The organism is Methanobacterium congolense, from assembly GCF_900095295.1.
GTDB lineage: Archaea > Methanobacteriota > Methanobacteria > Methanobacteriales > Methanobacteriaceae > Methanobacterium_C > Methanobacterium_C congolense.
The window spans coordinates 1,702,230-1,759,900 of sequence record NZ_LT607756.1 but is presented as its reverse complement, the minus strand read 5'-3'; the positions used below and the strand labels follow the sequence as shown (position 1 = coordinate 1,759,900).

The window sequence follows — 57,671 nt, the reverse complement described above, 5'->3', positions numbered from 1 at the left end:
GGAAGGTCAGAAACAATTTTAACAGTAGAAGGACTTGCAACTGGACCAATTTCTATTTTAACATGATCCTTCAGGATATGCTGGAAGTTTTCCAGGTTTGTACTGGTTTCTTTAAGCACCACAAAGGCACATATCTCTTCACCCTTCACGGAACTTGGTTTTCCAACAACAGCAGCCTCTGCAACTGCATGGTGGCTCACAATTGATGATTCCACTTCGGCTGTGCTTATCCTGTGCCCTGCAACGTTCAGTACGTCATCCTCACGTCCCTGTATCCAGAAGTAACCATCCTCATCAAGGCGTGCAACATCCCCGCTGAGGTAAACTCCTGGAAATTTACTCCAATAAGCTTCAACGTACCTTTCAGGATCCCTGTAGAGGGTTCTAAACATGGAAGGCCATGGAGATCTTATAACAAGGTGTCCCCCACCACTCTTGAGTGACACTCCGTTGTCGTCAACCACATCTGCCTCGATGGTTGGAAATGGTTTAACTGCAGAGCCAGGTTTGAGTGTGGATATGGGTAATGGCGTTATGAGGTGCATTCCTGTCTCAGTCTGCCACCATGTATCCATTACTGGACATCTGTCTCCACCTATGTGTTTATGGTACCATATCCATGCTTCAGGGTTTATTGGTTCCCCAACACTTCCAAGAAGTCTCAGGGAACTTAGATCGTATTGGGCCGGCCATTTTTCACCGTACTTCATGAACATCCTCACCGTTGTGGGGGCCGTGTAAAGAACAGTCACGCCGTGGTCCTGCACCATCCTCCAGAACCTTCCAGGATCCGGATAATCAGGTGTTCCCTCGTAGAGCAGGGAAGTAACGCCCATGATGAGTGGTGCATAGACTATGTAACTGTGGCCTGTGATCCAGCCGATATCAGCGGCACACCACCAAATATCATTATCCTTCAGGTCAAAAACAAACTTCAAGGTTGCGTAGATTCCAACGGAATACCCTCCATGAACGTGAAGAACTCCCTTGGGCTTTCCAGTGGTTCCAGAGGTGTAAAGGATGAAGAGGGGATCTTCAGAGTCCATGACCTCTGTTTCACATTCATAATCCATTCCTTGGACTACTTCGTGCCACCATATGTCTCTTCCTTCTTCCATGGACACTTCAAGGCCTTCGTGTTCCACAACAACCACCCTCTCTATGGTGGGCGTCTGGGAGAGTATGGTGTCAACTGCTTCCTTCAATTCTATAAGTTTTCCCCTTCTTTTAAAACCATCTGCAGTGATTGCTACATTGGATCCTGCATCGTTTATTCTATCTCTGAATGCCTTTGCCCAGAACCCTGAGAAAACAACAGAGTGGGCAGCCCCGATCTTGGCACATGCAAGCATGGCTATGGGAAGTTCGGGTATCATGGGAAGGTAAATACTCACAACATCCCCTTTTTCGACTCCTAACCTTTTCAGGCCATTTGCAAAGGTGTTAACTTTCTTGTAAAGCTCCAGGTAGGTTAAGGTGCGAACCTCACCAGATTCCCCCTCCCAGATGTAGGCAGTTTTATCCTTATTTGGACCTTTAGCATGTCTGTCAAGGGCGTTGTGCACCACGTTGAACTTACCCTCTAAGAACCATTCTGCATGTGGAGGATCCCACTTAAGAACATCACTGTAGGGTGAGAACCACTCAAGTTCCCCTGCAAGTTCATCCCAGAACCATTCCGGAGATCTGGCTGCAGCTTCGATCAGTTCGCTGTAACTGGATAAACCATGGTTTTCCATCCATTTTTGGATGTTGCTTCCATCTGAAATATCTTTTGAAGGTTTGAATATCCTTTTTTCATCTAAAAGAGCATCCACTTTTCCTGGCATTTTAAACACCGCCCATTTCAGACCAGAAAATTTTTCAATTCCTACTATTACTATCTATTTTTAAACATAATAATTTAATCCACACATTCTCCATATTTAAATGGGTGGATTTAATAAAACGAACTTACAATATAAAGGATCGATGAAAAATAATGAGATGAGATGTGCAGACGCCCTTGTGGTGTTACTCGAAAAAAATGGGGTTAAACATGTTTTTGGACACCCTGGAGAACAGATACTTCCATTCTATGATGCTTTGCGCACATCCAAAGTGCAACACGTGTTAATGCGCCACGAACAGGGTGCAGCACATGCAGCAGATGGATACGCAAGATCCTCTGGAAGTATGGGGGTGTGTCTTGCAACTGCAGGCCCTGGGGCATTAAATCTTACAATGGGTGTTGCAACAGCTTACAAAGATTCTGTGCCCCTGCTGGTTATAACCGGTGATGTTCCACGAAAACTCAGGGGTAAAAACGTTTTTCAGGATATAAACACCTGTAAAGTGCTTGAACCCATAACCCTTCAAACCTTCGATGCAAAAAATCCTGAAGAAGCCATAAATGGGCTTAAAATTGCATTCAAAATATTTGAGAATGGTTTAACAGGACCCATCCATCTGAACCTGCCTAAAGATGTTCTTGAAGAACCAGTTGACCTAACATCCATTGAGGAAGATTTGAAAGAAGATGTCATGGAAAATTTCAATGTAATGTTTCCAGATGAAAAAGCAGTGTCTGCATGTGTGGCAGATGCATTTGAATTACTTGAATCTTCCAAAAGACCGCTCATACTTGCAGGTGCTGGTGTTATATGGGCAGGTGCAGTCTCAAGCCTTAGAAATTTTGCAGAGAAACACGGTATTCCTGTGGCAACAACCTACCCTGCACGCGGAGTTATGCCTGAGGATCATCCACTGTGCCTGGGAATGATGGGTACACGTGGAACCGAAGCATCCAACTTCGCAGGAAAAAACTGCGACACCCTACTAGCTTTAGGATGCAGACTATCAGAACGCACACTTCATGGAATAGGAAAAGGAAAGGTTATTCATGTTAATACAGATGATAGCGTGCTGAAGGGTGATCTGAATATCCATGGAAATGTTTCAGAATTTTTAGAGGCATCCTCTACCTTAAAAATTCATGATACTGATGAATGGATTTCAAGGATACTTGAACATCCAAAGGATTACCCCGTTCAAACGGATCAAAATGATGTTCCATTGAAGCCTCAAAGGGCTGTTAAAGAGATCATGGATGCATCATATGATTTAAATGCATCTGGAAATTTAATCATGGTCAACGACGCAGGAACCCACACAACATGGGTAACCCTTCTTAAAAAGGTCAAAGAACCTGGAACACTCCTATTTTCAGGAGGTTTCGGACCAATGGGTTATGGAGTTCCAGCAGCAGTTGGTGCAGCATTTGCAAATCCACATAAAACTGTGGTCGTGGTTGTGGGGGATGGAGGATTCCAGATGACTCTTCAGGAACTTGCAACCATCTCCCAGCACAATTTAAAGGTAGTGATATGTATAATAAACAACAGTTCACTTGGAATAATAAAACAGTGGCAGAAACTCCACTACGAAGGACTTTACGAGGTTGAACTTGAAAATCCAGACTTCTTAGAGATTGCAAAGGCCTACAGAATAGATTCCGAACGTGTGGATTCTCCAGGAGAGGTGTTCAAAGCAGTTAAAAGAGGTTTTAAGGAAATGCCCCACCTTATCGAAGTGATCGTTGATGCTGAAGAGGGAATACCACTTCCAGAGGTGATAAAATGAAGGTACTCCTTGTAAATCCTCCCTACAACTCTTCAAAGTACAGATTCATAGGACTTGTGGCCCCACCACTGGGCATAGCTTACATAGCAGCAGTACTTGAGAAAAACGGTTTTGATGTATCCATAATAGATGCTCCTGCACTTGAGATGGATCATGAAACCCTTAAAAATGAGATTTCAAAACATGCTCCGGATATAGTGGCCATAACCTCTGTAACACCAACCATATCCAGTGCACTTAAGGTTGCTAAAATTTCAAAGGAGGTATGCCCAGATGCAGTTGTTGTAATGGGAGGTTACCACCCAACCTTCACCTACAGTCATCTTTTGAAATTCGACTGTGTTGACGTGGTTGTGAGGGGTGAAGGTGAATACACAATGCTTGAACTGGTTGAGGCAATTGAAGCTGGACGTGACCTCAAGGAAGTCAGGGGAATAGCCTGTGAAAACTTCACATCACCACCAAGGGACATAATTGAGGATCTGGACACCATACCATTCCCTGCAAGACACCTCCTACCAATGGACCACTACAAGGTCCTAAACATGAAATTACCCATAGGAACACTCATATCGGGTAGGGGATGTCCATACACATGTTCATTCTGTGCATCATCAGCAATGCATGGCCACAAACTTCGCATGCGCTCATCAGATAACGTTCTGGATGAAATGGAACACCTTGTGAACGATCATTCAGCGGAAATGCTGGCCTTCATGGACGACACCTTCACCATCAGCAAGAAGAGAGTTCATGAGATATGCGACGGAAAGATTGAAAGGGGCCTGGACAATTACTGGGGAGCCACGGCACGTGTTGATAATATAAACGAGGAAATGCTCCTTAAGATGAAGAAGGCAGGTTGCATAACTCTGTTTTTAGGTGTTGAATCTGGGGATCAGCAGTCCCTTGACCAGATGAACAAAAAAACAACCGTTGAAAAGATAAAAAGGGCATTTGAACTCACAAGAAAACATGACATCAGAACGATAGCCTCTGTGGCCCTTGGAATGCCTGGAGATACACGTAAAAGCATTGAACAAACCATAAAATTTGTCAGGAACCTTAACCCCTCCTATGCAATTTTTTCACTTGCAACACCATATCCCGGTACAGATTTCTACATGAAGGTGGCTGGACGCGACCTCATTAAGACAGATGACTGGTCCAAGTACAACCTCCTGAGCCCTGTCCTTGAAACGGTTGATTGCTCAAGGGAAGAGCTTAAAAAACTCCAAAAAAAGGCATTCAGACAGTTCTACCTCAGACCCCGGTACATAGTTCAGCAGACGCTCATGGATGGGCCAATACTTCTTAAAACCATTCCTGCGATATTGAAGAGTGTTAGGATGTAATCTTACGTGGAGTATTGGATTTAAAAGTGTTATTAAATAGTAATATTGAATAAAAAACAATATTAAACGGTAATATTAAATAAACAATAAAATTAAATATTTTTATTTTTTTAAACCATTTTTTCATTCTTTTAATCTTATTGTCCTAATTACTACTTTAAAAAGAACTTCAATAAATAATTTTAAGATTCTAATTTTAAAAGTAGTAATTTAAATGGTTTCAATCATGTAAATCATAAAAAATAAAAAAGAAATTAGGGTTTAAAATGATTCACAGCCCAGATAGGTATCTGCAACTGCTGCTACTCCTTCCCCTAATGTAATGTCGAATCCAAGTTCTTTTAAGGTCATTTCAAGGGCAGACATGGTTGTTAATATTTCCCTGTGGGTTATGTTACCCATGTGACCGATTCTGAAGACGTTGCCTTTGAGGTGGTCCTGACCGCCTGCAAGTTCTATGTGGTACTTGTTACGCATTGTGCCCCTCATGTCCTTGTCTGTAACGCCTTCAGGCATTTTTATGGCTGTAACTGTGTTGGATGCTGCAGATTCCTCTGCAAAGAGTTCCAGTCCAAGGGCCTTTACACCAGCTCTTGTAGCTTTTGCAGCCATTTTGTGTCTTATAACTCTCTGCTCAAGACCTTCTTCCATTATGATATTTAAAGCTTCACGCATAGCATACATCAATGATACTGATGGTGTGTAAGGTGTTTCTGGAGGTACTTTGTCCCCGCTTTTCTTGTACTTCTTCATGTTGAGGTAGTAGGTGCTTGTCTCTGTTTTATCAACCACATTCCATGCGTCATCGCTGAGGGTGATTGCTGCCATTCCCGGTGGGGCTGCAAGACATTTCTGGGAGCCTGTAACACAAATATCAATACCATAACCATCTACAAATACATCGTCCCCTCCAAGGGATGAAACAGTGTCAACAACGTACAGAGCATCGTAATCTTTAACTACCTTACCAACTTCAGCTATTGGGTTTGCAACACCAGTTGAAGTTTCATTGTGAACAATTGTCACGGCTTTAATGTCTTCATCCTCTTCAAGGATGTATTTAACATCTTCAGGGTTTACAGCATGTCCCCATTCAACGCTAAGCTCAGTAGGACTTCCTCCATGGGCTTCGGTTATCTGCATGAACCTTTCTCCGAACTTTCCACCCACTATGTTCAGGACTTTGTCCCCTTTTTCAACTATATTTCCAACTGCTGCCTCCATTGCGGCTGTGCCAGAACCTGTTATCAAATAAGAATCATTTTCAGTCTGGAAAACCTCTGACATCATCTCGTTGGTATCCTTCAAGATTTCGCCGAACAGAGCGCTCCTATGGTTCACTATGTTCTCTGACATGGCTTTCAAGACTCTCGGGGCTACTCTGGTAGGTCCCGGTATCATCAGCAACGTCTCATACATCTAAAAAACCTCCACTTATAAGAACTTTATTTATATTTGTTTTAACAATTTGTATTGTATGAATCTTGATATATGGTTTCAATGGTATAAATGTATATTGGAGGCATTCGGTTTCGACAGGGACATGGATGAAAGATCCGCAGAAACCCTCAACAAAATCCTGGATGAAGGAACCTGCCTCAAACCCCATGAAATTCCAGTAAAAAAGAAGGTAATCATCTTTGGAGCAGGCCCATCCCTCAAGGGGAACATAAGGGAGCTTAAAAAATATGATCTATCAGATTTCACATTGATAGCTGCAGACGGTGCAACAACAGCCCTAAGAGAGGAAGGTATAATTCCAGATGTGATAGTAACGGATCTGGACGGTAGAATTGATGACATACTCCATGCAAACAGTGAAGGATCCGTGCTGCTGGTCCATGCCCATGGAAACAACCTTGAAAACATAGAAAAGTACGTTCCAGTTCTTAAGAATGTTCTTGGAACTACTCAGAGTGTTCCACTGGAGCATGTTCATAACTTCGGCGGATTCACAGATGGGGACCGCTGTCTGTTCTTTGCAGTTGAAAGAGGTGCAGAATTCATTGTACTTGCAGGTATGGACTTTGGAAAAGTCGTGACCAGGTACTCAAGGCCTGAAATAGGATCCGATGAGGGTGCAGCCGATGAGATTAAAGAACTGAAACTGAAGTATGCAAAGGAACTCGTTGAATGGGCTGCAGAGAATGAGGACATTGAAATAGTGACGATTTCTGGTGGGGAAGAGGTTAAAGGTGTTTTGAAGGTGGATTTTAAGGATATCAACTGATTTTTTTATTTTTTTCTGTAATTTTTATAAATAGTTCTATCCTCTTTTAGTATTCTTATTTTTATTAAATATTTCATATAATAAACGTGAAAATCTTTTGCAACATTTTTTTATCAGAAATTAAAACCACAATTTTTATTATTGAAGCCACAAGATAGGATACCATGGGTATACAAGACATCCTTCTTTATGATGAGACAATATTCAGGAATATAGATGCTTTTAATCCAGATTACGTTCCTGAAAATTATATTCACAGAGAATCCCAAATGGAAGCACTGGCAATATGTTTAAGACCTGCACTCAGAGGTGGAAGACCTGTAAATACAGTTGTTCTGGGTTCTCCTGCAACAGGCAAGACAACGGCCATAAACAAAATATTTGAGATGGTTGGGGAAACCTCAGATAGGGTCGTTTGTGTCTACGTTAACTGCCAGCTTCATACAACGCGTTTCAACATATTTTCCCAGATATACAACGAACTATTCGGGCACATGCCCCCTGAAACAGGTGTTCCATTCTCCAGGATATACGGAAAGATAATGAAGTACCTTCGGGATGAAGACAAAGCCATGGTTGTTGCGTTGGACGATGTGAATTACCTCTTCCACAGTAAGAATGCAAATAAAATCTTTTATGATATACTGAGGGCTCATGAAGAATTTAAGGGTGTCAGGACAGGTATATTTGCAATTCTTTCGGATATAGAATTTCGTTACATGCTGGATAAGAACGTTAACTCTGTTTTCATACCTCAGGAAGTTATTTTCGATCCCTACTCACCCAGTGAGATGCGTGACATCCTCACAGATAGAATAAAGGCAGGTTTCTATCCTGATGTGATATCCGATGAAATACTTGACATGATAGTGGATCAGGCATCATCTGCAGGTGATCTGAGGATTGGAATCGATCTTTTAAGGGTCAGTGGAAACTTTGCAGAGGCAGATGCGTCAAAAACCATAGAAGAAAAGCATGTGCTTGAAGCAATGAAAAGTACAGGATCTGTGAGTCTTAAAAGTACACTGAAAACACTGTCAGATCAGGAAAAAATGCTTCTGAAGGTTATAGCTGAGTCTGAAGAGGAGGATCTGGTTGCAGGTGACATCTACAATTCATTCAAGATACGAACCTCAACGAGTTACGCTTCCTTTGACCGTACCCTTAACAAACTCGAATTTTTAAGGTTAATAGATACTAAATTCACTGGTAAGGGTGTTAAAGGTAACTCTCGTATGGTGATCCTGAGATTTAACCCTAAAGAGATAGTTAAATGTTTAAAAAATGTTGGGACATGATCTAGACGCCTATGGGCATGTTTGAGTTGGGGTATGCAGCCACACAGAGTATACTTGCTATTAAAACAAGCATAACAAGGCATATGAACAGGCATGACCTTAAATCAAGGTAGTTCAACCCGTATTCAAGGGCATAGGATCTTTTTTTCAGGCTTGGTGTGTTATGTTTTGTGTAAATTTTCTGCATTTTTTGGTTCCTCCATTACCGATAATGATACTCGTCTTGGAACTTACTTAAAGGAAGAGATGGAGAGCGTTTGATAAGTAATCAAATCCCTGAAAAGGTTTTTTCACAGGATCCATAGAGTACTGCAAAAAATTTATATCCCAACGAAAAAATATTAATTTATAGCTTATTAATCGATACAAATCCCTATTTGAATTAAAATCAGCATAAAAAAGATTATGAGAATTTTTCATCTACTTTTAAAAGATTTAAGAGGCTAAAATGTGGAAATTGAAGATAAGGATAGACCCAACCTGCATGGATCAAGGAAATTTGAATTTTTTGATGTGACTGCAGACGTTGGTTACAGGGCATATGGAAAAACCCTTAACGAAGCATTTGAAAATGCTGCACTTGCAATGTTTGAGGTTATGACAGACACCACCCATGTGAAGCCCGAGGTTATGAAAAAAATCACCTTAGAATCAGAAGATGAAGAAGCATTGCTTTATGACTGGCTTTCAGAGCTTCTTTTCCTGCACGATTCAGAGTACCTGGTCTTCTCTAAATTCAGGGTTGAGATCAGTGATAAACTCGAAGACGGTGAGAAAGTTTTCATTCTGGAGGCTGCAGCAGAGGGCCAGGAGTTTGACCCCCATATCCATGAGAGAAGGGATGAAGTAAAGGCAGCAACATACCATATGATGGAGATACAAAAGAAAAATGGATATACTCTACAGGTCATACTAGATATATAATGAAGAGTTTCCATAGATTCATGTTACATATCTGAAGCTCATTGAATTCACAAACATTCAATTTATAAAAAAAAATTTGTTTAATAGATAAATATCTACAATGGCTTAATTAGATTTATTCAAATTTATTATTTCTTTAAAAGAAGAACTTACTAAGAATCTACTATTTTGGAGCGTTATATCATGGTCGAAGACGAAAATTTAACTAAAGTAAGAGATTGTGTATGGGAAATTTCAACTGACTACAAAAAGGGTATGAGAGTTCCAGGAAGGGTTTACCTGGATGATGAGGCAATAAAAACAGTTGAAAAGGGAGCACTTGATCAGGTGGCCAACGTTGCATGTCTGCCAGGTATCCAGAAATTTTCAATAGGCTTGCCTGACATACACTTCGGCTATGGATTCAGTATAGGTGGAGTTGGAGCTTTCAGTGCAAGAACAGGAGTCATAAGTCCTGGAGGAGTGGGTTTCGACATAAACTGTGGTGTGAGACTTGTGAGAACCAACCTCACCGAAGACGATGTCAAACCCCATATGAAGGAACTTGTAGACACACTCTTCAGAAACGTACCCTCAGGAGTTGGAAGCAAGGGTAAAATAAGGCTTAAAGAGGGAGAAATCAATGAAGTTCTTGATCACGGTGCAAGCTGGGCTGTTGAAAATGGTTACGGCTGGGATTCCGACTTGGAATACCTTGAAGAGAATGGAAGAATGGAAGAAGCAGATTCCACAAAAGTCAGTGACAAGGCCAAGAAAAGGGGAGTACCTCAGCTTGGATCCCTTGGATCAGGAAACCACTTCCTGGAAGTACAGAAAATGGATGAGATCTTCGATGAAAAAGCTGCAAAAACCTTTGGCATAGAGGAAGGTCAAATAACTATCATGATACATTCAGGTTCCAGGGGATGCGGTCACCAGATATGTTCAGATTACCTCAGAACCATGGACAAGGCCTACAAGAAGTACAAGATAGACCTGCCAGACAGACAGCTTGCATGTGCACCTGTGGATTCAGAGGAAGCACAGGATTACTTCAAGGCAATGGCAGCTGCAGCCAACTACGCCTGGACCAACAGGCAGATGATAGTTCACTGGGTAAGGGAATCCTTTGAACAGGTCTTCAAACAGGATGCAGAGGACATGAACATGGGAATAGTCTATGATGTTGCCCACAACATAGCCAAGAAGGAAACACATAAAATAAAGGGCTACGACACTGAACTTTACGTCCACAGGAAGGGAGCAACACGTGCATTCGGTCCTGGAAGAGAAGAAATCCCTTCTAAGTACAGAGGTGTTGGACAGCCGGTACTTCTACCTGGAACCATGGGAACATCATCCTACATACTCCACGGTACAGAAACCGCAATGGAAGAAACCTTCGGATCCACTGCACACGGTGCAGGACGTTTAATGAGCCGTGCAGGGGCAAAAAGAGAATTCAGGGGAGAAGAAGTTAAAAAAGTCCTTGCAGCCAAGGGAATAATTATAAAAGCTAATTCAATGCCTGTTGTAGCTGAAGAAGCCCCTGGAGCCTACAAGGATGTTGATCAGGTTGTTCAGATCGCCCATAAATCCGGAATATCCAGTTTAGTAGGTAAGATGGTGCCCCTTGGAGTTGCAAAGGGATAACTGGATGATCACAATAAAAAAATAAAGTAACTATTACTTTAACTATTCCTTTTTTAGAAACTAACATTGTAATAACTTAGAATTTAAAATAAATAGAAACTTTTCAGACTCTTCAAAATTTAATCAAGGTGCACAGATGATAGGAATAATAGGCGGTACAGGAATATACGAGATCGTTGAAATGGGTGAAGAAGTTGAAAACAAGGTCCTTCAAACACCCTACGGTGAATCACCTGAGATCTCCCTCTTCAAACTACATGGAAAAACAATTGCGTTCATGCCAAGACATGCAAAGGGCCATGCAAACCCACCACACATGATAAATTATCGGGCAAACATATATGCACTCAAGAAGATTGGGGTGGACAGTATAATAGCCACGAATGCAGTTGGGTCACTTGATCTATCCATAGGACCTGGAGATTTTGTTGTACCTGATGATTTCATGGACTTCACACGTGCAAGGAATGGAACCTTCTACGACTCAAGAACTGTACACGTGGATGTAACAGAACCGTACTGCCCCAATTTAAGACAGGCCCTGATCTCAGCAGGAAATGTTGTGGACGGAGGAGTTTACGTCTGCACTGAAGGCCCTAGATTTGAAACCCCTGCAGAGGTTAGGATGTTCCAGAAACTTGGAGGCACAGTTGTGGGAATGACAGGACTGCCTGAAGCTGTACTGGCCCGTGAACTTGAGATGTGCTACGCATCCATATGCACAGTATCCAACTATGCTGCATCAATATCACCGGGAAAACTCACCATAGATGAGGTTTTCCAGATAGTTGAGGATAAAAGGAAGGAACTAACAGCAACCATAGCAGATGCACTGGCCAAAGTACCATCCAAGAGGGATTGTGTATGCACAGAAGCATTGAACGGTGCTGAAATAGGAAATGGTGGAGATTCAGAGGATCTTTAAGTTTTTAGGGGTGCATGATTAAAATTCAGCCCCTCTGAGAAATTACTTCCAAACTTTTTTTCACACATTGATTTAAAAATTTAACAATAGTTACTTATTGAACAAATGAAAAAATAAATAACGTATAAGAATCTACATAACATACTTCAATTCACACTAACTTTTCAAAGATTGATTTACACTGATTAAACTGTCTGATTAAGCAGTGATAAAATTTTAAGGCGATTATCATGTTAAATGATCTGCAAAAAGAAATCATAAAACTCAAAGAAGAGAAAAATGCCACAATACTGGCTCATAATTATCAAACAGGCGATATACAGGAGATAGCTGATTTTATAGGTGATTCTCTCGAGTTATGTATAAAAGCCTCTGAAATAACAGATTCCCCTCTTGTTGTATTCTGTGGGGTTGACTTCATGGCTGAAACAGCTGCAATACTCAACCCAGATAAGAAAATACTCATTCCTGATAAAAACTCAGAGTGTCCAATGGCAAACATGCTCCCTGTGGAAGAGCTCAGGAAAGCCAAGAAGAGATACCCTGATGCAGCAGTTGTGCTCTACGTTAACACCCTTGCAGAGGCAAAAGCTGAAGCGGACATACTTTGCACATCAGCAAATGCTGTTAAAGTTGTTGAAAGTCTTGATGAAGATCTCATACTCTTCGGACCTGATATGAACCTTGCATGGCACGTACAACAGCAGGTGGACAAGGAAATAATTCCTGTACCTGAAAACGGGCACTGCTACGTTCACAGGATGTTCAACCTCCACGATATGCACGCTTTAAGGGAGAAGTATCCTGATGCAGATATAATGATCCATCCAGAGAGCGACCCTGAGGTTCAGGAATTTGCAGACTACGTTCTAAGTACCGGTGGTATGATGAGGCACGTTGCAGAATCCCCAAAACAGACCTTCATAGTTGGAACTGAGTACGACCTCGTAACCAGACTTAGAGGGGAACATCCGGATAAAACCTTCATCCCAGCATTGGATGATGCAATATGTGAAAACATGAAACTCCACACCCTTGAAAAGGTTAAAAATTCCCTTCTGAATGAGGAGTTTGTTGTCACAGTTCCTGAAGAAACAGCCAAAGAGGCAAGAAAAGCCATCCAGAGAATGCTTGATGTTTCATAGACTCTATGTTTAATAAGGAGAACCAAACTTCATATTTAATAATAGAATCAAGGATAAAATCAAGTAACTACAAAACTACTGGTGATGAATCTTGCGAATGGATCGTCTTGGACTTGCAGGGATTGTACTAATAATTCTGGGAGTTGTGCTCCTTAAAACTGGTTTTATGGACAACGTAGTGGCCACGCTACTCTGGCCCATACTTGAAGGCTCCTCTGAAGGTAAGGCTGTGATACTTCTGGTTATGATGGGAAGCCTTCTGGTTCTAAGTTCCTTCATAACTTCAAGTTCCAGACTGAACCCCAAGATCTTCCCGGGTAGCTGGTTCGACGGACGCAGGTACCTTTTAATCTCCATTGTAACTATGTTCGTTACCTGTGTGGTTGGTCTCATCACTGAAGTGTGGATAAGGCTTAAATTCAATGTTTCATTGTTCACAGTGTTCACTGCAGTGAATCCAACCCCGAGCACAACGAGCATAATGCACACACATGTCTTCAAATCAGTGATTGGGTACATGGTGAGTTTGATGGGTGAAACTGCACCCCACCACATAAACACAGGCCTTGCAATCCTTCAGTACGCTTCACCATTCGCTTTCCTTGCATTGATATCACTGCCCCTTGCATACATTGCAGGACTGCTAGCAATGACCGGCATGAGAGATTCATACAAGGTTATAAGTGCATTTGGGCTCACAGTAGCCATAATAGGTATGATGGATGGAGGAATGTTCTCACAACCCTTCCTCATAGGTTTGGGCATACTACTCTTCATGTACTTTGCAGAGAACAGGTTCTCCCCAAGGTTACTGGTGAAACCGGGCCTTATTATATTGATGATAATTCTTGCAGGCTTTGCAATTGAACTTGGAGGCACCAACACGGACCACTACACACTCACGGTCATAAACCAGCATGAACCAGTTAACATGACATCCTACAACGTTACGGCTGTCCAGCACACTGATGATAAAACCATTTACACCCTGAAAACATCTGAAGGGGATAAAGCAATTATTAAAAAGGTTTTCGTTGATTTCCAGGGTAAAGCAGATGCTTCCTTCATGACATGGAACTTCTACTCCTACGTGTAGGAAACTCTGTTTTCTAACATAATCTATTGAGAATTTCCAGCTTCAAACAACTCATTTTAAATTTAATTTCACTGCAGGATCAACTTCATTTATAAATCTTCAAGCACAAGTTATATTCAGGAAACTCAAATCTTTTTTCAATTCAGAAATTTTTCAATTCAGAAAGAATCAAAATCATTTAAGTGAGAACATGAAGCTCAGTATTATCATTCCAACCTACAACGAGGAAGAGTACCTTCCAAAACTGTTGGAAAGCATTAAGAATCAGAACTTTAAGGATGAATACGAAGTCATAGTGGCAGATGCAGGCTCCAAGGATAGAACAAGGGAAATTGCAGAATCCTACAATTGTAAGGTGGTTGAAGGAGGATTACCTGCTCTTGGAAGAAACCGGGGTGCTGAAGCCTCCTCTGGAGATTACCTTCTATTTTTAGACTCTGATGTGATACTCACTGAGGGTTACCTGGAATCTGCACTGGAAGAATTCACCCAAAAGGATCTGGGCATTGCAATCACCCAGATGATACCCTTAAGTGACAGTAAAATTGATAAGATATCTCATGACTTTGCCAACTTCTTCATGAGAAGTGTTGAATCCATAAAACCCCATGGAGCTGGATGTTACGGAATTTTAACAAGAAGAGACCTTCACGATGCAGTTGATGGTTTTGACGAGTCCATAGATTTCGGCGAGGACACGGATTACATCGAAAAAATTGCAAAGATAAGCTCTTTCAGGGTTTTAAGAAAACCTAAACTTCTAGTTTCAATAAGGCGCCTTGAAAAGGAAGGACGAAAGGCCATAGCATTCAAGTACGCTAAAAGCACCATATACCAGTTCTCAGGAAGGAAGATAACAGCTGAAGACCTGGACTACGACTTCGATTACTCAAATGAGAAGCAGCTGACAGAGAGGACCACTGGAAAGAAGAGAATCATATATTCACTCTGCGGTGAGGGTATGGGACACGCAATACGCAGCGGGGTTGTAATAAAACAGCTATCAAAGAAGTACGATGTTGTGGTTTTTGCAAGCGACAGAGCGTATCAGTACATCTCAAAAAAACATGACAAAGTCTATGAGATCGGTGGTTTCAACACAGTCTACGAGGATAATGAGGTGAGTAACAGCAAAACTTTTGTCAAGGGAATGAAAGGACTTCCAGGTGACCTTAAAAATAATTTAAGGCTCATGCATGGTGTTGTTAAGGAGTTCAAACCACACGTTATTGTATCTGATTTTGAGTTCTATGCAAACCTCCTGAGCAAGATAGTGAAGATACCACTAATAAGCATTGATAACATCAGTGTTTTAACCCAGTGTGAACTGGATGTTCCCAAAAAGTACCGTGGAGACAGGTTGAAGGCTGAGGGAGTGGCATACTCATTTATAACCATGCCCAAGAAGTACATCATAACCAGCTTCTTCAGGGCACCCCTTAAAAATCCTGAAAAAGCAGAGATGTTCTCACCCATACTCCGTGAGGAGATATTAAACCTGAAACCTGAGACCGGGGATCATATCCTTGTTTACCAGACCAGCACGTCCAACAAGAAGCTTCTGGAGCTTTTAAAGAGTGTTGGAATTAAATGTATTGTCTACGGCTTCAACCAGGATAAAGAGGATGGAAGCCTAAGGTTCAAGAAGTTCAACGAGGATGAATTCTACACGGATCTTGCATCCTGCCGTGCAATCATAACCAACGGAGGATTCACCCTTATAACAGAGGCACTTTACCTTAAAAAACCTATTCTAAGTGTTCCCGTTAAAAAACAGTTCGAACAGATACTCAATGCAATATACATCGAAAGAATGGGATATGGAGAGTTCCATGAGGAGATCACTGAAGATGTCCTGATGAACTTCCTTGAAAACCTTGACCAGTACCGAGGTAAACTTGAAGAATCAGATACCTCAGAGGGAAACCAGGAGATACTGGAAGAACTTGAAAGGACCATTGAGAAGTATGCACTGGACTTTGATTAACATTCATCTTTATCAAACATTCAAATATTCTTTTTTACATAAAATAATAAGAGAAAAAAAAGTTTGCATAGGAATTCATTTACTCAAATTTTCATAAATTTTCATAGGGGGATGATTGGCAGATGCAGTCGAGACGTGGAGTTGCAAACCTGCCCCTGCACGGGGGCCATGCGCCTAAATGGCTTTTTAACAGAATGGTTAAGCTTACAGGTAGTTTGGTAGATGTACTGCTCTACGAGTACGATGCAGACGAATTTTTAAGGAGAATCTCAAATCCTTACTGGTTCCAGGCATTCTCATGCGTCCTGGGATTTGACTGGCACTCATCAGGAACCACAACAACAACATGCGGTGCCCTTAAAATGGCAATCGACCCGGAAAAACATGGGATCATGGTTGCAGGTGGAAAGGGCAGGGCGTCGAGGAAAACACCAGCAGACATAGAAAGTGCAGGGGAACTCTTCTCACTACCAACAACCAGGGTTGAGGAAATGGTGAGTGCAAGCAGGTTATCTGCCAAGATAGACAACGCATGCATCCAGGACGGCTACAACCTCTACCACCACTCCTTCATACTAACGGAGAAAGGAAAGTGGGCGGTTGTACAGCAGGGAATGAACTCGGATACACGCTACGCAAGGCGCTACCACTGGCTTTCAGATGGTGTAAATGAATTCGTTGAGGAACCCCACCAGGGAATATGCTGCGACAGGCCAGAATCAGAAACCCTTGACATGACAGCCCACCAAAGCAGCCAAACAAGGGACACGAGTGTTGATCTCATCTGCGACAACCCAGAACACCTCAAGAAGTACTTCAAGGACAAAACACCTCTGAAGGAGAAGTCCCAGATGAGCTTGGACTCATACGTCAACGAGTTCAAGATGCCGCGCCACCATCCAGTTCTTGATATGGACCTGTCAGACAGGGAGTTCGAGGTACTGAAGAATGCATGGGAACTGCAGCCTGAAAATTATCAGGAGCTTGTTTCCCTTGAGGGAATGGGACCAAAGAAGATACGTGCCCTTGCACTGATATCTGATCTTGTTTACGGTTCAGAGCCAAGCTGGAAGGACCCTGTCAAGTACAGCTTCACCCATGGGGGAAAGGACGGCTTCCCATACCCTGTTGACAGGGAGGTTTACGATCACTCAATCTGGACTCTCAAGGAGGCCCTGAACCAGGCCAAAATTGAGAAGAAGGAGAAGTATCATGCAGTTAAGCGGTTGGAAGCTTTGATTCAGAAGGAATAAAAGATTTAAAAGGAATTTAATTCACTATTTTTTTTATTGGGCAGGGGTTTGCAAGTTTTTCTGCTTCAAATACTCCCTGTAAACATAGGCACGCCTGGCTACCATTGCACCCAGGGTCATGGATAAGAAGATGGAGGTTAAAACGCTGAGGTTTATGTATCCTGTTCCTCCAAGTGTGTCTTTTCCAAGTATCTTCACTCCTATCAGGGCTATCCATACTACCACAGCCAGAATGGATCCCTTTAGAACCATGGATCCATCTTCATGGATATTCACCTTCATGAGTGAACCTATAACTATTCCCATGCCTATTCCAACTGCAAGACCTGCAGCCACAAGGGCGAAGGCCGTGATGCTTGAAGATGCGCTGGTATAAAGGACAGCCCCTGTAGCAAGGACCATAAATACTGGCATCACGAAGAGCTTTCTCACCTTGACCTTCCGCTCCCGCAACTGAAGTATGAGAATTATGACTATGATAACGAGGAAGGTTTGATTCATATTGTTAAAATCTGGATAAATCACGGTCATCAATTAAACCTCGGACTAATTTTTCTAAAAACGATGGGTTTTTTATAAGTATAAAATGTTTTATGTGATATTTAAACTATTTTTCAGTTTTTTAAAAGCTAGGTAAAGTTAGGTTTTTTCAGCACTCTCTTTATTAAACATATATAATTCATTATTTTTACTAAATATTAATTATTAAAATTATATAATTTAATAAAATACTCCCTTTTTTAATATTTATTATATAAATTTTTTCATTTAATTTAGAATATAAAACATTATATATAATTAATTCAATATTTACTATTGACAAGCATAGGGAGGTATTGAAATTACTGAAGAAGTGAAGGAAACATCAAGGACGATTGAACTCGTCCTGGGAATAGTAGGTGGAATTTTTGGCCTTTTAGGTGGAATATTTGCAGTGATGTTTGGAATGTTCGCCTCTGAAGTTACAATGTTAGGAGTAAGTGCAATTTTAGCATCTATATTTGGTATAATTGGTTCAGTGTTGGTAGTGAAGAACCCTAAGGTCGGTGGGATAGTACTGGTTGTGAGTGCAGTCTGGCTTTTCATCAGTGTGTACCTCTTTGGAATTCTTGGAGCGGTACTCATGGTCCTTGCAGGATTGCTCGCAGTTTTAAGGAAATGAAATTTAAAAGGAGGAATGGAATATGAAAAAGGTATTTTTAATAGCAGTTGTGCTTCTGGTTGCAGCTGTTGTTGCGGTGAGTGGATGTGTGGATTCTGGATCCGACTCCTCAACAGGTAACTCATCTGGAGACACACAGGCTGCAACGAATGATCAATCTTCAATAACGGTTGACAACCTCAAGGCTAGTTCAGCTGGATACGGTAGTTATGAAGTCACAGCTTCAATAAAACCAGCCAAGGACATGGATTACATGGAAATGGTACTCATATGGTACGATTCAAGCGGTGCAGTTCTCCAGAAGGATCCCCTTGCATGGAACATCAACAACGCCAAGGCAGGACAGACAATAAAGGTTAAGGGAACATCATACGTCGACAGTGGAGAACCAGCCAAGGTGGATGTCATGTTCTTTGACTCAGTGTTCTCAGACGGTGACGAGTCAAGTGCCATTTACAAAAAAACCCTAACACTCTAAGGGTTTAAAATTTTTATTTTTTTAAAAAGATAGTTATATTTAAAGTTAGATTTAATTTAAAGTAAAAAAATGGTTGAAGTTAAGCTACAACTTCAACAGAAACCTTGGCTCTTCTCACAACCCTTTCGGTTGTTCTTCCAAGCACGAGTCTTTCAATTCCGTGTTTACCAGATTTGCCCATTACAACCTGGTCGATTCCCTCTTTTTCTATTGTTTTGAGGATGACCTCTGCAGGTTTGCCCTCCTTGATCATGGTTCGGAATTGGATGTTGCTGCAGTGCCCCTCACATTGTTTGTCTTCAAGGGTTTTTTGGAAGTCTGCAACGGCTTTTTCACCGTCAACCTTTAAACCTGCTTTGATCTGGTTTATGAGTTCATCCTGAGGTAGTGCCCTCAAGTATTCTGTGTCAATTACGTATAAAACAATGATCTCTGCGCCTTCGGATTCTGCCATGGATATGGCTTGCTCTCCAGCTCTTTCAGCCTGTTCTGATCCATCTGTAGGTACCAGTATTCTTTTTCGCACAATAATCACCTATTATCTATCTGAACCTTTATTATTAATAGATTTTTTGGATAAAATTCTTTTTACTTCAAACTTTCCCAGATTTCCCAGTAAAATGTGGATTTTACTTCAATTCTATTCTAATTCTCTTTTGTTTGGAATTCTTGGAATTTCAGAGTGACCCTTTCCAGATAACTTGCCTTTGCTAAAGTCTTGTTCATCTTTTTTAGCTTCCTTATCTGTTATTGGCTTTATGAGGGCATGTTCCTTAGCATAACCATGTTTCAGAACCTCATCCATAACTGTCTGGAAATCTTTCCTGGATAAAGCTGGAAATTCTTCTTTCAGCTTTTTATAAAGTCTCTTTTCAAGGTAAATTCCGTTGTGATTTTCCAATAGTTCGCAGGCCTTCTCTTCTATCCTGGATAATTCTTCAGTAGAAGTCATTTAGTAACCTCCATTCTTTTGGTTTTAAATTGACTCTCTTTAGGTATGTTTTTTGTGGGGAATATAGGTTTGGTTGGAATTTGATAATTCAAACTTTAATTCTAGTAGTTCTCAACAAACCAGTCAATCAACTCACTTGCAATACTGATCTTCGACGGCATCCTCGGAACCTCCTCTGCAGAGAACCATTTTGCATCGGTTATCTCATTTCCATCAACCTTTATCTCTCCGCTGTTGTATTCAGCTGTAAAACCGACCATCAATGAGTTGGGGAAGGGCCAGGGTTGGCTTCCAAAGTATTTGATATTTTTAACTTTTACCCCCACTTCTTCTGCAATTTCTCTCTGGACAGCTTCTTCCAGGGTTTCTCCAGCTTCTACAAATCCTGCAATAAGACTGTACCTTTTAAGGCCGTAGGAGTGTTTGGCCAGGAGGATTTTATCGTCATTTACGATTGCTGTTATCACTGCTGGGGACAAGCGGGTGAAGCTTGTGAATCCACATTCCGGGCAAACTTTGGCCATTTCATGCTCTGAAGTCACGGTTGGAGTCCCGCATTTCCCACAGAACTGATGATTCTTATCCCAGTTTATAACCTGAACGGCCCGACCAGCCACTAGGTATATGTCTTCATCTAAAACATCGTAGATGGACCTTAAGTCTTCAAAAGCCATTCCTTCTGGAGCTTTGGTCCCTGGTGCAGCTTCAACAGTGTAGCAGGGATGGCCTTGGAGTGTGCCGAGATATTGTGTTCTAACTGGAGAAATGGAAAAATCGTTTAGATTTTCTGTAAAAGGAATCTTAAATTCATTTTCAGTGTTTATGAGCAATTTATCAGAGTTGAAAACGAACCAGTAGGATGGGCTGTTCTTTTCGTTGGGTGTGAAAGAAGGTTTGTACCTTTTGTAGATGGTTTCTCTCTTCATGGCTAATAGATAATTTTGGCTTGGGATAAATAATTATTCATGGTGTATATTTGGCGATTATTAAAATTGGAAAATGAAATGATCACAATACTTATATATGACATATACACCATAGTATGGTGAAGGAGGGGCTGCTATGGATGATGTTAAGGATAAAGATTTGAGAACACTTTTAGATGATGCACAGGAAGATCTTAACACAGTTTTAAGGGAACTGCTTGAAACAAACACATTCTCTTATCCCAGCAGTGAAAGATTGGAAAAAGATCGGGATCTACTTGAAAATGCGCTTGAAAATACTATTGACCTCTACGAAATCAAAAAAATAACACGATTGATGCAGTTGATATACGGAGCACTTGACGAATATCAACGCAGACAAAAACCACGCATGATCCCACGTAACTACACCTTACGTGAAGATCAGATACGTAAAATCAAAGATTACTCTGCTGATAACCAGTTAAACAATGTCAGCGCAGGATTAAGGGATCTGATCGATATAGCCTTTGATGCACTCAAGTGAAGTACCTTAAATCTCTAAGAAAATATGTTAAATTGGAATTTAACCTTCAAAAACATTCTTACAGATTTATAATGTGTACCAGCATTTTCCTCAAAAAATCCAAAACCACTCTTTACACGTGACATTTTTAGCCATGTCACTGTATTTGACTACACAAAAAAAGGTTCGGTCTTGGGCTGAACCCTCATCTTGGGAATGTGGTGTTCCTTGCAAGGTGTCTTAGATACTCTGGGGGTTATATTCTTTAAATAACTTAAAACCCTTATTTTACAGTGCCATTAAAGGATAATCTACTACACACTGCCTGGAGAGTTAGGCTTGATAGATAGTAATCTTGCTATCTACAATACCCGACAAGTTCAGAGTTTCAATCCTCGTGCTGATCGATTGAAATTTCAACCCACAGTTAAGGCGGATCACAGCTACATAAGTTCAGCTTTATCTAAATCCATAGACAGTCAACTTCCTTATTTTTTTTACATTTTTTGATTAAATCTTTCAAATAAGGTTTGAATAGTCTATTCCTTGTCAGAAAAGACTCGTGAAATACAGTACTCCAGCTTTCCCTGGCTTATGGGTTTACTTAAAACAACAGCATCTTCTGGTAGCTGTAACGATTTGACGAGGCAGTTTTTAATGAAGACAGTTAAAAATATGATTGGAATATTATAACGATTTTTTATTTCTTTTGCAGATTCCACACCGCTCATTTTACCCTTTAAATTTATGTTGATTAAAACCAGATCAGGGTTTAAATCTCCTGCTTTTTTCACGGCTTCATTTCCACTGGAAACCACAGCAACCACTTCATGCCCTAATCTTCCTATAATGGTCCTTAAATAGGAAACAGTGCTAGATTCACCTTCAACAATCAGAATATCCATAAACCCACTTTTCCTGTATTGATATAATTCCTTAGAAATTATTTATTGGAATTATGGATAATAATTTATGCTTTTATGGGCAGTAATCCTTAAAATTTTATTAAAAGTTAATCCTTAAAAGGATGTTCAAAATGTAAATTTTACTGCGTTATATAAGGCTATCTCTTACTTTATGGTCGGAATATTTTTTAGTTTTCGTTGTTATTGTTGCTAACCATCACCTGCAGGCTCTTGGTGTTAAGTTCTATTTGTTTTTTCTGAATAGCCATGTTTTGTTGTGGTTGAACAGTTTGAATGTTTATTGGATACTTTTTGTATTTATTTATCAGTTTTTATATAGTAATATTGGGTTTTGTTTACATATTTTGGTTAATATGTTGTGAAATTGTTTAATTTAAAGTGTTATCCCATAGGGGGTTGATTTTTTTTGTAAATTGTTTTTATTCGCTTTGATTATCCGTATTTTTGGGGATTAAATCAGAAGTTTTATTTATTGTGGATGTATTAATTTGACATAGGCATGATAATATGATAATTTCATAGCCAGAATGAGCATGAAGGAGGTGAAAAAGACCAATGGAAACCAAAAATAAACATTCAATCCTTAAAATTCCTTTGTTGTTATTGGTTGGTGTGGTATTGTTTTCTTTTGGTGTTAGTGCTGTAAGTGCAGCTGGTACATCAAATAATTCCACAATCTATGTGAGCACACAAGGAAATGACACATGGGACGGATTAAATGCCACGTACAATGGTACAAGCGGGCCAAAAAAGACCATAACAAATGCCACAGGCACAGTAGTCGCAAATGGAACGGTTCACGTAGCACAGGGAACCTACAATGAAACTGGAATAATTATAACTAAGAACATGACAATAATAGGTGAAACCCAGGACAATACTATAATCAATGGAAAACAAACAGGAACCCCAATATTCAATATATTAACTGGAATTAACGTTACACTAATCAATTTAACTCTGAAAAACAGTACTTCAATCAATTATGGTGGAGCTATTGTCAATTATGGAACTTTGATTATAAACAACTGCACATTCTACAACAACACCGCAACAGAGGGTGGAGCCATCTGTAACTATTTTGATAGTAATTTAACTGTGAATAACAGCAAATTCACAGATAACATTGGAAATGTTGATAGTGGGGCTATCGTGAGTGTTGGAACTTTAACTGTGACTAACAGTACATTCACAGGCAACAGTGCACCTATAGGTGGAGCTATCACAACGAATACTATTTTAATAGTAACTAACAGTGCATTCTACAACAACACCGCACAATATGGTGGTGCCATATTGGAGTATGGAAATTTAACTGTAACTAACAGTACATTCATGGGCAACACAGCAACTATTAATGGTGGTGCTATTGGGCATTATGGTGTTGATTCTACGGTTGTTCTTCATTTCAACAGGATCGTTGCAAACAGTCCGAATACCAGTCAGATACACAGCGAATATATTGTAATGGATGCTACACTCAACTGGTGGGGTTCAAACCTTGATCCATCAGTTTATGTGTCTAAAGGTACTGGTGGTATTGTTAATGTAACATCTTGGTTGGTTTTGAATATCACAGCGGATCCTACCAGTATATTGAATGGTGTTAATTCTACTGTAACTGTTGATTTACTACATGACAACACTGGAACTTACCATGATCCAGTTAATGGTCATGTGCCGGATGGAATTCCAGTAACTTTCACATCAACCAATGGAAATCTAAGTACAACATCGACCACATTAATTAACGGTCAAGCAACAATTTTACTCACAGCAAATCGTGCTGGTGCCTCAAATATTAATGCAACAGTTGACAACCAAACAGTTACACAATTGTTAACAGTGAATCCAGCATCATACCTGTACTTGAACACTACAAGTTCAAAGAGTAACCCAACTGCAGGTGAAACATTCATGTTAACCTACAAACTCAGTAACAACGGCCCAGACAACGCAACCAATGTTACAATGTCTTTTCAGATACCATCTGGTTTGGAATTTGTAAATGCAAGTGTTGATAATGGAACATGGACCTACAACCCAGTAAATAGAACAATAACTTGGAACCTAACCAATGTGGCTGTGGGAGATCCTTATCTTTACCTCACAGTGAGGGCATTAGGAACTGGAAGCTACACAATTACACCAACGATAACCTCAGAGACATTCAACCAAAACAATGACCCACTAACGCCGTTCAGCATCAGCGTACAAGCACAGAACAACTCTAATGGCAATACAGTGAACGCTGCATCAACAACAAAAACCGTACCAATGCAAAAAACAGGAATGCCTATAGCAGGACTAATGTTGGCTATTCTAGCTGTTCTTGGAGGAATATTCACACCAAGGAAGAAATAAACACCAATTACCCCTTTTCTTTTTTTAAAGATCACTCTAGTACAGGTGAAGCTAGGGCCCGAATGGACATTTTTTCATAAAATGTTTATAATTTGAGAGTTGATTTTTAATTGGAGGCTGTGCACCACCCTATTTAATTACTTGTGTATTGACCCCAATTCATACCCAAGGAGCTGCACACTCCTCACCCCCATTTTACTTTTACAATATTGTTTGCAGTCAACAATTTCAAATGTGACAATACTTATTTTACAAATGTAGTTTTCATGGCTGATGGACATAGAGGACTTGATTTTAGCATATTCCAATTTGTAGCTACTAACCTGTAGGAGAGCATACATCCTATCACAATTGTTTAAAATTGTAGTATATAGGTCAGTAGGGCCATATCTACTGATCAAGATAGGCCTATTTCTTTAAGTTTCCATGTTTTAGATTTTTGAGAATGAATAATGAGAAATATACGGACTAATTTTTGTTCCTTCGTTATAGCGGAATATGGTTTACCAGAACTTCGCAATATTTTTATTTAGTTTTTTTTTTAGAAAAATTGATAGGAGATTATGATGAACACGACAAAATGTTTTATTTACACTTCCAATTCATAAATTGATATTACTATTTTACTTTTCACCTGCTCTTGCATCAGTCCTAACATATTTCATCGCCAAAATGATATTAAGGTGAATTTTTATTCTTTGGTCAAATATCAAAAATAAGATATAATTAAATAGTGGGATGGAGTGATTGATATGAGAGTGAGTGAGGGAATACCTAAAGGAAGAATTGCAGAACTATATAATCCCAATATGTTCCAGGAGCATGAGGAAGTTATAGTATTCACAAGAGATGAATTTAATAGATTTTATACTTCTATGCAGGACCAGATAAACTATATTAATAATATAGACTTGTTTCTTGATAGGAGTGAGAAATGGAAGTTAATAGGATATTGGCCGAAATTTATGGAATAATATATCTTCTAGATGTAAATATGGATTCATTATTAAAAAAAGAAGCATTAAAAACTTATCTTGATGCAAGCTTGTATAATACTATTAAAAGTTCTCATAAAAATGTTGTAGCATCTAAAAAGAAGGTATCAGGACAATTAACTCTCCCAATTTGAATTTATTATTAATTTTATAATACAATATCAATTATTGTTATTCATCGAGACATGTAAAAGTAAAATAGATATACTCTCAATGATAATCTTGTAATTAATGAGTAATACTTATCCTGTATTCATAGTTATTAGTGCTGAGGATTGTTGCCAAAAATGTGCAAATACCTACGCAGGGAAAGTATTCAGTACAGAAACGGATATGGATAAAAAACCACCCCTTCATGATGATTGTAAATGTGCTATAGCGTATTTTAAAACAAAAGAACTTGGTTTAGAAGCATCTAAAAGGATTCAAGATAAACGCTCAAATATTCAGGATTCAACTCAAAAAAAATCATAAACTCCTCTTAGACGCTAATCTTGATGTTATCATGGTTTTTGCCATAACAGATCCCAGTCTTTATCTGTAGAATTTTCTAATTTATCTTGAATCTGGTGGAGTAAAGATTCTAGTTCTTCAGGTTTACAGTTATTCACTTGATTTAAGATTTCTTCTGAAGTTTTTTCTTTTCCTTTGGATTTTCTAAAATTCATAAATGACGCCCTTAAGTTTGAATAGGAGGTGGTCGAAGCCCATTTTAAATTTTTTAGGGGACTTCGACAATACATTTGATATTAGTAATTGTTTTGGAATGAATTTCGTCGTCCAATAAAACCTGTTTCACATATATATAATAAATATTATTAGATTTTATAATTTTAGAATAGAATTAATGGGTGAAATATATTTAATTAATAGATGTATCCATATAATATATATCCTATTTTTGGTATGAGAATTCAATTTTGGTGCATTATTATGCTAAAAGATGATAATAACGTTAAATTGGCCTATGAAAAAGAGAAGAAAGTGGCATCGGAACGAGCAAAACAATTTGAAGAGTCTGAAATTTCAAGCGATGTTACACAAACTGATGAATTTCTGCAGGCTGTTCAGAACCGTTCCTGGCTGAATTTGACGTTGAGATACGTTTTATCAATTCTTGTTGTAATGGTATCATTCGGGCTATACTTTGTATTGACAGCATTGTTTGGCCCGGGACTACCAACATATATCTTGTTTTATCCTGCTATCATAATCGTAGCTATGCTAGCTGGTTTAGGGCCTGGTTTACTTGCCACAATTATATCTGTAATGTTAGCAGTAATCTGGATTATACCACCGGTGGGACAATTTACAATCAAAACACCTATAGAAGAGATCGGAGTTGTACTTTTTACTAGTTTTGGAATATTGATAAGTAGCGTAGCAGAACTATATCGTAGAAATCGAAACAAAGCAGCTGCATATGATAAAGAAAAAGCCCTGCGTGAAACACAACGAGAGAAAGAATTCTTAGCCGATATACTCGAACATGCCTCCCAACCTTTTGCTATAGGTTATCCTGACGGACGAATGGGACTACTCAACCACGCCTTTGAGCAACTCACTGGCTACACAACAGAAGAGCTTCATAACATTGACTGGTCAACTACCCTCACACCAACAGAGTGGAGGGAGATGGAAAATCAGAAATTAGACGAACTCAATCGCACGGGCCAGCCCACCCGTTACGAAAAGGAATACATTCGAAAGGACGGTTCCCGAGTACCAATCGAGTTGCTGGTCAGCATACAATTAGATGTGGAAGGAAATCCTGAATTTTATTATTCATTTATCACAGATATTTCTGAGCGTAAAAAAACAGAAAAAATAATTGAAACAACGATGAATGAATTAGAACATTCAAACAAAGAACTGGAACAGTTCGCATATATAACCTCTCATGACCTTCGAGAACCGTTGAGGATGATAACAAGCTTCTTACAATTATTAGAGAGGCGATATAAAGATCAGTTGGATGAAGATGCTAATGAATTTATAGGGTTTGCAGTTGATGGGGCTAAAAGATTAGATGCTATGACAAATGATCTTTTACAATATTCTAAAATAACCAGTGAAAAAAGAGAATTGAAACCTGTAAATTTTGAAGACGTCTTGCAAGAAGCTTTATTAAACTTGAAAGTACCAATAGAAGAAAGTAATGCTGTCATTACTCATGATCCGTTACCCACTATCAAAGGGGACGAACACTTAAAGGTGCAATTATTCCAAAACATTATAGGAAACGCCATTAAATATCGAAGTCAAGAAACTCCAAAAATTCACATATCTACAAAGAAAGAAAAAAATCAATACCTCTTTAGTTTTAAAGATAATGGAATTGGAATGTCATCTGAACACTTAGAAAGAATATTTACCATATTTCAAAGACTTCATACACATTACGAGTATGAAGGAACTGGAATAGGACTCGCAATTGCACAAAAAATTGTACATCAACAAGGTGGACAGATCTGGGTTGAATCAGAACTGGGGAAAGGCTCAACATTCTACTTCTCCATACCCACTCAAAATGCTAACAATTAGTTATTGAAAGTATCAATAACTTAACCATCTTAAATTAACAGCAGCTCTGTGTAAATGACATATTAAATATGTACCTATATGAATAAATATGGCTATATATGATTAAATGCATCTATTTATAAGTTACATCATATATATGATGATGAATCTATAGCAACAGATACAAATAATATCTAATTGTGTTTATAACAAATTCTTTATTCGACAATTTCAAATTACAATCCTATGAGTTTTGATATTCCAAATATTAAAGACGGAGCAATTGCACTACTAGCACAGCCTTCTAAAATAGTTCTTATTGAATCTAATGCTTCGTTAATAATGCTCTTATTAGGATTTTTAGATTCTAATTGTGATTCAATTGTTTTAATTCCTACATTTAACTCATTTTCATTATTGAAATCTAACTCTAAATCATGTAAATCTCGTTTAATAGTAGTCAATAATTCAATAATCTCCCCTAAATCAGATTTACTGATATTCTGAATATTCCCAGTTCCTAATTGAACTTCCGAACCATAAATTATAGTGTTATAAGTTATATTATGTTCATTTGCAATTTTTTTCTCTTCAGGAGTAAAATTTAAGTTTTCTCCTAAAATACCATCATCTTGTAATTTTATGGACCATTCTAATACTTTGTTCCTTACAGAATCAATTAGCCTTTTTATTTGAGACACCGATACGGATAATACATCAGGGACAATATCTTCCCTAAAAAATTTTTTAAAGACTTGCCTCGCTCTAGGGTCTATCTCAATATTTATCGTTGTACTAGATTTTTTATAAAGATCTTCCAATTCAATTATGGAGTTTGATAAATGACGAGTTGATGCTAGTTCATGTATTTTTTCATCTTCAATGTTATACTCGGCATATCCTGTAGCAGTATAAGGATTTAAAAATTTTAAAGTGCCATGAATTGTCCTATAGTCTGGTTTATCATCTTTTTCCCCATAACCATTTAATTCCAGATTAACCCAGTGTTCTAATTCATTAATTTCTAATTTTTTAGCTATTAAAAATGTTTTTCTTAATAAGTTTGAAATGTCAATATCTGAATCGATAGCTTCTTTTTGTAGTTCTAAAACAATAGAATTCATTGAATTCTCCTCTGTATATTAATATTATTATTACATAGCATCTTCAATAATCTTTATTTCATCTTCTGTCAACCCATACAATTCATAAACCAACTTATCTATATGCTTATCAGTTGCATCTATCTGTCGCTGAATTAATTCCTTATTTTGTGGAGTTCTGGCTATATCAATGTCTTTATGGAGTTGTAACATTTGTTTTACTAAATCTACCATTTTATCATGAAGAACAACATCTTCCTGTTTATCAAAGTCTATATTACGAATTGGTAACTTTTCAATAAAGCGTTTACCATAAGACCAATAGCCACCACGAAATGGGCTGCTTATCTTGTGCAAATAAAAATCCAATACCTTAGAACTCAATATTCCTTGTAAATAATGTAATGAATAAGGACTGTCCTCTTTTAAAAACCGGATTCCATAATACGGACCATTACCTCCGCCAGTAAAGTATATTCCTGAATCATCGTAACCATATTTACCTGTTTTTGAGATTACTTGGATGATAATTTTTGGTTCTTCCATCTGAGTTAAATTTTGAGTTCTACCAAATGCATACCATCTTTCATGATTCCATTTTCCTCGCTCCCGATTTCTCAAAATATCTTTGAATTTTTTCAAATATTTCCAAGTATTTGGATATTTTTTATTCATGATTTCGCTTGGAATCAACTCTGCTTTGCCTTCAATATCATATGGAAATATAATACAATGTTGTGGTATAGGATATTCAAATGTTGAGATACTGACATCTTTAATGAAAGGTTTTAAGATTTCTTGCTCTAAAACCCATTCCAATCCATTAATATCTCTTACTTTTATAAATTGACCTTCTATACCTAAAATTTCAAAAATAAAGGTCTTATCTGAACCGGTAACTAAACCTTGGAAAATTCTAGCTAATTCTCCTAGTTTTGTTGGTATTTCACTCAATTTTTCAAATAACTCTCCTTCTTTTCCAACAATAAAATTCCATTCATCACTAGAAACTTTCTTCAAATCTATTTCTCCTTCTATACACTTTCCAGAACTTCGCCATTTATCTAAATCCTCAATTTTTATGAATTTAAAGCTCTTATTAACGGATTTAGTTAAGAATAAAAGATTTGTATAAGTGGTAGCATTATCAAATATTTGTTCATGACCAAAATGCACAATTTTATTTATATTGTTTCCCTCTGCAATTAATGAGCGTAATGATTGACCATATTTAGCATTAAAAAATTTATGTGGTAGAATGAATCCTAATTTGCCATTTTCATTTAGTAAAACTAGTCCCCTTTCAACAAAAACAACATAGACATCATAATTCCCCTTACTAGCAGAAACGTAATTCCTCTTATAAAATTCAACTTCAAAAGGAGCCCATTCTTTCATAGCCTGAATACGAATATAAGGAGGATTTCCTATGACTGCATCAAAACCTCCTTGTTTCATCACTTCTCTAAACTCTGTCTCCCAATCAAATGTGTTAATTCTTTTAATGTCTTCGGATGTTAGTACGAAATTCGTTTCATCATATATTTCTGGCCCTATTAAAGTGTTACCACATTTTATATTATCATCTAGGTTTGGTAATGCTCTTTCTTTGTAAAGTTTTTGTTGGGCTTCTAGTAAGTCTTTGTTTTCTCCTTCTAAGACTTTTAATAGAAGACTTAGTTTAGTTACTTCGACAGCTTGGTGGTCAATGTCTAGTCCGTAAATGTTGTTTAGTAAAATTCGTTTTTTTTCTTTTATTGTAAGGTGCCATTCATCATTTTTTCCTTTATATATCTGGTCTTTTAGGCGATTTTTATCTTTAAGATTAGAATAGTATATTAAATGCCAGTTTAAAAGGTAGTTGTAAGCTCCAAGTAAGAATGATCCGGATCCACAGGCAGGGTCTAAAATACGAAGTTCAGAAACTTTTTGGGGCGTTTTATCTTTGCATAACTGACCAATGGTGTTTTCTACGATATATTCTACTATGTATTGTGGTGTGTAAAATACTCCGCCCGCCTTTTTAACTTCTGGTTTTTCTTCGACTTTGGCCTGGTGACCCTTTGTTAGTCTGATAACTTTTCCCAGAAACTGTTCATATACATTTCCAAGGATCTCAGGTGATAGTACTGAAAACTCATAAGGACTATCGGGATAGTACAAATTCTTTATTATTTGTTTGAATGTGCCATCTTTGATTTTTAACTGTGGGGTCAATGTATCAGGGAGACTATTCTGTCCTTTTTCCTCCTTGAAGTGGAATAGGCCTGAGTTATATTTTTCGTCTGCGGCCTTCCATATTCTGCATAATTCTTGATATATCTCTTGTTTGTCCAAGAGTTTCTGTAACTGTCCGTATTTTTCGGCTCCCCTATCTTCAGCCATACGTAAAAAAATGATTCTGTCAATTATTTGTTGTACCGAATAGTTTAACTCTTCGACGGTTAAGTCTGAGTTTCTGAGGGCAATTTCTTTGGCTAACAATTCTCTCCAAGTTTCTATTTCTGATAGAAATTCGTCATCTACAAGTGTTGTGCCCTTCTTCTTCTTAGTGGATTCTGCGTACTTATCATAGTCTCCCTTAAATACTGCATCCCTAGAGAACGTATTATATAAAAAATCCCATTGGTCCACATAATCCTTGTAGGTCAAATACTTTATTCTACCAGTACTTGCTCGGTCAGTTTTCTTCGGAGTGGTCCGAGAATCATAAACAGCAAGCTCTTCAAAATCGGTTAGAATAGATAATGGCAGTTTTGCACTCCACGCATATCGCCGGAGCTGATAAGATGGTTTTATATCTTTGTCTATATTTACGGATGGCTTTTTGGCCTCTACAAAGAACATCTTCCTACCTGCAAGCGTAAAACAGTAATCGGGTGCTCTTGTACCTCCGGAGATCTTGATTGAATCTTCAAAAATAACATCTCGATATTGTGGGGCTGCTCCTGCTGTATTGTCTACATCCCAACCTAGAGCTTTAAAAAAAGGATTGATGAACTCTTGTTTTAGTTGTTCTTCCTTGTAACTTGAGTTTTTATAAGCTTCTAGGTTTCTTTCAAACTTATCTACTAATTCGATTATTTCTGCGGGGGCTTCCATATTATCTAGAAATAGTATTCATTAACTGAAGCTTAAATTTTACTATTTAATATTTAAACTGGCTTGATGGAATAATAGCAGCATATAATCAAATCTTTTTTTTATCGTATCACATTTCTATTTATTTATCCCTATATCGAGTTATTTATTCATTTATTTACTTATAGATACATGTATACGATTTGAAATGCATTTATAAAGCTATGAAAAGTTATTGTATATGTTACAGTTAGGGTAGGGGAATAGGGTGATTTTTGTGTCTTATTTCAACATTATTTTTGTTAATTCATATTAATGGGCATTATTAATGAGGTTAACGTTATCTTAGGCTGTTTTGGCGACATGTTTATATTACCGCCGTACGGAGTTTATATTGTAAATGTATAGGGAGGTGGGAATAATGTCTAGAGATAATAATGAAGCTAAATTGATATTCATTAGCGAAGAACAAAAGCAAAAGCTTTTAGAAATTCAGAATGAGGTTTCAGAGCATGGTGGAGACATCTCAATGAATCAACTCATTCGTGATGCGATAAACATACTCATAGATTTATACAAAAGTGAGATAGTCAAGAAATATGAGCCATTTAGGCTAGAAACAAAATAAAAATGAATGATATAGGTGATAATATGAAGAAAGAATTTGAAGAAATAAAGGAAATAGCCGATAGTTTAAAACGCAGCCTTATAGAACTGGACATCTATTTAGATTATTTTAGCGAGTGTGATTCGAAGTTGGAGAGAGACATTTTCATTGATTGTAAAATTCAGCAATTGGATGCTTTAGATTACACTAATGATATCTTAAAACTATTAGAATCTAAGTTACAGGATAGTTGAGATTATCCTCTTTTTAATTCAAATCAAAAGGATGATTAGATATGAATGTTAAAATAGGGAGTAAGAAGGCGGGTTCTTATATTGATTTTATAAAGCATAACTCGTCAGAAACTTTTGAGATTCTGTCTAAGGGGTCTAATAATTCTAAGGCAGTTTATGTGGCTGCTGTGATAGTTAATAAAGGTTATAAGATAAATGATTTTGACATTTGGACTGAAGACATAGGTAAAAAAGAGCCGTTAGCTGTTTTAAAAATTGTATTGAGGGCTAATAATGGTAGCGAAAATAATTGTAGAAGATCAACCATTAATCGAGATTTATCCGGATTTGGGTAGTAATTTGAAAGAAATTAGAGCTATTTTACCGTATATGGGTTATGAATCTCCAGGTATTCATTGTTTGGATATTCAACCAGGTGTTGGTAAAACTCATGCAGTTATGGATTTTTTGAAAATAGAAGAGAATTTTATAGTAGTTACAGGAACTCATAAGCTTCTTAAGGGAGAATATGAAAGATTAAAAGCCGAACATTGGAAGAATTTTGATACAAAATGTGAAATATATTCCAAAGTTAAAAAGTTACGTTCTCATAATGTACCTATACGATTAATCTGTGATTATCAAGGATGTGATAAAAACAAGTGTCCATATTGGAAACAATTTGACACTGCGAAAGCTATTGCCCCCTATCATTATCTATCTACCGATAGAGTAACAGAAGACTTCGAATTTAAATTTAATATGCTTGTTTTAGATGAAGCCATGACAGGATATAACAGAATTAATATCGATATTGATGAATTAAATGAAATAGCTGATGTTATTTCAAAATATAGTCTCGCAGATATATTATACGAACTAAATCTATACATCGACACCGGCGAAGACCTCTTTAAATTTATAAGAAAAAACAAGAAAGAGATTAATAAAATTAGATATGCCGCTCTTAAAAAAGCTATTAATAAAGAAGAATGGGCTGATGTTGAAAGGATAAGCTCTTTAAATGTTTATGAATTACTTAAATTCTCTTATTATAAAAGTATACACGAAGAAATTTCTTTTTATGATGAACCATTTTTTTATGAAATATTTGACCTGGCAAGACAAGGTGTGCCCATTATACTGCTAGATGCTAGTTTTGATGAGAAGTTATTTCGCCTAATGTATGGTAGATATGCCTATGAAGAAAGTAAACAGCCTAGATCTCTGGTATTAGGTAAAGAACTCGGATCTCTTAAAGAAGTTAAAATAAAAATATATCAAAGTAACTTAAAAAACAAAGAAAGAAAAATCTATCGAATGGATAAAGACAACTATTATTATAAAAGAGGGTTTTTTGGTCTTGAAAATGAACTTACAGAATCTGGTGTAGAGTCAATAGAAAAACTAAGGAGATATATTCAAAAAACCAAAAGAAAACATCCAAATGTTGGGATAATCACTTATAAGAGTTTAACAAAATATTTTGTAGATATTGGCAAAACTGACTATTTTTTTAATTTACGAGGATCTAATGAACTAGAACGTTGTGATGTTCTGTACATAATTGGAACACCACAGACAAATCCTATAGAAACAGTGAAAGAGTATAACAAACTTACTATGGGTGAAATCAGCCCAAAAGATACCTATAGGCGTACATATAAAAAGAAAGATGGTGTATTTGAGATATACGACCCTACTACGGGTGAGTCATTTATACGTATTCGGGGTGAAGGTAAAGAAAAAATACCTGACCCTATTAGGCTTAAAGAAACTGCTGATTCTAAGCCCTTAACGTCATTTTCTGAAGCATTTGATGAAGGAGAAATAGATTTAGATGTATATTGCGAACTGCCCTATTTTGATGAATTCAAATCAGAAAGTGAACAATATCAGGCATTACATCGTGCTAGACCATTATTGAATCTAAAAGAGATATATGTATTTGGGAATATTCCTAAAAAAATCAAAGAAGAGTTCAAAATCATCCCTGTAGATAAAAGAAATACTGAAGCTTATTTTATGGGAAGTAGATTCATTGGTATTTATCCTCTAAATCTGTGGATTCATATAACCAATTTTTACAGTGAAACAGAAGCAACATCAAAGGAAATCGCAGAAAAACTCAAAATTTACAAGAAAGACAAAAAGGGATACAATACTTCATTTATCACAGACATTATCAAAGGAGAAGTAAGTCTACAAGAGATTATGAAGATTGACAAATCAATAAAAAGTAATCCTGAAATTACTGCAAAGGCTATAAAAAGAGAATATCGGACATTAAAAGCTAATGATGAATTTATTGAATATTGCATCTTCTATGCCAATAAAGGAAATTTCATCGATTAATGGTAAATTTAGTAAGAAATGAAAACTTCCAATTAGCTAATAAAAATCGAAAATAAAGTTTATCTACCCTTATTTCATTATGATTATTTTTCGAATGTGAAAAAATGAAAGAAGAAGAAAAAAAGCATTATTGAAAACAGCTTTAGAACACCTTATTTGGTTATATAACTGCTATAACTCAATTTCCATATTTGGTCTACCCTATAATATATATTAAAATAACAAAATTTAGGTCTTAAAATTTAGGTCTTAATAATAGGTTTCCTTGCTCAATCTTAAATTAACAATAAAAAAAGATTTATCCATCACGATATGTGCGTATATTAATGATTCAATATTGAATTTGTCAAATATGGAATAATAACGATTATTTCATTAGCCGCCATGAATCATATTCAGAACCTTTATTTTGTCTTGATTAGTGAGTAATTCACTTTCCCTTACTATTTCATTGTTTTTCATGATCATGGCTTCGAATGCTGAGATTCCAAGTTCTGCTAATAATTCTTTTCCAGTTATTTTTTCTGAATTTATTTCTTTTTCTTCATCATTACCCATTCCGTCTGTAACTATTATTTTCACCCGCATCACCTACTCAAATTTTTATGTAACAATTGTTATATTCTATTGAAAAAAAAGAGGGATAGGATTTACAAACCTGCCCTATCCACTATAACGTCTGCTACTTCTTTGGCGGATTTAAATGGGAAATCATCTGCAGTTAAAACTTTTCCTGCATCTCCTGCTTTTAATTCCACATCTCCAGATTTACATGTGGTTTCTGCACCATCTGGAAATGCCCCTAAAAGTGCTTCGGGTGTTTCTATTGGAAATTTGGCTCCTGCAAGTGCTCCTACTATTTGTGCATGTATTTCTTCTTTTACGCTCATTTTTTCTCCTCCATTTATAACCTCTTTAAATAAACATTCAAATCATTTAATTATACGTAGAATGGGAGTGGCTAGCCCATTTATTCTTCTGTATCAATCATTTTCCCATATTCTATTTCAAGTTCACAGCCTTTAGGACCACAACAGAAATGTTGTAAATCGAATTTTATCATCATTATGACCACACCTCTTTTTCTTTAATTGTCAAATGAACTGTTCATTCTATTTTTTTACCGGCATCTGGACCGGGTTGTACTGAATAAATTTCGTCAACTTTGAGTAAAACTGCACCTTTGGGATTGAGTTGAGCCATAACACTTTTTGCCCACTCTACAGCATCATCAAAATATTTACCAGATTCATGTATCTCCACATTACCTTTGAACTGATAAGGGCATTTTGTTACATCTGCCACAACAATAGCGGCTTTTGGATTCTCTTTTAGATTTTCATATGTTTTCTTCATGAAATTAGCAACCAACAAAACTGTTTCATTATCTAATGGTCTGGCAAGTCCTATTGGAACCACATTAGGATCATCTTCTTTGTTTGTAGTCGCTAAAAAGACTATATTACTCTTTTCAATAGAATCCATCATTTCTGTACTCAATACCAATATAATCACCTGCCTTTTTTAATTCTAAATAATAATTGACGCGAGATGATAATATACTTGATGGTCAGTAAAATATAGTTACTACATTTCAATTACTAAGATGACTTTGGGGGTCTTAATGGGAACCTTTATACTTTATTAAATTGAAATAGTATCTTATGGAGAAGGTAGAAGAAATCTACAGTGAGAAAAGAGTGGACATTGACGCAAAATTAGAGTCAATACATCAAGATATTAAACGTTTGATGGAAAGATCCAACAAAGAATATCTGGATCTAATGTTAGCCAACTTAAAAAAGGATTTTTTGAATTCCATCACAAATTATGTTTCAGATGATAGAGAAAATTGTTTAGAACGGGGCATGGTGGATCCCTGCGAGATGAGGGAAACATGTAAATCAAGATTTACTAATTTCTTGGCAAACAATGAAAATCTTATCAAGCAAGATAATGTCCCGGAAGATGTTATTGAAGAGAAAAAAGCAGAATTGAGTGAAATTCGAAAAGGAGCACCCTTCGATAAATGTGATATTTGTTTCTCAGAAGTAAACTCACTTTTCAACAAACAATTAGACCTCATTAGCTCACTTCAAATCTACAGCACTAATAAAGAAAAAAGGACTGAAATTTCTGCAATTCCAGAAGAACATATCGTTAAAAGTGTACTCGAACCATTATCCAATAAACAGAGACTACAGATACTCAAATCAATGGCCTCGGAGACAAGAACATTTTCCACTCTTTCGGAATTGACAGGACTTCGTGGCGGTAATCTACTCTTCCACATACAAAAACTGCTAGAAACAGACCTTATACTTCAGAGGCATGAAAGAGGAGATTATATGATTACCAAGAAAGGATTTAATCTGCTAATAATGCTTGCTGATTTCCAAAAATTACAGGACAATGAATAATCTTACTAATAATTCTTCAAATTGTTATTCTATATTAAATATTTGGTCAATACAATCATGATAACCCCATCATTTCAAGTCCAATTGTAACCATAGTAATAGGTTTAATAACTGGTATATCATAGGCGCATCTAGTATTCCCGGAGTATTTATAAATATATTAAGCAATGGTGTCCGTTTATCATGAAAAAATAGAGTGAGGACTTATCCGCACCCTGCTCAAAATGCAAATATAAGTATAGCTATAGCGAAACCAATTACTAATGCAAGCCATGGATTCATCAATTTATCACCTCCATTGTAGTTAATTCAAAAAATAAGAAATTTAGGGAATTTCCAATCCCCGATAGCTAGTGAATATGAAACATCCTGTTAATGCACTCAATACAGAGGCTAAAAGTCTTAAATTTCCATCCATCTGAAGATGACACAACATTCCTATCACAAACTACACATTGAGACTTCTCTCTTATTCCATCAGCCATCCAAATCACCCCTTTTTTTAATTAATTCAAGGAATTGATATCTTTGATGATTGATTCAGCTACAGATATGATCTTTTTTCCTCTTCCTTGTAGCTTATCTCCAGAACCATTCCATGAACCAACGTAATATTTGGATTTCTCATTTTTTAAGCCCAAATATGAAGTTACGATGTATGATACTGTCTCACTTTCTACTTCTTTGGTTTCTTTGTCTAATTCACTTTCAATATGGTCCAGTTTATAGTGTGCTATCTCATGGATTAGTGTAGCTACCATAGCCGCTTCATTATCTTTTGGGGCAACCAATATTCTCTTAGCTGTTATATTTCCGTTACTTGTACCAGAATACTCAACAATTACAGGTAAAGGTGATATAGCTTTGAGTTTATCAAATGAAATGTCCCCTGTTATTTTATCTGAGTGTCCAAATTGTAGTTCATCTCCTTCAGTTTGATTAACATCAAACACATTGACATAACGCCATCCAGTAATTATGAAATTTTCCTCTTCACTGTCATTATCCTTTATTTTCCTTGTCAAAGGAGCTAGAACTTTAATAGCCTTTTCACCTTTTCGTACTCTTCTACCTAAGCTTACCCATTTACGAAACCCTGCAAGCATAGAGACTTTAGGATATTGCAACCATGCAAGAATCAAATTATTGAAGGAATAGTCATGCATATCTAGACTGTTATCCCACAATTCTACAAATCTCTCTAATTCTGCAGGGTCCTGACAAACGGAATCAACCAATTTATCTCTCTGCTCAACCAAAAAAGCTGTTAGTTCCTTTCCTTTTAGTTCATTAGGTATATCCAACATCCATATCCTCTCCTTTTTTTTATTTAATTCAAAAAGAGAGTTTAAACATAAGCAAGAGATTAATCAAGCGATATGGTTATACATAAGTAGATACACGAATATTGGCACGAATGTGCCGTCCCTTGTGCGAAGCCAAGGGCAAAGCGGGATCCAGATTTAACAAAAACAAAAGAAAAAACATGTAATCATCGGGAGGATCCAAGCGCAAGCTTGGCGGGCCCCTAAATCGTTGAAAGGAAGCATGGAAACATCGAAGAAGAAGTATGTGGGGGACTGTATCCCTATACGAATAGATTGAGGATAACTTAACGTTAACTTAAAAAAAAGATTCAATCATTTTTAGGTTCATTTTTCTTATCAAACCCACTAATAAGTTTTATTTCACTTTCACGTCTTAGTTCTGTAGATGAACCATCTGCATTTTTTAAAACTTCTGCAAAAGCTTTTTTTAGTTCATCTGAGCCTGTTTCAATCTTATTCATTTTTTCGCTTAAGATTCTGTTTTCTTCTTTTATTTCTCGATTTTCTTCTTTTATTTCTCGATATTCTTTTGTTTCATAGTCTTTTACATTTGCTTCATCTATGGAGAGTGCAGGAAGGGCATCTTGGTACATTTTTTTCAGGTCATCGGAGTTTGCTTGCCAATAGGCTCTGTCTTGGTTGTTTATTTTATGTCCTGCCATGAAGTCTGCTATTATTTTTTCGCCTTTTTTGTTTATTAGAGTTGAAATGAAATATTTACGAAGAGCATGACTTCTCCAGTAACTATATGCTCCTTTATCACGTTTAAAACCAGCAAGTAGACCTATACGGCGAAAATTCGTTACAACACTATCTCTAGACATCTGACCACCATTTTTACTTGAAAAAATGTAGTCATTGTTGTTAATTACCCTAACTTTTTCGTTTCTCCCATAACAACGTTCTTTTAGATAATTTATGATTTCTCTGGATGCCTCAGGCGGAATGAATGTGATATATCTGTATCTGACTTTTTTACGAGTGATATGGAGAGTTAAAATTTCTTTTAGAATTTCATCTTCCAACTTAAATAAGTCGTATACATCTTCTATTGGTTTCCCAATAGCATGACTAGCTGAATCTAGAAAATTTTTGACTGTTAAATCTCGAGCCTCTTGTTGACCCATACCTGATAGACTCATTAAATAAATCAATGTACGTTCACGTGATGATGCCGCATTAGCTAGCCTTCGTATATCACTCTTAGATAATGGTTTGCCTATATTTTTTTCTAAGCCAATGTCGCCACTATCCATTTTTATCTCTGGCAAGGTAATAGCAAATGATTTATAAAAAGATTTTATTGCCGAAAAATAGAGTTTTGCCGTAGTAGGAGCTTTTCCACTTTTTTTGAGGTAATCCTTATATTCTAGTAAATATTCCGTAACTTTAGCTTTAATTGGCCTTATTCCCGCTTCTTCCTCTTTATCCGCTTCTTTATATAATTCAGTGGGCGTCTTTCCGATTAAAGCACAATATTGGTCAAGTGAAGTTTTATAAGATTCTTGGGTTCCATCATCAATATTTCGTAATAAAAACCACTTTTTTATTAACCTTTCATCTTCCACTTTCATATCTTATAATATGTCAGTTAAAATATATAAATATTGCGAACTTGTGGTTATCAATACCCGAATTTAACGAAGTAAAATCATATAAAGATTTCATTGAAAAATTTATATTGAAACTTATTTCAGCTTCAAACGTCTTAATAATTTATACATGTCCATAAAAAGCTTTAATTATTCTTAAAAGCTGATTTTAAATTTAATTTATCCTTGAAACCAATATTTTTATAAAACTTCTGAATATCAGTAATACTCACTTAATTTTGAGATGCACAAACTGAAAATTAAAGAAAATCAGTGAGCATGGGACATCTCCATCTTCATCAACTTAGCAATATAACCCCCGATGCACATGATAACGCCTGGAAGTATCAGTGAACTCATCAAGATCCCCAGAGACACGGGCACAGCGGCACTGTTCATGAGGGTGTAGGCAGTTAAGATGAAAGAGACTCCCAGACCTGAAATCAACCCAACCCTGGCTTTTGTGCCTGGAGATGTGAAGGTTGATACAAATCCCCCCATAAGCAGGCTTACAATAAATAAATCTGTAAGTAACGCGGAGTTGTACCATAAAAATGTGTCTAAAGGGATGGAAATTCCCAGAACGATCCCCATTCCCAATAAAATGCTGTACCTGTTTTTCATAGCACCATCTTTTTAGTTTTATGTTATTTTTTCTCTGTACTTGTAGATCAAATAACCAATGAATGCTACAAGGCTTATCACAACCATTATATCCAGTATGTGGAAATAAGATCTTATTATTTCCCATTTTGGGCCGAGTTGAACACCTATGTAACCCAGAACGAAGCACCATGGCATTGAACCTGCGAAGGTGTAGATCACGAACTTCTTGAGATCCATACCAGTTATCCCTGCAGGGAGTGATATGAAGGTTCGGATACCGGGTAAAAACCTGCTTATGAATACCGCTTCGTATCCGTAACGTTCAAACCATTTATCCGCGAGCTTAAGTTTGCTTTGGGTTATAAGAACGTATTTACCGTACTTCTCAAGTAGGGGTCTTCCTCCCTTCAATCCTATGAAATAAGCTATTAAAGCCCCAAAAAGGTTTCCCAGGGCTCCGATGATGGTTATGCCCCAGAGTGTCATGTTGGTTGTGCCCTGCCAGACAACGAATCCACCAAACGGCATTATAACCTCGCTTGGAAGGGGTACACAGGCACTTTCAAGGGTCATTCCAATGAAAACGCCCCAGTAACCCAGAACACCTATGATGTCAATTACAAAATTGCTTGCAAATTCAACTATACCTACCATACAAAACCCTCTCAATGATTCATTCTTTAGAACCAATTACCTTTGCGTAGAAACCTTTAAATAGATTGTTAATAGGTGTTAATCTGTTTCTAAACTTGAATATGGTTGCAGTGATTATGAGTGAAACCACAAAGGACCCTAAAATATCCATTGGGAAATGAACACCGCAGAAAATCCTTGCAAAACCTCCAATCAATCCAAGAACCACGAAAAACAATCCAATTTTTCGCGTTTCCCTGAAGTAGGTTAGCATGAATGTTAGAGAAAGCATCAACGTGGTGTGATCCGATGGAAACGAGGAGTCTCCGGGGTAACTGAAGAGCAGGGTTCCTGTTGGGATCATGAAGGGTCTTGGGTGGAAGTAAACCAATCCTATAATGTAATTTATTAAAAGTCCGATAACTGCAGCGTAAACTCCATAAAGTACAATATCTTTGGTTTTATCCCCTCTTTTGATCCACAAATAAATTAAGCCTAAAATAATAATTAAAGGCATATATTTGGCTGCAAATATTGTTAATGTATCTATAAATGGGTTTAAACCTGCGTACTGATTTATTAAATGGAATAATGACATGTTCAATTGTTCAATCATAAAAAACTACCTTAAATTTTTAAAAACGCTATTTAATGCTTAATTTTGACTGTTTGACTATTATCATAAATAATTACATTTAAAAATTCATTAAAAAATGTATTTTTTAGAATATGATTTCATCCAGCCCCTTAACCTTAGTTTAATGACTCATATTTAAGTATTTATTCCAAGATTATGCCCCAATCACGACCCAATCTTTCCTTCACTGTTATTTAAGAGGTTGGTAAAAAATTTAAGCCATTAAAAGAGTTTCAAAATACAAAAAGGTGTAAATTATGGATATTTTGGGCTAAAACCTTTAATAGGAGTTCAATAAATTTTTAAATAAGTTTAAATATTTAAAATGTTTTCTATTTATTAAAAATCATTCATTTTAAAAAAATGTGGGATGATGAGTTCAGTGCAATGATTCATTACCATGTTATCCTGAATAAAATGCTTAAAGCTACCAGTTGAATTGCGTTTAGTGTGAATAATTCCAAAAGATGTTGCATTCCTTCATGGCTGTGGGTTCCTGCACCTGAAATTAAAAGCATAATCAGTACTCCTGTTGCTAGAACGTTTTGGAGCAGAAGAACGAGTGTGAAATAGAGCAATCCTATGGTGAATTCAGATTTGATCTTCCTGTAACTTGTCCAGTAGATGTATAACAATCCAAAGAGGAGCAAGATGTTCACAGCTCCAATTCCAATGGCTACGTATTGAATTACATTAAGCAATCCTGATTCAGCAAATATCATATTTTTTCATTCCTCCAACTAATGGCCCTTTTCAGCTTCTTTTATTCCAATTTTGTCCCAGATCTCTTCGAAGATATCATAATTCCTTTCCATATCCTCAGATAAAAAATACAGTTTACCGTACTTATCACCAGTTGGTTTAACTATCTTATTTTTCTCTAGGATTTTAACATGATGGCGTACTGTTTTGTAATCTAAATTAAGCTCCTCTGAAAGCTGATGCATATTGTAAGGTCTTTCAGATAATGCTTTAATTATCCTGGCCCTATTTATGCCGCCTCTTTTACCTGCTATTAACCACCAGAGCAACTTTTTCATGACTATCCCCACAAATTAAAGATATAAAACTGAAAAATCCTTTTTAATTATCCTTTTGTTCGAATTATTATAAATAAAATTGTTTAAAGCTAAGATAATGCTTTTAGATTGAATTTCATAGTTAATATGTGTTGATATTCATATCATCAATATTATATTTGATAAAACTTATTAATAGGATCAGATGGAAGTTTCAGTAAAGTAACTCATGCGTGAGGTCCAAGAATGCAGAAGTACTCATCAGAAATGTTAATAGGATTGTTTTTCATTTTGTCGGCTGTCTTTCACAGTGTAGATGATCCCTTTGATGTTATTTTTATTCCATTACTTTTTGTTTTTGGAACCATACAGTTTATAAACGGTTTTTTCAATTGGAGAGGGATATACAACAAAGATATTTATTGGATAGCAGTAAATACAGCTTTAATATTAATATTGAGGTACTTTTACAGATCCCCTGATTTTTCAGCTGTATACATCAGTGGTGTGACCTATTTATATATTTTAGCGGGGGTTTTCATTTTAATATCAATTCTATCTTATTATGAGTTCACAAGGAGAATGGAGAAATATCAGAAGGTTATTGAATACGATAAAATCCTGAAGATGGGTCCTGAAGATGCTCAGTTATGGAACAACAGGGGAATAGCCCTGGAGGAGCTTGAAGATTTAAAGGGAGCAGTCCGTTCCTATGAAAAAGCGGTTGAGATAGATCCAAGTTATGTTAAAGCATGGTACAACCGTGGAAACGTACTTTCAAAGATGAAGAATTATCAAATAGCAGTTGAATCATACAAAAAGGCACTGGAACTGGATCCAGAAAATATCAAGGTATTGAACAACATGGGAAACACATTTGTATCAATTAAAAAGTACGCTGAGGCAGTAAACTCCTATGAACAGGTTTTACGAATAGGTCCTGAAAATTTCAAGGCAATTTACAACAGGGGATATGCCCTTGAGATGATGGACATGTATCCTGAAGCATTGGAATCCTATGAACGTGCTTTAGAGTTGAAACCCGAGGATCCTGAAAGCTGGTACCGTAAAGGTGTGGTTTTGGAGGAGATGGGTGAAAAATATGAAGCCTCAAGCTGTTACGACACAGCACTGAATCTGAAACCCGACTTCAAGGATGCAAAGCATGCAAGGAATGAACTCCAGTATCAATGAGAGACTGAAGGGTTTAGAAAAAAAGTTGGATGGATCTTAATGGGAGGTTTGACCCTGGTGGGATTTAAAAATAGCTTTTTAATGGATTTATCTTAATAAACTGTTCAATCAATAAAAATTTAATCAATAAAAAAAATAGTGAAGTGGAACTTATTTTATTTCCACTGTGAATCCTTCGTTCTTTTCAAGCTTTGGAACTTCCACTGTTAAAACACCGTTTTCGTATTTAGCTTCAGCTTCTTCAGCCACAACTTTTTTAGGGAATCTGACGCTTCTCCTGATGAAACCAGCCTTTCTATCGTGGTGTGTTACGTAGCTGCTTCTTTCTGCATGCTCCTCATCGAGCTGGGCCGTAACTTTCATTTTTGTTTCAGTTACCCTAAGATCTATATCTTTCTTCTTTATACCTGGGATGTCTATGTGGACTATAATGCTGTCGTCTGTTTCTATTATGTCCTTACCTGGAACGAAGGTGTAATCGACTACTGTTTTTTCAATATCGTCTTTGATGCTGTCTATTGTCTTAGCTGTATCTTCCAGCATCTTTTCAACCAAATTTTTACTGTCTGAAATTGTTCTTCTCATTTTTCATCGCCTCATTTTTTGAGTCAGCACTCCCTATGTCAACATGATATATAAAGTTTGTGGTTATGTGAACTTTAGGTAGAACATATTGAACCGTATTTCACATTTCAACACTGAGAATACAAACAGTTATAATAATCCAGAAACTAAGTTTATAACAAATTATACAATTTTAAAAATTGAATATTAAACAGTTTCATTTCCTGATCTTTGTAGGAGAGAACTGTGATTGAATAAAATATAAAAAAAGCTATTTAAAGTGTATGAAACTTAAATTTGGAGGTATTTTGTTTATGTTGCATGGTACTGAGGTTATTAAGAAGGGTTTTGCTAAGATGACTAAGGGTGGGGTTATTATGGATGTTGTGAATGCTGAGCAGGCTGGTATTGCTGAGGATTCTGGTGCTGTGTCTGTTATGGCGTTGGAGCGTGTGCCTGCGGATATCAGGGCTGCTGGTGGTGTTGCTCGTATGGCGGATCCTTCTAAGGTTCAGGAGATAATTGATGCTGTTTCTATTCCGGTTATGGCTAAGGCTCGTATTGGTCATTTTGTTGAGGCTCAGGTCTTGCAGTCTTTGGGTGTGGATATGATCGATGAGAGTGAGGTACTTACTCCTGCTGATGAGAGTTATCATATCGATAAGACGCAGTTCACCATACCATTTGTTTGTGGTGCAAGAAACCTAGGTGAAGCATTGCGCCGAATCAATGAAGGAGCAGCCATGATCCGAACTAAAGGAGAAGCAGGAACAGGAAACGTTGTAGAGGCTGTTAGACACATGCGCGTGATACAGGGAACCATCCGAGAACTAAAAGACAAATCTGAAGAGGAACTATGGGCAGTGGCAAGACGTGAAGAAGCACCACTGGAACTCGTTAAAGAAACAGCCAAACAGGGCAGACTACCAGTTGTAAACTTTGCAGCAGGAGGCATAGCCACACCAGCAGACGCAGCACTCATGATGCAACTCGGATCAGACGGAGTATTCGTAGGAAGCGGAATATTCAAATCCGAAAACCCAGAAATAGTAGCAAAAGCAATAGTACAAGCCACAGCACACTACCAAGACGCTGACCTAATCGCACAAGTCTCAACCAACCTCGGAAAAGCAATGCCCGGACTCGAAATCAGCACAATACCAGAAAACCAAAAACTACAAAAAAGAGGATGGTAAAAAACCCATCTCTTCTTCTTTAATTCCCCCCTTTTTTAATACATTTATCATTAATTGTCTTCAAATCATTTATCTCTAATCTATAGCTTCTTCTCCTTCTTCCAGTGTTCTAACTCTTAAAACTCTTTCTATAGGTGTTATTAGGATGTTATCATCAATATCATCACTTTTAATTGATCTTACTGCCTTCAAAACGTATTGAACATCGTCCTTCCTCAGTATCATGATGATCTCAGTCTTCATCTTCAGCTGGACATCGTACTGGCTGCACCTGTAGGTCTCCATTGAAGCGTTCTTGTTATCAATGTACTTGGTTTCAGCAACTGTCATGTTTGAAAAACCATGATTTTCAAGGGTTTTAACCATTTTTTCAAGTTCTATGGGGTGCATGAACATTCTCAGCTTACATATATCATGGTTATCTGATTCCTCAAGAATATCCTTGAGTTTCTCGAGTTTTTCAGCTTCTCTGAATTTGTTATGCACTTTTTTGGAGTTGAACGCCTTCCTGTATTTGTACTCAGATTTTCTAACATTCACATGTTGTTTTTTTTGCCCTATTAACTTCAAAAGTAACTTAAAACCATCCTGTACTCCTATTCCATTCTTTGCAATGGTTGGAATTATGATGGACTCTTCAAAATATTCATCTAACGATGCATTATTTAGATCCTGTTTGTTTGAGAATACAATATGAGGGATGTTCCTTGAAAGTATCATGTCCATTACTTCAATGTCTGTTTCCATCACACCTCTTGAGTTATCAAGTAAAATGATTACTCCATCTGCAGGCTCTCCATTTTCAAAGGAAAGGAGAACATCTTCAAATGATTTAAAACCATCGTCCCCTTTAAGACTGAAGAGATAATTCTTTGTGTTGTTTATAATTGCCCTTCCATAGGAAGCACTTAAAATATTTGCATTTTTACCGTTGATGTTTTTGATTGCCGTTTGTTTACCTGAATCTGGAGGTCCTATTACCAATATATTTTTATTATCTGGTCCTGTCACTGAACATCCCCTCTTTTACTTGTCATATGTTCTCGGACTTCGTTATTTTTAGTTTAAAACTATTTTTTTAGAAGTTATTTCATTTTTTTCTTTTTTTAGAATTATTTGATCTTTTTTTTTATTTGATTACTTTAGATTTAATCCTTTAGATTTAATCATGTTTTGTAAGGTGTTTTATGATCTACCACCCCATTCAGTTTTGACATCATGTTTAAAAGCGTTTTAACACCTTTATCCATCCTTGATCCTTCATCATCTGTGTAGATTACAGGAACACCTTCGGTGGTGCTTAAATTGTTTTCATGGTTTGTGAACACCACGTAGGGTGCTTCTCCCATCACAGTTTTCATGCTTTTTATCTGATTTTCACTTGCACCATGACAGCTGTCCAGAAATATGAGGGCTCCGTCCAGATTCTTGGAGAGAACATCCTGCATGAACATGAATTTTTCATCCTCTGCTGGGCTGAAGAAGTGTATCTTAGTATCTTCAATAACTGCACTTCCGTATTCCATTGAAACTGTTTCTACTAGTTTACTGCATATATTCCTTAGCGCATCTTCTTTACTTGAACCTGGTGTTCCAAACACCATGACTTTTTTTACATCCATATCTCAAAAACCTCCTATAGGAACTAGGAAACATACTTCCGATATTACTTAAGTAATTTTTAGTATATAAATCTTTTCACGAGTAAAAACAGCAAAATGAAAAAATACGTCTTTGATTTCTGTTTAAAGATTAAACAGATGATTTACTTTTATGGTCCTTTTTTATACTAAAAATTAAAGTTTTGATTAAATTTTAGCATGATAAATTATTGTTTTTATCTCTCAGAAACTTCTCATGCTTTAGCTTTGCATTTTCTATGGCTTTCTCAATGTCTTCCTCAACGTTTTTTGAAATGTTCCCATGGCCTGGAAGCAGAAGATTGATCTTCATGGTGTTAAGCCTTGCAAGGGAATTTATGTACTCTCCATAGCTTCCAGAGCTGGATATATCTGATATGGTTCCATGGGCAAAAACTGTGTCTCCTGAAATTAAAAATCTCTTACGGGGTTCGTAGATACAGAGGGATCCTGAAGTGTGTCCAGGTGTGTGGAATATCTTCAAAAACCAGTTACCTGTATCAATAACGTTCATGTTCTCAAGCCACATATGAACGTGGTAACCCGTGGGATCGTGTCCGTGGGCACGGCAGCGGATTACCTCATCGTCTGCAGAGACTATCTTTGTGGCAGCATACCTGTGGGTCAGGATTGTGGCTTTCTTCTGTAGAAATTTGTTGGCTCCAAAGTGATCCGCATGTTCATGGGTGTTTATAACAAGGCTCAGATCATCAGTTTTTATTCCGATTTCCTCCATATCTTCCTCTAAAGTTTCGAAGTGTTGTTTCGTTCCAGAATCCACAAGAACATTCATTTCGTCACTTAAAAGAAGATAAGACTGGCAGCTGGGTCTGCCAGTTTTTAAAAGGTACATATCATCCATTATTTTTTTGTACATGCTGCTCTTTTTATTATCTATTTTTTCAATAATTTCCGCCATTAACAGTTTTTAGTCTTTAATCTGCAGATGATTTGATGGTTACAACTTCCAGTGCACATTTGTTCTGATGGTATTGGTAGGGTGATATTATTTTAAGCAGGGTTTCAACTGCACCAACCATGCACTTGGTGTTTCTGGCAACTGTTGGTATCACAGGAGCACTGGAACGCACATCCAACTTTCTTTTTGTTAGATCCTGTTTGTTTGCCAGGATCACGTGTGGAATGTTCATATCTCCCAGATGATTCATCAACTTTGCATCGTCTTCAGTGACACCCTTTGTACTATCTAAGAAGACCATTACTCCATCTGTATTCACTTGAAGTTCCTTGGATGTTTCGGGGTAGGATGAGCTCCAGCAGCAGATCTTTTGCCCATTTATATAGGCTGTTCCTTGTTCTTTTTTTCCTTTCTGCATCATACCTTCACAAAAACTTTCCAGGGCTGTTGTTTTCCCTGAACCCGTGCCCCCAATAAGGGCAATTCTTTTAACATCCATTTTTTATCATCCCTTCTTAGTTTTACATGTATCCTACTTTTTTTCTTTGTCTCTCTTCTTTTTCACTTTACTTATTGTTCCACCATCATTTAAATTTTACTTTTTGTGTATCAATATTCACATTTTGTGAATAAATAAAATTTATGATCATTAATCTGTTTTTCTTAATTTTGTTAGGTTATTCAAAAGATTTCATTCAAAAAATAAAAAAATTTTAAAAAATAAAAAGGGGGTAAATTTAAGTTTTTTGAGTGATCAAAGATCTCAACCGCCTCCAATTGGACCTGGACCACATTTAAAGAAATGAGGAGTAGGGGCAGTTAAACTGCTTTGTCCCCACTTTCTCCAGTTCTTATTCTTACAACATTCTCAACAGGGGATATGAATATTTTACCGTCTCCAATGTCTCCTGTCTGTGCTGTTTTCACGATGGTGTCAACGACCTTGTCGACATCTTCATCACTTACTATGATTTCCAGTCTGGTCTTTGGAAGAAGGTCTATTCTGTAGTCGCTTCCCCTGTAACTTTCAGTTACACCTAACTGTCTTCCCCTACCTTTCACCTCTGCAACTGTCATTCCATGGCAGTGAATTTCTTCAAGGGCAGATTTAACAATTTCTAACCTGTCTGGTCGTATTATTGCTGTTATTTCTTTCATAGCTACCATTTCTCCCATTAAATCCTGTAACCTGATTCCTCATGAAGGTTGGTGTCGAGTCCTTCGATTTCTTCTTTTTCATCAACCCTGAGTCCAATTGTTTTCTTGATCACGTAACCTATTATGAGGGTCACAACGAAACAGTAGGCTGCAACTACTGCGATTGCCACAATCTGAGTCACTATCTGTCCAGGGTTTCCGTAGAGAGCACCGGTACCCAGTGAGTTCACGAATGGAGCTGCGAATATACCTGTACATACTGCTCCGAATGCACCTGATATACCGTGTATACCGAATACATCTAATGCATCGTCGTATCCGAATTTTGGTTTGAGGTATGCAACTGCAAGGTATGATACTATTGAGGTTGCGAAACCCATAACTATTGAAGCTCCTACAGTTACGAATCCTGCTGCAGGGGTTATAACAACGAGTCCTGCTACTGCACCTGATATTGCACCGAGTAATGTTGGTTTACCTGTTTTGATTACATCCATCATCATCCATGAGATCATAGCTGCTGCGGCTGCTGTGTTGGTTACGATGAATGCTGAACCTGCAAGGCCTCCAGCTGTAAGTGCTGAACCTGCGTTGAATCCGAACCAACCGAACCAGAGGAATGCTGCACCCAGTACTGAGTATCCGAGCTGGTGAGGTAAGAGTCTTGTGTCTTTCCTTTTACCCAGTAGTAGAATCAATGCAAGTGCTGCTATACCACAGTTAAGGTGAACAACTGTACCTCCTGCAAAGTCAAGTGCACCGAGCTGTGCTAAAAATCCTCCGCCCCATACCCAGTGGGCTATAGGTAGATATACAAGGGTTATCCAGAGTGGTATGAATGCGAGCCATGCTGAGAATTTCATTCTTCCAACAACTGCACCTGCTATCAGTGCAACTGTGATGGCTGCAAATGTCATCTGGAATGCAACGTATACCAGTAATGGTATTGTTGGTGCCAGAGGTGCCAGTGCATCCACACTTATACCGTTCATCAACAGATTTGTGGGGTTACCAATTATTCCCATTATGTCTGTACCGAATGCAAGTGGGTAACCATATATTACCCATATAACACTTGTTATTGAGAACGCTATGAGTGATAAAAATATTGTGTTCAACACATTTTCCTTTTTGACCATACCGCCGTAGAACATTGCCACACCAGGAACTGTCATTAACATGACCAGTGCTGTTGAGACCAACATCCACGCGGTGTCACCAGAGTTAAGAACTGGATCCATAAATATTTCCTCCTATTGTTATGATAATTGTATCTTCTGATTAATTGTTTTTTTAGGTTTTTTTGTTTTAAATCAGTTTTTTTTGTTTTATATATTTTAATATGTCGCAGATATCCATTTAAATGATTTATACAGATTTAGACATCTATTTTGGTATCCTGACCTGTATTTTTGATTTAAGATTTCATGATGGTTTTCACCCCTCATGTTTCATAGTTAACATGAATCGGACGTAGGAAACATACTTCCGACATATAGAGGTTATGATTCCTGGTATATATAGTTTGTGATTTTCAGAAAATTGGGTTGTGACTTTACATATGTATGTTGTTAATACACTATATTTTTTTCAGTATTTCATTGGATAAAACTGAAAAAGATTTAAAAATTAGGAATAAAATATGTAACTGTTCATTTTAGAGATTATATCTTGAAGATAAATGAACATATTTTAAATATTTAAAAGTTCAAGGGAATTAAAATTTTAATAATTAAAAACTGTTTAATAATTAAAACTGGGATTCTAAAAATGATTTAAAAATTTTGATGCGTTTTTTAAATAAAAGAAGAGAAAAGGTTATTAAATAGCTTTATCTCCCCTTTCACCTGTTCGGATCCTTATGACTTCCTCAACAGGAGATACGAATATTTTACCGTCTCCAATGTTGCCGGTTTTTGCTGTTTCTATTATTTTATTGGTTACGGCTTCAACATCTTCATCCATTGCAACTATTTCGATCTCTGTTTTTGGTAGAAGGTCAACCTTGTAATCTCTGCCTCTGTAACTTTCTGTTATACCCAGTTGTATTCCTCGACCTTTTACTTCTTTAACTGTCATACCAGAGCATCCTATTTCTTCAAGGGCCTGTTTCACACCTTCCAGTTTGTCAGGCCTTATGACTGCGACTATTTTTTTCATTGATCACACCTCAGAATCTTTATCTTGTTTTCTAATTATCTGATACGTGGCATTTATACATAGTTATGACAGTCTGTAACCGGATTCCTCGTGTAGATTAATGTCCAGTCCCTGAATCTCATGCTCCTCATCAACCCTGAGGCCAATGGTTTTATCGATGATCTTACCGATGATGAGGGTCATTACGAATGCGTAGATACCTACAACCACGATTGCAAGAAGCTGAACCCCAAGTAAATGTGCATTTCCAAAGAGTAATCCTCCTGTGGTTATGCTGTTTATGAGGGGGCTTGCGAAGATTCCCACCCCAATACTTCCAATGATACCTGATACTCCATGTATTCCAAATACATCCAGAGCATCGTCGTAGCCCAGACGAGGTTTTATGTATGAAACAGCGTAGTATCCACATACTGCAGCCACAAAACCTATTACAATGGCTGATGTGAAGTTAACGTATCCTGCTGCAGGTGTTATGGCTGCAAGACCGGCTATTGCACCGGAAAGAGCACCCAGAAGTGTTGGTTTACCTGTTTTAACCTTGTCCATAAGCATCCATGCGAGCATTCCAACCGCTGCAGAGGCGTTGGTAACGATCATGGCGGAAACAGCCAGGTTAGTTGCTCCAAGTGCTGAGCCTGCGTTGAATCCGAACCATCCAAACCATAAAAGTCCAGTACCTATTATGGAGTATCCAAGGTGGTGAGGTAAAAGCCTGGCATTTTTACGTGCTCCAAGCAGGAGTACAAGGGCCAGGGCAGCCATACCACAGTTAACATGTACAACTATACCTCCTGCAAAGTCAAGCGCACCCATTTGAGCTAACCATCCTCCGCCCCACATCCAGTGGGCCACAGGTAGATATACGAGTGTTAACCATACTGGGATGAATGCGAGCCATGCTGAAAATTTCATCCTTTCAACGATGGCACCTGATATGAGGGCTATGGTGATGGCTGCAAATGTCATCTGGAATATGGCGTACAATCCTGTTGGAATGGTTGGTGCGTAGGTTGAAAGAGTGTTTGATTCCACAACTCCCCCAAAGAATGGATTTACAAGCTGTCCAATCACGCCCCATATATCAGCGCCGAATGCAAGGTCGTAACCGTATATGAACCATATAACGCTTACAATGGCGAAGCTGACGAACGATAAAAATATAGTATTTAAAACGTTTTCTCTCCGGATTAGGCCTCCATAAAAGAGTGCCACACCAGGTATAGTCATTAAAATTACAAGAGCTGTTGATATCAGCATCCAAGCTGTATCTCCAGAGTCGAGACCTGGAATCATTATGTTTCCTCCATTTAATTCATGTTAACTGTAACTGATCCTGTGTAACATTCAACCTCAATTCATCATTTTTTGTATGATTAAGAGTTGAATAAACAGGTGTTTCCTCAGTAAATAGATGTTCCCCTATTTTATCCACATGTTTAAGTGAATACCCTCTTGCATCAGATCTGAATGAAGGAAAAAAGCATCCGTTTGATATGGGATATAGGAAACATACTTCCGAAATACTTCTTTTCGATTTATTATATAAATGTTTGTGATGGAATCAAAAAACTGATTAAAAAGAGTCTTGTGGATTAAAAATTCATTGACGACTTTAAAATTTAGGTAAAACTATGATTTTCAATAATTTCTAAAAAATTTCTTTATATATAATATGCCCGAGAATCAGCTAATTATATGAATTTTTAGATTTTAAATATTGAAAAAAAAATTAAAAAAATGGTTTTGAATCCCATCAGTACTTGATTGGGGATTCTAAACCTGCGAGCTTAACACCGGTGTAGGCTGAAGCTTCAACTGTTAAAGCTCTTAAATCGTCCTTTTCAAGCTTGCTTACATCTGTGTTACCTGCCTGTTGGGTTAGCATTACAGCTTCCTCAGTCATGGCTTCTATGTAACGAGCAACTCTCTTTCCAGCTTCAACGTAGTCAAGGCGGCGTCTGAGCTGTGGGTTCTGTGTTGCAATTCCCTTTCTGCAGGTTCCAGCGTAACACTTCTGACAGACCCTGCAGCCTATTGAAACAAGTGCAGCAGTTCCAATGTAAACTGCATCTGCTCCAAGAGCTATTGCTTTGGCAACGTCTGCACCATTTCTTATACCTCCAGCTGCAACCAGACTGACATCTTTACGCAGGTTAACCTGTTTAAGGGCTTCATCTGCCTCAACTATGGCGGCTATGGTTGGTACACCTGAGTGTTCCGTTACAACTGCGGGTCCAGCTCCTGTTCCTCCCTGCATACCGTCAACAACTATTATGTCGGCACCAGCCTTTGCTGCGATTTTAACATCGTCACTGACACGTCCAGATGTGAATTTGACCATTATTGGGATCTTCCAGTCGGTTATCTCACGAAGCTGTGATATCTTCATGCTCAAATCCTCTGGTCCAACTATGTCCATGTGACGGGCTGGGCTCAGTGCATCGGTTCCTTCAGGTATCATCCTTATGCGTGAAACATCTGCTGTGACCTTCTCACCAAGGAGGTGTCCGCCCATACCAGATTTTGCACCCTGACCGATCTTTATCTCAATGGCCTCTGAGTTGTTGAGGTACTCAGCTGAAACACCGAAACGTCCTGAAGCATACTGTGCTATGAGTTTTGAAGCGTACTTCCTCTCCTCTGGAAGCATTCCACCTTCACCAGTGTTGGTTGCCGTTCCTGCAAGGCTTGCACCCATTGCAAGGGCTATCTTTGCTTCCTTACTGATGGCTCCAAAGGACATTGCAGCTATCATGATTGGTGTGTCGATTACCAGTGGGTTTTCAGCGTACCTTGAACCCAGAACAACCCTTGTGTTACATGGTTCCCTGTACTTGTCGATTGGAGGTCTTGAAACCTGTGCAGGTACGATCGTGAGGTCATCGAAGGTGGGTATGACCCTTGTGGCTCCGCATCCACGTACCTTGTATGATCCTTCAGTGGACATTCTGTTGATCTCCACGAGATCTGCAAGTGACCAGACATTCCTGCGGTCTTCAGGTACTGCATTAACTTCTATTGCATTATTTGGACACATCTCCTCACATATTCTGCACCCAACACAGTTTTCATGGTGAACTGGGTATGGTTCATCATCTATTATTTCGTAAACATGATGAGGACAGTTGTTGTAACAGGAGTAACAGTTCTGACAGAGCGTCTCATCCCTGTTGTCGCACATGTACCAGCAGCATCCAGGGCGGTCGAAGTTCCTCCTGCAAAGATATCTGTTTCTTTCAACTTTGAATGGCAATTAAAACTCCTCCTTTTATTCGTCCTTAACTTTTAGTGATTTGAAAACAGGACATGCTGCATATTTGGTTCCTGATGCTTTGAGTACATCTGCAACATTATCCGTGAGCTTCGCTTCAGGTTTCCATGGTTCAAGACGGCTTTTATCAACAACCATAGCTTCGTCAACAACCTTCTTTGACAGTGCGTAGTTCAAGAGTGCTGTTGCAACTCCACCGTCCTGACCGTTGATCATAGGGGCCTTTGCAGACACCACTTTGATGTAATCTCCAAGGGGCTTTTTATCGTTTTCTCTGCCCAGCACATCATCCGTTATATAGGTTCTGGGGCATGCAACGTAGCAGAGATTGCATCCTTCAGGGCATGCTCCCCTGATCTGTGGTTTTCTGTCCTTTATGGATACTATGTTTTCAGGGCACACGTATTCACATGCTCCGCAGAGCACACATGCGCCTATGTCTATGACATCACCCTTGAGGTCTGAGAACTGACAGTTTGAAACCTCTTCTCCAAACTCTGCACGTGAAATTGCTCTTCTGTAGATAACAGGCCTTGCAACTTTCTCCCTTTTTGTTATTTCTTCTTTGTTATCTTTTTTCTTCTTGTTTGCCAGTTTTTCAATCAGTTTAAGTCCTGATTCTGTCATGGGCTTTGTTTGAACGTATTTATCTTCTTCAGCGCCTTCAAGAAGTTTTAAACCTTCTTCTGTCCTCACAACAACAGTTGACCAGCCGTCTTCTGAACCAACGGATCCAACTGATAGATCTGAAAGTTCAGATGTGAAATCCATACAGATGTTGCAGCTTTTACGGCTGCAGGTTTTTGCCTCATCGAGGGGTATCTTAACCAGTCTATCTTCAGTTAAGAAGAACCATGCATATCCCTTTTCAACCCTGCATTCAACAACATCCTTCATATCAACATCGTGCTCTTTCAAGAGCTTTTTCATGTAACTGTAGGAGAAGTTCTCCATGCAGAAGAGTCCTATCTTGAGATCCACTGGTGATTCTCCCAGGTAATCCTGGTAGCTGTCCATTTTCCTGGCAGCTACTATCTGACATGGAGTTCCAACCATTGCAATCTTTTTATCAGTACTCTGCTTTGCTGTCATTATCCTTCCTCCGACTTTTTACCATAGAAGGGTCTGTTGCTTCTTGGAACTATCTTCTTGAATTCGTTGTATTTATTATCCTCAAGGTCAAATTCGTACTTGGTTAAAAGCTCTTTGAGTTCCTTCTTATCATCTTCATCTACATCTTCAACTTTAGCGTTTTTTCCAAGGCTTTTAATGTTTCCAAGGACGTATATAACTCCTCTTATTATTGATTCACCTGCATCTTCTGAGATGTCTCCGAGGACAACTATTCTGCCACCCATCATGAAGAGTCCCGTCATGAAACCTGAACTTCCTCCAGCGATGATGGTACCATTTTTCATTATTTCCCCGGTTCTTGAGCCAACATCCTTTCTCACGACAACTGTTCCGCCATAGATTCCCTGTCCAACTCCATCACCTGCTGATCCATCAACTATAACTTCTCCATCAGTCATGTTGTCGGCCGGGAACCATCCTGCATTTTCTGTTATGTGTATCTTTGCTCCGTGTACCATTGTACCTGCGAAGTAACCTGCAGAACCATCTATGACGAGTTCAACAGGTTCTGTAAGGCCTGC

58 protein-coding genes (2 of these 58 cut by a window edge) are annotated in these 57,671 nt (G+C 37.7%); 25 read left to right on the top strand and 33 right to left on the bottom strand.

The window, feature by feature from the left end; translation table 11 throughout:
• A protein-coding gene (acs, locus tag MCBB_RS08400; RefSeq protein ID WP_071907341.1) for an acetate--CoA ligase crosses the window boundary here: on the bottom strand, nucleotides 1-1,829 show its 5' portion. 124 nt of this gene lie to the left of the window's left edge; 1,829 of the gene's 1,953 nt are visible here — the first part of the coding sequence; its start codon is at nucleotides 1,827-1,829; its stop codon lies off the left edge, out of view.
• A 142-nt stretch (nucleotides 1,830-1,971) separates the two neighbouring features.
• Here acs and MCBB_RS08395 point away from each other — a divergent pair, with 142 nt between their 5' ends.
• A complete protein-coding gene (locus MCBB_RS08395; protein ID WP_071907340.1) occupies nucleotides 1,972-3,621 on the top strand; it encodes a thiamine pyrophosphate-binding protein in 1,650 nt (549 codons plus the stop codon).
• On the top strand, nucleotides 3,618-4,976 hold the full coding sequence (locus MCBB_RS08390) for a B12-binding domain-containing radical SAM protein (protein ID WP_071907339.1): 1,359 nt from the start codon (nucleotides 3,618-3,620) through the stop codon (nucleotides 4,974-4,976). Before MCBB_RS08395 ends, MCBB_RS08390 begins: the two co-directional genes overlap by 4 nt.
• 261 nt (nucleotides 4,977-5,237) lie before the next feature.
• Here MCBB_RS08390 and MCBB_RS08385 read toward each other — a convergent pair whose 3' ends face one another.
• The gene (locus MCBB_RS08385; RefSeq protein WP_071907338.1) at nucleotides 5,238-6,395 is read right to left on the bottom strand and encodes a pyridoxal-phosphate-dependent aminotransferase family protein; all 1,158 of its coding nucleotides are present in this window, start codon (nucleotides 6,393-6,395) and stop codon (nucleotides 5,238-5,240) included.
• A gap of 58 nt (nucleotides 6,396-6,453) precedes the next feature.
• Here MCBB_RS08385 and MCBB_RS08380 point away from each other — a divergent pair, with 58 nt between their 5' ends.
• Nucleotides 6,454-7,206: a 6-hydroxymethylpterin diphosphokinase MptE-like protein gene (locus MCBB_RS08380; protein ID WP_071907337.1), complete on the top strand. Its 753-nt coding sequence runs from the start codon at nucleotides 6,454-6,456 to the stop codon at nucleotides 7,204-7,206.
• 164 nt (nucleotides 7,207-7,370) lie between these two features.
• On the top strand, nucleotides 7,371-8,504 hold the full coding sequence (locus MCBB_RS08375) for an ORC1-type DNA replication protein (protein WP_071907336.1): 1,134 nt from the start codon (nucleotides 7,371-7,373) through the stop codon (nucleotides 8,502-8,504).
• Between the two features lies 1 nt (nucleotide 8,505).
• Here the strand turns inward: MCBB_RS08375 and MCBB_RS08370 are convergent, their stop codons facing one another.
• Nucleotides 8,506-8,691: a hypothetical protein gene (locus MCBB_RS08370; RefSeq protein ID WP_071907335.1), complete on the bottom strand. Its 186-nt coding sequence runs from the start codon at nucleotides 8,689-8,691 to the stop codon at nucleotides 8,506-8,508.
• A gap of 263 nt (nucleotides 8,692-8,954) precedes the next feature.
• Between MCBB_RS08370 and MCBB_RS08365 the strand changes: the two genes are divergently transcribed.
• The 7 genes from MCBB_RS08365 (at nucleotide 8,955) to MCBB_RS08335 (ending at nucleotide 17,466) form a co-directional block, all read left to right on the top strand.
• Nucleotides 8,955-9,428, top strand: coding sequence for an archease (locus MCBB_RS08365; RefSeq protein WP_084789920.1), 474 nt, complete (start codon nucleotides 8,955-8,957; stop codon nucleotides 9,426-9,428).
• 183 nt (nucleotides 9,429-9,611) lie between these two features.
• A complete protein-coding gene (locus MCBB_RS08360) occupies nucleotides 9,612-11,060 on the top strand; it encodes an RtcB family protein (RefSeq protein ID WP_071907334.1) in 1,449 nt (482 codons plus the stop codon).
• Between the two features lie 136 nt (nucleotides 11,061-11,196).
• Nucleotides 11,197-11,985, top strand: a complete 789-nt coding sequence (gene mtnP, locus MCBB_RS08355; protein ID WP_071907333.1) for an S-methyl-5'-thioadenosine phosphorylase — start codon at nucleotides 11,197-11,199, stop codon at nucleotides 11,983-11,985.
• A 230-nt stretch (nucleotides 11,986-12,215) separates the two neighbouring features.
• The gene (nadA, locus tag MCBB_RS08350; RefSeq protein WP_071907332.1) at nucleotides 12,216-13,130 is read left to right on the top strand and encodes a quinolinate synthase NadA; all 915 of its coding nucleotides are present in this window, start codon (nucleotides 12,216-12,218) and stop codon (nucleotides 13,128-13,130) included.
• 97 nt (nucleotides 13,131-13,227) lie between these two features.
• The gene (locus tag MCBB_RS08345) at nucleotides 13,228-14,226 is read left to right on the top strand and encodes a hypothetical protein (RefSeq protein ID WP_084789919.1); all 999 of its coding nucleotides are present in this window, start codon (nucleotides 13,228-13,230) and stop codon (nucleotides 14,224-14,226) included.
• 190 nt (nucleotides 14,227-14,416) lie between these two features.
• The gene (locus MCBB_RS08340) at nucleotides 14,417-16,213 is read left to right on the top strand and encodes an MJ1255/VC2487 family glycosyltransferase (RefSeq protein WP_071907330.1); all 1,797 of its coding nucleotides are present in this window, start codon (nucleotides 14,417-14,419) and stop codon (nucleotides 16,211-16,213) included.
• 122 nt (nucleotides 16,214-16,335) lie between these two features.
• Nucleotides 16,336-17,466 carry a DUF763 domain-containing protein gene (locus MCBB_RS08335; protein ID WP_071907329.1) on the top strand — a complete coding sequence of 377 codons (1,131 nt, stop codon included), beginning with the start codon at nucleotides 16,336-16,338 and terminating at the stop codon, nucleotides 17,464-17,466.
• A gap of 33 nt (nucleotides 17,467-17,499) precedes the next feature.
• On the opposite strand, the gene MCBB_RS08330 is transcribed toward MCBB_RS08335, so the two are convergent.
• Nucleotides 17,500-17,997: a CcdC protein domain-containing protein gene (locus MCBB_RS08330; RefSeq protein ID WP_231916342.1), complete on the bottom strand. Its 498-nt coding sequence runs from the start codon at nucleotides 17,995-17,997 to the stop codon at nucleotides 17,500-17,502.
• A 322-nt stretch (nucleotides 17,998-18,319) separates the two neighbouring features.
• On the opposite strand from MCBB_RS08330, the gene MCBB_RS08325 reads away from it, so the two are divergent.
• A complete protein-coding gene (locus MCBB_RS08325) occupies nucleotides 18,320-18,628 on the top strand; it encodes a DUF4064 domain-containing protein (protein ID WP_071907327.1) in 309 nt (102 codons plus the stop codon).
• Nucleotides 18,629-18,650: 22 nt separating this feature from the next.
• Nucleotides 18,651-19,106 carry a hypothetical protein gene (locus MCBB_RS08320; protein WP_231916341.1) on the top strand — a complete coding sequence of 152 codons (456 nt, stop codon included), beginning with the start codon at nucleotides 18,651-18,653 and terminating at the stop codon, nucleotides 19,104-19,106.
• 79 nt (nucleotides 19,107-19,185) lie between these two features.
• Here the strand turns inward: MCBB_RS08320 and MCBB_RS08315 are convergent, their stop codons facing one another.
• From MCBB_RS08315 to nudC, 3 genes are all read right to left on the bottom strand, one after another.
• Complete coding sequence (locus tag MCBB_RS08315) at nucleotides 19,186-19,632, bottom strand: universal stress protein (RefSeq protein WP_071907326.1); 447 nt, start codon at nucleotides 19,630-19,632, stop codon at nucleotides 19,186-19,188.
• A 114-nt stretch (nucleotides 19,633-19,746) separates the two neighbouring features.
• Entirely contained in the window at nucleotides 19,747-20,058 is a 312-nt protein-coding gene (locus MCBB_RS08310) for a hypothetical protein (RefSeq protein WP_071907325.1), read from the bottom strand.
• A 101-nt stretch (nucleotides 20,059-20,159) separates the two neighbouring features.
• Nucleotides 20,160-20,984 carry an NAD(+) diphosphatase gene (gene nudC / locus MCBB_RS08305; protein ID WP_071907324.1) on the bottom strand — a complete coding sequence of 275 codons (825 nt, stop codon included), beginning with the start codon at nucleotides 20,982-20,984 and terminating at the stop codon, nucleotides 20,160-20,162.
• Nucleotides 20,985-21,120: 136 nt separating this feature from the next.
• Between nudC and MCBB_RS08300 the strand changes: the two genes are divergently transcribed.
• Complete coding sequence (locus MCBB_RS08300; protein ID WP_071907323.1) at nucleotides 21,121-21,510, top strand: hypothetical protein; 390 nt, start codon at nucleotides 21,121-21,123, stop codon at nucleotides 21,508-21,510.
• A 518-nt stretch (nucleotides 21,511-22,028) separates the two neighbouring features.
• Here MCBB_RS08300 and MCBB_RS08295 read toward each other — a convergent pair.
• Nucleotides 22,029-22,394, bottom strand: coding sequence for a response regulator (locus tag MCBB_RS08295; protein WP_071907322.1), 366 nt, complete (start codon nucleotides 22,392-22,394; stop codon nucleotides 22,029-22,031).
• A 576-nt stretch (nucleotides 22,395-22,970) separates the two neighbouring features.
• Here MCBB_RS08295 and MCBB_RS08290 point away from each other — a divergent pair.
• The 3 genes from MCBB_RS08290 to MCBB_RS12140 all read left to right on the top strand — a co-directional run bounded on the left by MCBB_RS08290 (nucleotide 22,971) and on the right by MCBB_RS12140 (nucleotide 26,248).
• Entirely contained in the window at nucleotides 22,971-24,779 is a 1,809-nt protein-coding gene (locus MCBB_RS08290) for a DUF11 domain-containing protein (protein WP_071907321.1), read from the top strand.
• A 934-nt stretch (nucleotides 24,780-25,713) separates the two neighbouring features.
• A complete protein-coding gene (locus MCBB_RS08280) occupies nucleotides 25,714-25,908 on the top strand; it encodes a hypothetical protein (protein ID WP_071907319.1) in 195 nt (64 codons plus the stop codon).
• A gap of 97 nt (nucleotides 25,909-26,005) precedes the next feature.
• Nucleotides 26,006-26,248, top strand: a complete 243-nt coding sequence (locus tag MCBB_RS12140; RefSeq protein ID WP_071907318.1) for a hypothetical protein — start codon at nucleotides 26,006-26,008, stop codon at nucleotides 26,246-26,248.
• Between the two features lie 29 nt (nucleotides 26,249-26,277).
• Here the strand turns inward: MCBB_RS12140 and MCBB_RS12135 are convergent, their stop codons facing one another.
• Nucleotides 26,278-26,442 carry a hypothetical protein gene (locus tag MCBB_RS12135; protein WP_171899117.1) on the bottom strand — a complete coding sequence of 55 codons (165 nt, stop codon included), beginning with the start codon at nucleotides 26,440-26,442 and terminating at the stop codon, nucleotides 26,278-26,280.
• Between the two features lie 265 nt (nucleotides 26,443-26,707).
• Here MCBB_RS12135 and MCBB_RS08270 point away from each other — a divergent pair, with 265 nt between their 5' ends.
• On the top strand, nucleotides 26,708-28,318 hold the full coding sequence (locus MCBB_RS08270) for a sensor histidine kinase (protein WP_171899116.1): 1,611 nt from the start codon (nucleotides 26,708-26,710) through the stop codon (nucleotides 28,316-28,318).
• A gap of 215 nt (nucleotides 28,319-28,533) precedes the next feature.
• On the opposite strand, the gene MCBB_RS08265 is transcribed toward MCBB_RS08270, so the two are convergent.
• Both MCBB_RS08265 and MCBB_RS08260 read right to left on the bottom strand, forming a co-directional pair.
• Nucleotides 28,534-29,421, bottom strand: coding sequence for an AbiTii domain-containing protein (locus tag MCBB_RS08265; protein WP_071907316.1), 888 nt, complete (start codon nucleotides 29,419-29,421; stop codon nucleotides 28,534-28,536).
• Between the two features lie 30 nt (nucleotides 29,422-29,451).
• Nucleotides 29,452-32,502, bottom strand: coding sequence for an Eco57I restriction-modification methylase domain-containing protein (locus tag MCBB_RS08260; protein WP_071907315.1), 3,051 nt, complete (start codon nucleotides 32,500-32,502; stop codon nucleotides 29,452-29,454).
• A gap of 400 nt (nucleotides 32,503-32,902) precedes the next feature.
• On the opposite strand from MCBB_RS08260, the gene MCBB_RS08255 reads away from it, so the two are divergent.
• The 4 genes from MCBB_RS08255 to MCBB_RS08240 are packed head-to-tail and all read left to right on the top strand — an operon-like array spanning nucleotide 32,903 to nucleotide 35,676.
• On the top strand, nucleotides 32,903-33,109 hold the full coding sequence (locus tag MCBB_RS08255; RefSeq protein WP_071907314.1) for a hypothetical protein: 207 nt from the start codon (nucleotides 32,903-32,905) through the stop codon (nucleotides 33,107-33,109).
• A gap of 23 nt (nucleotides 33,110-33,132) precedes the next feature.
• On the top strand, nucleotides 33,133-33,342 hold the full coding sequence (locus MCBB_RS08250; RefSeq protein ID WP_071907313.1) for a hypothetical protein: 210 nt from the start codon (nucleotides 33,133-33,135) through the stop codon (nucleotides 33,340-33,342).
• 41 nt (nucleotides 33,343-33,383) lie between these two features.
• Nucleotides 33,384-33,677: a hypothetical protein gene (locus MCBB_RS08245; RefSeq protein ID WP_071907312.1), complete on the top strand. Its 294-nt coding sequence runs from the start codon at nucleotides 33,384-33,386 to the stop codon at nucleotides 33,675-33,677.
• Nucleotides 33,616-35,676 carry a hypothetical protein gene (locus MCBB_RS08240; RefSeq protein WP_071907311.1) on the top strand — a complete coding sequence of 687 codons (2,061 nt, stop codon included), beginning with the start codon at nucleotides 33,616-33,618 and terminating at the stop codon, nucleotides 35,674-35,676. The genes MCBB_RS08245 and MCBB_RS08240 overlap by 62 nt, the downstream gene beginning before the upstream one ends.
• 375 nt (nucleotides 35,677-36,051) lie before the next feature.
• Here MCBB_RS08240 and MCBB_RS08235 read toward each other — a convergent pair whose 3' ends face one another.
• The 3 genes from MCBB_RS08235 to MCBB_RS08225 all read right to left on the bottom strand — a co-directional run bounded on the left by MCBB_RS08235 (nucleotide 36,052) and on the right by MCBB_RS08225 (nucleotide 37,182).
• Nucleotides 36,052-36,258 carry a MoaD/ThiS family protein gene (locus MCBB_RS08235; protein ID WP_071907310.1) on the bottom strand — a complete coding sequence of 69 codons (207 nt, stop codon included), beginning with the start codon at nucleotides 36,256-36,258 and terminating at the stop codon, nucleotides 36,052-36,054.
• A gap of 68 nt (nucleotides 36,259-36,326) precedes the next feature.
• Entirely contained in the window at nucleotides 36,327-36,566 is a 240-nt protein-coding gene (locus MCBB_RS08230; protein WP_071907309.1) for an MTH865 family protein, read from the bottom strand.
• Nucleotides 36,567-36,783: 217 nt separating this feature from the next.
• Nucleotides 36,784-37,182: a pyridoxamine 5'-phosphate oxidase family protein gene (locus MCBB_RS08225; RefSeq protein WP_071907308.1), complete on the bottom strand. Its 399-nt coding sequence runs from the start codon at nucleotides 37,180-37,182 to the stop codon at nucleotides 36,784-36,786.
• 158 nt (nucleotides 37,183-37,340) lie between these two features.
• Between MCBB_RS08225 and MCBB_RS08220 the strand changes: the two genes are divergently transcribed.
• Nucleotides 37,341-38,096 carry a winged helix-turn-helix domain-containing protein gene (locus MCBB_RS08220; RefSeq protein ID WP_071907307.1) on the top strand — a complete coding sequence of 252 codons (756 nt, stop codon included), beginning with the start codon at nucleotides 37,341-37,343 and terminating at the stop codon, nucleotides 38,094-38,096.
• Nucleotides 38,097-38,602: 506 nt separating this feature from the next.
• Here MCBB_RS08220 and MCBB_RS08215 read toward each other — a convergent pair.
• From MCBB_RS08215 to MCBB_RS08185, 7 genes are all read right to left on the bottom strand, one after another.
• On the bottom strand, nucleotides 38,603-39,403 hold the full coding sequence (locus MCBB_RS08215; RefSeq protein WP_071907306.1) for an ArdC family protein: 801 nt from the start codon (nucleotides 39,401-39,403) through the stop codon (nucleotides 38,603-38,605).
• Between the two features lie 329 nt (nucleotides 39,404-39,732).
• Nucleotides 39,733-40,998: a tyrosine-type recombinase/integrase gene (locus tag MCBB_RS08210; protein WP_071907305.1), complete on the bottom strand. Its 1,266-nt coding sequence runs from the start codon at nucleotides 40,996-40,998 to the stop codon at nucleotides 39,733-39,735.
• A 288-nt stretch (nucleotides 40,999-41,286) separates the two neighbouring features.
• Complete coding sequence (locus MCBB_RS08205) at nucleotides 41,287-41,640, bottom strand: hypothetical protein (protein WP_071907304.1); 354 nt, start codon at nucleotides 41,638-41,640, stop codon at nucleotides 41,287-41,289.
• Between the two features lie 18 nt (nucleotides 41,641-41,658).
• Nucleotides 41,659-42,276, bottom strand: coding sequence for a DedA family protein (locus MCBB_RS08200; RefSeq protein WP_071907303.1), 618 nt, complete (start codon nucleotides 42,274-42,276; stop codon nucleotides 41,659-41,661).
• A 19-nt stretch (nucleotides 42,277-42,295) separates the two neighbouring features.
• A complete protein-coding gene (locus MCBB_RS08195; protein WP_231916340.1) occupies nucleotides 42,296-42,739 on the bottom strand; it encodes an undecaprenyl-diphosphatase in 444 nt (147 codons plus the stop codon).
• Between the two features lie 548 nt (nucleotides 42,740-43,287).
• On the bottom strand, nucleotides 43,288-43,614 hold the full coding sequence (locus MCBB_RS08190) for a hypothetical protein (RefSeq protein ID WP_071907301.1): 327 nt from the start codon (nucleotides 43,612-43,614) through the stop codon (nucleotides 43,288-43,290).
• Between the two features lie 18 nt (nucleotides 43,615-43,632).
• Nucleotides 43,633-43,932, bottom strand: coding sequence for an ArsR/SmtB family transcription factor (locus MCBB_RS08185; protein ID WP_071907300.1), 300 nt, complete (start codon nucleotides 43,930-43,932; stop codon nucleotides 43,633-43,635).
• Nucleotides 43,933-44,157: 225 nt separating this feature from the next.
• Between MCBB_RS08185 and MCBB_RS08180 the strand changes: the two genes are divergently transcribed.
• Entirely contained in the window at nucleotides 44,158-45,105 is a 948-nt protein-coding gene (locus MCBB_RS08180) for a tetratricopeptide repeat protein (protein WP_071907299.1), read from the top strand.
• Between the two features lie 150 nt (nucleotides 45,106-45,255).
• Here MCBB_RS08180 and MCBB_RS08175 read toward each other — a convergent pair whose 3' ends face one another.
• A complete protein-coding gene (locus MCBB_RS08175; RefSeq protein ID WP_071907298.1) occupies nucleotides 45,256-45,690 on the bottom strand; it encodes an Hsp20/alpha crystallin family protein in 435 nt (144 codons plus the stop codon).
• Between the two features lie 293 nt (nucleotides 45,691-45,983).
• Between MCBB_RS08175 and pdxS the strand changes: the two genes are divergently transcribed.
• Nucleotides 45,984-46,865, top strand: a complete 882-nt coding sequence (gene pdxS / locus MCBB_RS08170; protein WP_071907297.1) for a pyridoxal 5'-phosphate synthase lyase subunit PdxS — start codon at nucleotides 45,984-45,986, stop codon at nucleotides 46,863-46,865.
• 75 nt (nucleotides 46,866-46,940) lie between these two features.
• Here pdxS and MCBB_RS08165 read toward each other — a convergent pair whose 3' ends face one another.
• From MCBB_RS08165 to MCBB_RS08115, 11 genes are all read right to left on the bottom strand, one after another.
• Nucleotides 46,941-47,876 carry a P-II family nitrogen regulator gene (locus tag MCBB_RS08165; RefSeq protein ID WP_071907296.1) on the bottom strand — a complete coding sequence of 312 codons (936 nt, stop codon included), beginning with the start codon at nucleotides 47,874-47,876 and terminating at the stop codon, nucleotides 46,941-46,943.
• A gap of 155 nt (nucleotides 47,877-48,031) precedes the next feature.
• On the bottom strand, nucleotides 48,032-48,487 hold the full coding sequence (locus tag MCBB_RS08160) for a hypothetical protein (RefSeq protein WP_071907295.1): 456 nt from the start codon (nucleotides 48,485-48,487) through the stop codon (nucleotides 48,032-48,034).
• Between the two features lie 193 nt (nucleotides 48,488-48,680).
• The gene (locus MCBB_RS08155; RefSeq protein ID WP_071908049.1) at nucleotides 48,681-49,382 is read right to left on the bottom strand and encodes an MBL fold metallo-hydrolase; all 702 of its coding nucleotides are present in this window, start codon (nucleotides 49,380-49,382) and stop codon (nucleotides 48,681-48,683) included.
• A 58-nt stretch (nucleotides 49,383-49,440) separates the two neighbouring features.
• Nucleotides 49,441-49,923: a GTPase domain-containing protein gene (locus MCBB_RS08150; RefSeq protein ID WP_071907294.1), complete on the bottom strand. Its 483-nt coding sequence runs from the start codon at nucleotides 49,921-49,923 to the stop codon at nucleotides 49,441-49,443.
• Nucleotides 49,924-50,243: 320 nt separating this feature from the next.
• Entirely contained in the window at nucleotides 50,244-50,582 is a 339-nt protein-coding gene (locus tag MCBB_RS08145; RefSeq protein WP_071908048.1) for a P-II family nitrogen regulator, read from the bottom strand.
• A 17-nt stretch (nucleotides 50,583-50,599) separates the two neighbouring features.
• Nucleotides 50,600-51,823, bottom strand: coding sequence for an ammonium transporter (locus MCBB_RS08140; RefSeq protein ID WP_071907293.1), 1,224 nt, complete (start codon nucleotides 51,821-51,823; stop codon nucleotides 50,600-50,602).
• A 580-nt stretch (nucleotides 51,824-52,403) separates the two neighbouring features.
• Nucleotides 52,404-52,742, bottom strand: coding sequence for a P-II family nitrogen regulator (locus MCBB_RS08135; protein WP_071907292.1), 339 nt, complete (start codon nucleotides 52,740-52,742; stop codon nucleotides 52,404-52,406).
• Between the two features lie 63 nt (nucleotides 52,743-52,805).
• Nucleotides 52,806-54,038: an ammonium transporter gene (locus MCBB_RS08130; RefSeq protein WP_071907291.1), complete on the bottom strand. Its 1,233-nt coding sequence runs from the start codon at nucleotides 54,036-54,038 to the stop codon at nucleotides 52,806-52,808.
• A 460-nt stretch (nucleotides 54,039-54,498) separates the two neighbouring features.
• A complete protein-coding gene (locus MCBB_RS08125) occupies nucleotides 54,499-55,998 on the bottom strand; it encodes a glutamate synthase-related protein (RefSeq protein WP_071907290.1) in 1,500 nt (499 codons plus the stop codon).
• A 15-nt stretch (nucleotides 55,999-56,013) separates the two neighbouring features.
• Nucleotides 56,014-57,108: a Coenzyme F420 hydrogenase/dehydrogenase, beta subunit C-terminal domain gene (locus tag MCBB_RS08120; protein WP_071907289.1), complete on the bottom strand. Its 1,095-nt coding sequence runs from the start codon at nucleotides 57,106-57,108 to the stop codon at nucleotides 56,014-56,016.
• Nucleotides 57,108-57,671, bottom strand: the 3' portion of a protein-coding gene (locus tag MCBB_RS08115; RefSeq protein ID WP_071907288.1) for a GltB/FmdC/FwdC-like GXGXG domain-containing protein. It continues 126 nt past the right edge of the window; the window shows 564 of its 690 coding nt (coding positions 127-690); its start codon lies beyond the right edge, outside the window; the stop codon is at nucleotides 57,108-57,110. The genes MCBB_RS08120 and MCBB_RS08115 overlap by 1 nt, the downstream gene beginning before the upstream one ends.

Coding starts and splice junctions, on each gene's coding strand:
- MCBB_RS08395 (WP_071907340.1), top strand. CDS start 1,972: ATGAAAAATAATGAGATGAGATGTGCAGACGCCCTTGTGGTGTTACTC.
- MCBB_RS08390 (WP_071907339.1), top strand. CDS start 3,618: ATGAAGGTACTCCTTGTAAATCCTCCCTACAACTCTTCAAAGTACAGA.
- MCBB_RS08385 (WP_071907338.1), bottom strand. CDS start 6,395: ATGTATGAGACGTTGCTGATGATACCGGGACCTACCAGAGTAGCCCCG.
- MCBB_RS08380 (WP_071907337.1), top strand. CDS start 6,454: ATGAATCTTGATATATGGTTTCAATGGTATAAATGTATATTGGAGGCA.
- MCBB_RS08375 (WP_071907336.1), top strand. CDS start 7,371: ATGGGTATACAAGACATCCTTCTTTATGATGAGACAATATTCAGGAAT.
- MCBB_RS08370 (WP_071907335.1), bottom strand. CDS start 8,691: ATGCAGAAAATTTACACAAAACATAACACACCAAGCCTGAAAAAAAGA.
- MCBB_RS08360 (WP_071907334.1), top strand. CDS start 9,612: ATGGTCGAAGACGAAAATTTAACTAAAGTAAGAGATTGTGTATGGGAA.
- mtnP (WP_071907333.1), top strand. CDS start 11,197: ATGATAGGAATAATAGGCGGTACAGGAATATACGAGATCGTTGAAATG.
- nadA (WP_071907332.1), top strand. CDS start 12,216: ATGTTAAATGATCTGCAAAAAGAAATCATAAAACTCAAAGAAGAGAAA.
- MCBB_RS08345 (WP_084789919.1), top strand. CDS start 13,228: ATGGATCGTCTTGGACTTGCAGGGATTGTACTAATAATTCTGGGAGTT.
- MCBB_RS08340 (WP_071907330.1), top strand. CDS start 14,417: ATGAAGCTCAGTATTATCATTCCAACCTACAACGAGGAAGAGTACCTT.
- MCBB_RS08335 (WP_071907329.1), top strand. CDS start 16,336: ATGCAGTCGAGACGTGGAGTTGCAAACCTGCCCCTGCACGGGGGCCAT.
- MCBB_RS08330 (WP_231916342.1), bottom strand. CDS start 17,997: ATGACCGTGATTTATCCAGATTTTAACAATATGAATCAAACCTTCCTC.
- MCBB_RS08320 (WP_231916341.1), top strand. CDS start 18,651: ATGAAAAAGGTATTTTTAATAGCAGTTGTGCTTCTGGTTGCAGCTGTT.
- MCBB_RS08310 (WP_071907325.1), bottom strand. CDS start 20,058: ATGACTTCTACTGAAGAATTATCCAGGATAGAAGAGAAGGCCTGCGAA.
- nudC (WP_071907324.1), bottom strand. CDS start 20,984: ATGAAGAGAGAAACCATCTACAAAAGGTACAAACCTTCTTTCACACCC.
- MCBB_RS08300 (WP_071907323.1), top strand. CDS start 21,121: ATGGATGATGTTAAGGATAAAGATTTGAGAACACTTTTAGATGATGCA.
- MCBB_RS08295 (WP_071907322.1), bottom strand. CDS start 22,394: ATGGATATTCTGATTGTTGAAGGTGAATCTAGCACTGTTTCCTATTTA.
- MCBB_RS08290 (WP_071907321.1), top strand. CDS start 22,971: ATGGAAACCAAAAATAAACATTCAATCCTTAAAATTCCTTTGTTGTTA.
- MCBB_RS08280 (WP_071907319.1), top strand. CDS start 25,714: ATGGAAGTTAATAGGATATTGGCCGAAATTTATGGAATAATATATCTT.
- MCBB_RS12140 (WP_071907318.1), top strand. CDS start 26,006: ATGAGTAATACTTATCCTGTATTCATAGTTATTAGTGCTGAGGATTGT.
- MCBB_RS12135 (WP_171899117.1), bottom strand. CDS start 26,442: ATGAATTTTAGAAAATCCAAAGGAAAAGAAAAAACTTCAGAAGAAATC.
- MCBB_RS08270 (WP_171899116.1), top strand. CDS start 26,708: ATGCTAAAAGATGATAATAACGTTAAATTGGCCTATGAAAAAGAGAAG.
- MCBB_RS08265 (WP_071907316.1), bottom strand. CDS start 29,421: ATGAATTCTATTGTTTTAGAACTACAAAAAGAAGCTATCGATTCAGAT.
- MCBB_RS08260 (WP_071907315.1), bottom strand. CDS start 32,502: ATGGAAGCCCCCGCAGAAATAATCGAATTAGTAGATAAGTTTGAAAGA.
- MCBB_RS08255 (WP_071907314.1), top strand. CDS start 32,903: ATGTCTAGAGATAATAATGAAGCTAAATTGATATTCATTAGCGAAGAA.
- MCBB_RS08250 (WP_071907313.1), top strand. CDS start 33,133: ATGAAGAAAGAATTTGAAGAAATAAAGGAAATAGCCGATAGTTTAAAA.
- MCBB_RS08245 (WP_071907312.1), top strand. CDS start 33,384: ATGAATGTTAAAATAGGGAGTAAGAAGGCGGGTTCTTATATTGATTTT.
- MCBB_RS08240 (WP_071907311.1), top strand. CDS start 33,616: ATGGTAGCGAAAATAATTGTAGAAGATCAACCATTAATCGAGATTTAT.
- MCBB_RS08230 (WP_071907309.1), bottom strand. CDS start 36,566: ATGAGCGTAAAAGAAGAAATACATGCACAAATAGTAGGAGCACTTGCA.
- MCBB_RS08220 (WP_071907307.1), top strand. CDS start 37,341: ATGGAGAAGGTAGAAGAAATCTACAGTGAGAAAAGAGTGGACATTGAC.
- MCBB_RS08215 (WP_071907306.1), bottom strand. CDS start 39,403: ATGTTGGATATACCTAATGAACTAAAAGGAAAGGAACTAACAGCTTTT.
- MCBB_RS08210 (WP_071907305.1), bottom strand. CDS start 40,998: ATGAAAGTGGAAGATGAAAGGTTAATAAAAAAGTGGTTTTTATTACGA.
- MCBB_RS08205 (WP_071907304.1), bottom strand. CDS start 41,640: ATGAAAAACAGGTACAGCATTTTATTGGGAATGGGGATCGTTCTGGGA.
- MCBB_RS08200 (WP_071907303.1), bottom strand. CDS start 42,276: ATGGTAGGTATAGTTGAATTTGCAAGCAATTTTGTAATTGACATCATA.
- MCBB_RS08190 (WP_071907301.1), bottom strand. CDS start 43,614: ATGATATTTGCTGAATCAGGATTGCTTAATGTAATTCAATACGTAGCC.
- MCBB_RS08185 (WP_071907300.1), bottom strand. CDS start 43,932: ATGAAAAAGTTGCTCTGGTGGTTAATAGCAGGTAAAAGAGGCGGCATA.
- MCBB_RS08180 (WP_071907299.1), top strand. CDS start 44,158: ATGCAGAAGTACTCATCAGAAATGTTAATAGGATTGTTTTTCATTTTG.
- MCBB_RS08175 (WP_071907298.1), bottom strand. CDS start 45,690: ATGAGAAGAACAATTTCAGACAGTAAAAATTTGGTTGAAAAGATGCTG.
- pdxS (WP_071907297.1), top strand. CDS start 45,984: ATGTTGCATGGTACTGAGGTTATTAAGAAGGGTTTTGCTAAGATGACT.
- MCBB_RS08160 (WP_071907295.1), bottom strand. CDS start 48,487: ATGGATGTAAAAAAAGTCATGGTGTTTGGAACACCAGGTTCAAGTAAA.
- MCBB_RS08155 (WP_071908049.1), bottom strand. CDS start 49,382: ATGTACAAAAAAATAATGGATGATATGTACCTTTTAAAAACTGGCAGA.
- MCBB_RS08150 (WP_071907294.1), bottom strand. CDS start 49,923: ATGGATGTTAAAAGAATTGCCCTTATTGGGGGCACGGGTTCAGGGAAA.
- MCBB_RS08145 (WP_071908048.1), bottom strand. CDS start 50,582: ATGAAAGAAATAACAGCAATAATACGACCAGACAGGTTAGAAATTGTT.
- MCBB_RS08140 (WP_071907293.1), bottom strand. CDS start 51,823: ATGGATCCAGTTCTTAACTCTGGTGACACCGCGTGGATGTTGGTCTCA.
- MCBB_RS08135 (WP_071907292.1), bottom strand. CDS start 52,742: ATGAAAAAAATAGTCGCAGTCATAAGGCCTGACAAACTGGAAGGTGTG.
- MCBB_RS08130 (WP_071907291.1), bottom strand. CDS start 54,038: ATGATTCCAGGTCTCGACTCTGGAGATACAGCTTGGATGCTGATATCA.
- MCBB_RS08120 (WP_071907289.1), bottom strand. CDS start 57,108: ATGACAGCAAAGCAGAGTACTGATAAAAAGATTGCAATGGTTGGAACT.